General features: G+C 60.4%; 56 protein-coding genes. 45 read left to right on the top strand and 11 right to left on the bottom strand.

Annotation, left to right across the window (positions count from 1 at the left end; genetic code table 11):
• Positions 1-144: 144 nt before the first annotated feature.
• Positions 145-3,408 (bottom strand): ribonuclease E, encoded by a 3,264-nt coding sequence (gene rne / locus KGB29_RS03620; RefSeq protein WP_223543664.1) that lies wholly within the window; start codon positions 3,406-3,408, stop codon positions 145-147.
• Between the two features lie 702 nt (positions 3,409-4,110).
• On the opposite strand from rne, the gene rluC reads away from it, so the two are divergent.
• From rluC to KGB29_RS03635, 3 genes are read left to right on the top strand one after another with little or no spacing between them, the layout of a single operon-like run.
• The gene (gene rluC / locus KGB29_RS03625; RefSeq protein ID WP_007977058.1) at positions 4,111-5,073 is read left to right on the top strand and encodes a 23S rRNA pseudouridine(955/2504/2580) synthase RluC; all 963 of its coding nucleotides are present in this window, start codon (positions 4,111-4,113) and stop codon (positions 5,071-5,073) included.
• Entirely contained in the window at positions 5,060-5,722 is a 663-nt protein-coding gene (locus KGB29_RS03630; RefSeq protein WP_154909309.1) for an HAD-IA family hydrolase, read from the top strand. The genes rluC and KGB29_RS03630 overlap by 14 nt, the downstream gene beginning before the upstream one ends.
• 24 nt (positions 5,723-5,746) lie before the next feature.
• Positions 5,747-6,736, top strand: coding sequence for a S49 family peptidase (locus KGB29_RS03635; protein ID WP_223543665.1), 990 nt, complete (start codon positions 5,747-5,749; stop codon positions 6,734-6,736).
• Positions 6,737-6,790: 54 nt separating this feature from the next.
• Here the strand turns inward: KGB29_RS03635 and KGB29_RS03640 are convergent, their stop codons facing one another.
• Positions 6,791-7,369, bottom strand: a complete 579-nt coding sequence (locus KGB29_RS03640) for a Maf family protein (protein ID WP_150812204.1) — start codon at positions 7,367-7,369, stop codon at positions 6,791-6,793.
• A gap of 105 nt (positions 7,370-7,474) precedes the next feature.
• Here KGB29_RS03640 and KGB29_RS03645 point away from each other — a divergent pair, with 105 nt between their 5' ends.
• The 22 genes from KGB29_RS03645 (at position 7,475) to araH (ending at position 27,539) form a co-directional block, all read left to right on the top strand.
• A complete protein-coding gene (locus KGB29_RS03645; protein WP_007942001.1) occupies positions 7,475-8,002 on the top strand; it encodes a YceD family protein in 528 nt (175 codons plus the stop codon).
• A 13-nt stretch (positions 8,003-8,015) separates the two neighbouring features.
• Positions 8,016-8,198 carry a 50S ribosomal protein L32 gene (gene rpmF, locus KGB29_RS03650; RefSeq protein WP_003179396.1) on the top strand — a complete coding sequence of 61 codons (183 nt, stop codon included), beginning with the start codon at positions 8,016-8,018 and terminating at the stop codon, positions 8,196-8,198.
• 4 nt (positions 8,199-8,202) lie between these two features.
• Positions 8,203-9,213 carry a phosphate acyltransferase PlsX gene (plsX, locus tag KGB29_RS03655; RefSeq protein ID WP_263290312.1) on the top strand — a complete coding sequence of 337 codons (1,011 nt, stop codon included), beginning with the start codon at positions 8,203-8,205 and terminating at the stop codon, positions 9,211-9,213.
• A gap of 125 nt (positions 9,214-9,338) precedes the next feature.
• A complete protein-coding gene (gene fabD, locus KGB29_RS03660; protein ID WP_008050436.1) occupies positions 9,339-10,277 on the top strand; it encodes an ACP S-malonyltransferase in 939 nt (312 codons plus the stop codon).
• Positions 10,278-10,293: 16 nt separating this feature from the next.
• The gene (fabG, locus tag KGB29_RS03665; protein ID WP_007987168.1) at positions 10,294-11,034 is read left to right on the top strand and encodes a 3-oxoacyl-ACP reductase FabG; all 741 of its coding nucleotides are present in this window, start codon (positions 10,294-10,296) and stop codon (positions 11,032-11,034) included.
• 196 nt (positions 11,035-11,230) lie between these two features.
• Positions 11,231-11,467: an acyl carrier protein gene (acpP, locus tag KGB29_RS03670; protein WP_003175607.1), complete on the top strand. Its 237-nt coding sequence runs from the start codon at positions 11,231-11,233 to the stop codon at positions 11,465-11,467.
• Positions 11,468-11,576: 109 nt separating this feature from the next.
• Positions 11,577-12,821, top strand: coding sequence for a beta-ketoacyl-ACP synthase II (gene fabF / locus KGB29_RS03675; RefSeq protein ID WP_095056620.1), 1,245 nt, complete (start codon positions 11,577-11,579; stop codon positions 12,819-12,821).
• Positions 12,821-13,636, top strand: a complete 816-nt coding sequence (pabC, locus tag KGB29_RS03680; RefSeq protein ID WP_223543666.1) for an aminodeoxychorismate lyase — start codon at positions 12,821-12,823, stop codon at positions 13,634-13,636. The genes fabF and pabC overlap by 1 nt, the downstream gene beginning before the upstream one ends.
• Positions 13,637-13,639: 3 nt before the next feature.
• Positions 13,640-14,872 (top strand): endolytic transglycosylase MltG, encoded by a 1,233-nt coding sequence (gene mltG, locus KGB29_RS03685; RefSeq protein ID WP_223543667.1) that lies wholly within the window; start codon positions 13,640-13,642, stop codon positions 14,870-14,872.
• Between the two features lie 19 nt (positions 14,873-14,891).
• Entirely contained in the window at positions 14,892-15,524 is a 633-nt protein-coding gene (gene tmk, locus KGB29_RS03690) for a dTMP kinase (RefSeq protein ID WP_223543668.1), read from the top strand.
• Positions 15,517-16,503 (top strand): DNA polymerase III subunit delta', encoded by a 987-nt coding sequence (locus KGB29_RS03695; RefSeq protein ID WP_154860315.1) that lies wholly within the window; start codon positions 15,517-15,519, stop codon positions 16,501-16,503. Before tmk ends, KGB29_RS03695 begins: the two co-directional genes overlap by 8 nt.
• Positions 16,504-16,570: 67 nt before the next feature.
• Positions 16,571-17,356 (top strand): TatD family hydrolase, encoded by a 786-nt coding sequence (locus KGB29_RS03700; RefSeq protein ID WP_154860314.1) that lies wholly within the window; start codon positions 16,571-16,573, stop codon positions 17,354-17,356.
• Positions 17,357-17,698: 342 nt separating this feature from the next.
• Entirely contained in the window at positions 17,699-18,337 is a 639-nt protein-coding gene (locus tag KGB29_RS03705; protein WP_007977040.1) for a TetR/AcrR family transcriptional regulator, read from the top strand.
• 137 nt (positions 18,338-18,474) lie between these two features.
• Positions 18,475-19,443 carry a GTP 3',8-cyclase MoaA gene (locus KGB29_RS03710; protein WP_090457196.1) on the top strand — a complete coding sequence of 323 codons (969 nt, stop codon included), beginning with the start codon at positions 18,475-18,477 and terminating at the stop codon, positions 19,441-19,443.
• Between the two features lie 168 nt (positions 19,444-19,611).
• Entirely contained in the window at positions 19,612-20,220 is a 609-nt protein-coding gene (locus KGB29_RS03715; RefSeq protein WP_057713723.1) for a DUF4823 domain-containing protein, read from the top strand.
• A gap of 16 nt (positions 20,221-20,236) precedes the next feature.
• Positions 20,237-20,797, top strand: a complete 561-nt coding sequence (locus KGB29_RS03720; RefSeq protein WP_223616249.1) for a DUF1285 domain-containing protein — start codon at positions 20,237-20,239, stop codon at positions 20,795-20,797.
• Between the two features lie 189 nt (positions 20,798-20,986).
• Positions 20,987-21,703 carry a FadR/GntR family transcriptional regulator gene (locus tag KGB29_RS03725; protein ID WP_154860312.1) on the top strand — a complete coding sequence of 239 codons (717 nt, stop codon included), beginning with the start codon at positions 20,987-20,989 and terminating at the stop codon, positions 21,701-21,703.
• A gap of 132 nt (positions 21,704-21,835) precedes the next feature.
• On the top strand, positions 21,836-22,711 hold the full coding sequence (locus tag KGB29_RS03730; RefSeq protein ID WP_223616250.1) for an SMP-30/gluconolactonase/LRE family protein: 876 nt from the start codon (positions 21,836-21,838) through the stop codon (positions 22,709-22,711).
• 272 nt (positions 22,712-22,983) lie between these two features.
• Complete coding sequence (locus KGB29_RS03735; protein WP_223616251.1) at positions 22,984-23,802, top strand: SDR family oxidoreductase; 819 nt, start codon at positions 22,984-22,986, stop codon at positions 23,800-23,802.
• Between the two features lie 142 nt (positions 23,803-23,944).
• Entirely contained in the window at positions 23,945-24,949 is a 1,005-nt protein-coding gene (locus tag KGB29_RS03740; RefSeq protein WP_154860309.1) for a substrate-binding domain-containing protein, read from the top strand.
• 64 nt (positions 24,950-25,013) lie between these two features.
• Entirely contained in the window at positions 25,014-26,558 is a 1,545-nt protein-coding gene (araG, locus tag KGB29_RS03745; RefSeq protein WP_154909301.1) for an L-arabinose ABC transporter ATP-binding protein AraG, read from the top strand.
• A 12-nt stretch (positions 26,559-26,570) separates the two neighbouring features.
• Positions 26,571-27,539, top strand: coding sequence for an L-arabinose ABC transporter permease AraH (gene araH / locus KGB29_RS03750; RefSeq protein WP_223616252.1), 969 nt, complete (start codon positions 26,571-26,573; stop codon positions 27,537-27,539).
• Positions 27,540-27,622: 83 nt separating this feature from the next.
• Here araH and KGB29_RS03755 read toward each other — a convergent pair whose 3' ends face one another.
• Together KGB29_RS03755 and KGB29_RS03760 are read right to left on the bottom strand one after the other, a co-directional pair.
• The gene (locus KGB29_RS03755; RefSeq protein WP_154910870.1) at positions 27,623-27,940 is read right to left on the bottom strand and encodes a hypothetical protein; all 318 of its coding nucleotides are present in this window, start codon (positions 27,938-27,940) and stop codon (positions 27,623-27,625) included.
• 81 nt (positions 27,941-28,021) lie between these two features.
• On the bottom strand, positions 28,022-29,227 hold the full coding sequence (locus KGB29_RS03760; protein WP_223616253.1) for an MFS transporter: 1,206 nt from the start codon (positions 29,225-29,227) through the stop codon (positions 28,022-28,024).
• 293 nt (positions 29,228-29,520) lie between these two features.
• Here KGB29_RS03760 and KGB29_RS03765 point away from each other — a divergent pair, with 293 nt between their 5' ends.
• The 6 genes from KGB29_RS03765 (at position 29,521) to KGB29_RS03790 (ending at position 35,345) form a co-directional block, all read left to right on the top strand.
• Positions 29,521-30,003 (top strand): GNAT family N-acetyltransferase, encoded by a 483-nt coding sequence (locus KGB29_RS03765; protein WP_057713732.1) that lies wholly within the window; start codon positions 29,521-29,523, stop codon positions 30,001-30,003.
• Positions 30,004-30,148: 145 nt separating this feature from the next.
• Positions 30,149-31,141, top strand: a complete 993-nt coding sequence (locus KGB29_RS03770) for a 2-dehydro-3-deoxygalactonokinase (protein WP_223508042.1) — start codon at positions 30,149-30,151, stop codon at positions 31,139-31,141.
• A 19-nt stretch (positions 31,142-31,160) separates the two neighbouring features.
• Positions 31,161-31,781: a 2-dehydro-3-deoxy-6-phosphogalactonate aldolase gene (locus tag KGB29_RS03775; protein ID WP_057713734.1), complete on the top strand. Its 621-nt coding sequence runs from the start codon at positions 31,161-31,163 to the stop codon at positions 31,779-31,781.
• 48 nt (positions 31,782-31,829) lie between these two features.
• Complete coding sequence (gene dgoD / locus KGB29_RS03780; RefSeq protein WP_102671668.1) at positions 31,830-32,978, top strand: galactonate dehydratase; 1,149 nt, start codon at positions 31,830-31,832, stop codon at positions 32,976-32,978.
• Between the two features lie 192 nt (positions 32,979-33,170).
• A complete protein-coding gene (locus tag KGB29_RS03785; protein WP_057713735.1) occupies positions 33,171-34,481 on the top strand; it encodes an MFS transporter in 1,311 nt (436 codons plus the stop codon).
• A gap of 60 nt (positions 34,482-34,541) precedes the next feature.
• Complete coding sequence (locus KGB29_RS03790; protein WP_223508041.1) at positions 34,542-35,345, top strand: IclR family transcriptional regulator; 804 nt, start codon at positions 34,542-34,544, stop codon at positions 35,343-35,345.
• On the opposite strand, the gene KGB29_RS03795 is transcribed toward KGB29_RS03790, so the two are convergent.
• Positions 35,342-36,394, bottom strand: a complete 1,053-nt coding sequence (locus tag KGB29_RS03795; RefSeq protein WP_057713737.1) for an NAD(P)-dependent alcohol dehydrogenase — start codon at positions 36,392-36,394, stop codon at positions 35,342-35,344. The two genes, KGB29_RS03790 and KGB29_RS03795, sit on opposite strands and share 4 nt — an antisense overlap.
• A 204-nt stretch (positions 36,395-36,598) precedes the next feature.
• Between KGB29_RS03795 and KGB29_RS03800 the strand changes: the two genes are divergently transcribed.
• Positions 36,599-37,489: an AraC family transcriptional regulator gene (locus KGB29_RS03800; protein ID WP_057713738.1), complete on the top strand. Its 891-nt coding sequence runs from the start codon at positions 36,599-36,601 to the stop codon at positions 37,487-37,489.
• Between the two features lie 184 nt (positions 37,490-37,673).
• On the opposite strand, the gene KGB29_RS03805 is transcribed toward KGB29_RS03800, so the two are convergent.
• Entirely contained in the window at positions 37,674-39,338 is a 1,665-nt protein-coding gene (locus KGB29_RS03805) for an electron transfer flavoprotein-ubiquinone oxidoreductase (RefSeq protein WP_223508040.1), read from the bottom strand.
• Positions 39,339-39,886: 548 nt separating this feature from the next.
• Between KGB29_RS03805 and KGB29_RS03810 the strand changes: the two genes are divergently transcribed.
• The 10 genes from KGB29_RS03810 (at position 39,887) to KGB29_RS03855 (ending at position 49,481) form a co-directional block, all read left to right on the top strand.
• Entirely contained in the window at positions 39,887-40,636 is a 750-nt protein-coding gene (locus KGB29_RS03810) for an electron transfer flavoprotein subunit beta/FixA family protein (RefSeq protein WP_015093946.1), read from the top strand.
• Positions 40,637-41,566, top strand: coding sequence for an electron transfer flavoprotein subunit alpha/FixB family protein (locus KGB29_RS03815; RefSeq protein WP_008004325.1), 930 nt, complete (start codon positions 40,637-40,639; stop codon positions 41,564-41,566).
• Between the two features lie 200 nt (positions 41,567-41,766).
• The gene (locus KGB29_RS03820) at positions 41,767-42,606 is read left to right on the top strand and encodes a substrate-binding periplasmic protein (RefSeq protein WP_218494418.1); all 840 of its coding nucleotides are present in this window, start codon (positions 41,767-41,769) and stop codon (positions 42,604-42,606) included.
• Between the two features lie 9 nt (positions 42,607-42,615).
• Positions 42,616-42,972 (top strand): DUF4398 domain-containing protein, encoded by a 357-nt coding sequence (locus KGB29_RS03825; protein ID WP_056727192.1) that lies wholly within the window; start codon positions 42,616-42,618, stop codon positions 42,970-42,972.
• A complete protein-coding gene (locus KGB29_RS03830) occupies positions 42,969-43,781 on the top strand; it encodes an OmpA family protein (protein WP_057713742.1) in 813 nt (270 codons plus the stop codon). Before KGB29_RS03825 ends, KGB29_RS03830 begins: the two co-directional genes overlap by 4 nt.
• A gap of 201 nt (positions 43,782-43,982) precedes the next feature.
• Positions 43,983-45,422: a PLP-dependent aminotransferase family protein gene (locus KGB29_RS03835; RefSeq protein ID WP_007973699.1), complete on the top strand. Its 1,440-nt coding sequence runs from the start codon at positions 43,983-43,985 to the stop codon at positions 45,420-45,422.
• A gap of 80 nt (positions 45,423-45,502) precedes the next feature.
• The gene (locus KGB29_RS03840; protein WP_223508039.1) at positions 45,503-45,982 is read left to right on the top strand and encodes a translation initiation factor 2; all 480 of its coding nucleotides are present in this window, start codon (positions 45,503-45,505) and stop codon (positions 45,980-45,982) included.
• 166 nt (positions 45,983-46,148) lie between these two features.
• A complete protein-coding gene (locus KGB29_RS03845) occupies positions 46,149-46,403 on the top strand; it encodes a YkgJ family cysteine cluster protein (RefSeq protein ID WP_057713744.1) in 255 nt (84 codons plus the stop codon).
• Between the two features lie 41 nt (positions 46,404-46,444).
• Positions 46,445-47,050: an START domain-containing protein gene (locus KGB29_RS03850; protein ID WP_150812228.1), complete on the top strand. Its 606-nt coding sequence runs from the start codon at positions 46,445-46,447 to the stop codon at positions 47,048-47,050.
• Between the two features lie 337 nt (positions 47,051-47,387).
• On the top strand, positions 47,388-49,481 hold the full coding sequence (locus KGB29_RS03855; RefSeq protein ID WP_223508038.1) for an LTA synthase family protein: 2,094 nt from the start codon (positions 47,388-47,390) through the stop codon (positions 49,479-49,481).
• A gap of 59 nt (positions 49,482-49,540) precedes the next feature.
• Here the strand turns inward: KGB29_RS03855 and KGB29_RS03860 are convergent, their stop codons facing one another.
• Positions 49,541-49,699 carry a DUF3309 family protein gene (locus tag KGB29_RS03860; RefSeq protein WP_172435350.1) on the bottom strand — a complete coding sequence of 53 codons (159 nt, stop codon included), beginning with the start codon at positions 49,697-49,699 and terminating at the stop codon, positions 49,541-49,543.
• Between the two features lie 277 nt (positions 49,700-49,976).
• On the opposite strand from KGB29_RS03860, the gene KGB29_RS03865 reads away from it, so the two are divergent.
• The 3 genes from KGB29_RS03865 (at position 49,977) to csrA (ending at position 51,529) form a co-directional block, all read left to right on the top strand.
• A complete protein-coding gene (locus tag KGB29_RS03865) occupies positions 49,977-50,792 on the top strand; it encodes an SDR family oxidoreductase (RefSeq protein ID WP_008048965.1) in 816 nt (271 codons plus the stop codon).
• Positions 50,793-50,856: 64 nt separating this feature from the next.
• Complete coding sequence (locus KGB29_RS03870; protein ID WP_223508037.1) at positions 50,857-51,189, top strand: YnfA family protein; 333 nt, start codon at positions 50,857-50,859, stop codon at positions 51,187-51,189.
• A gap of 154 nt (positions 51,190-51,343) precedes the next feature.
• Positions 51,344-51,529, top strand: a complete 186-nt coding sequence (gene csrA, locus KGB29_RS03875; RefSeq protein WP_154860296.1) for a carbon storage regulator CsrA — start codon at positions 51,344-51,346, stop codon at positions 51,527-51,529.
• A gap of 5 nt (positions 51,530-51,534) precedes the next feature.
• Here the strand turns inward: csrA and KGB29_RS03880 are convergent, their stop codons facing one another.
• The 4 genes from KGB29_RS03880 to KGB29_RS03895 form a co-directional block, all read right to left on the bottom strand.
• Entirely contained in the window at positions 51,535-51,762 is a 228-nt protein-coding gene (locus KGB29_RS03880) for a YheU family protein (protein WP_056727184.1), read from the bottom strand.
• A 208-nt stretch (positions 51,763-51,970) separates the two neighbouring features.
• Positions 51,971-53,161 (bottom strand): osmoprotectant NAGGN system M42 family peptidase, encoded by a 1,191-nt coding sequence (locus KGB29_RS03885; protein WP_007973683.1) that lies wholly within the window; start codon positions 53,159-53,161, stop codon positions 51,971-51,973.
• A gap of 142 nt (positions 53,162-53,303) precedes the next feature.
• Entirely contained in the window at positions 53,304-55,052 is a 1,749-nt protein-coding gene (ngg, locus tag KGB29_RS03890) for an N-acetylglutaminylglutamine synthetase (RefSeq protein ID WP_223508036.1), read from the bottom strand.
• A 3-nt stretch (positions 55,053-55,055) separates the two neighbouring features.
• Complete coding sequence (locus KGB29_RS03895; RefSeq protein WP_223508035.1) at positions 55,056-56,828, bottom strand: N-acetylglutaminylglutamine amidotransferase; 1,773 nt, start codon at positions 56,826-56,828, stop codon at positions 55,056-55,058.
• Positions 56,829-56,942 lie beyond the last annotated feature (114 nt).

The following is a 56,942-nucleotide window of genomic DNA, read 5'->3' on the forward strand; positions in this document are numbered from 1 at the left end:
GGCGGTGGATCATCCAACACCTCAGTTGACTGCCAGGCCGCCTTCGCGAGCAAGCCCGCTCCCACAAGGAACCGTGTGATTGCACGAGACATGAAAAAGCCCCGCCTGGGATCACCAGGCGGGGCTTTTTAGTGGCCGATGGAATCAGACGAGAGGTTTAGGCTCGTGTTCTTTTTCCTGGGCTTGCTCGTGTTGCTCTACCGCTTCCTGAACGGAGCGCGGTGCTTCGTGGATCACCGACTCAACCGGCTCGGCAGCCACTTCGGCAGCCGGGGCAGGAGCTGCCTCAACCACTTCAGCAACAACCGGTGCAGGCTCGGCAGCGACAACCGCTTCAGCTGGAGCCGCAGCGGCAGCCAGTTCAGCTTCCTTCTGCAGACGCTCGGCTTCACGCTTGCGACGACGCACTTCACGCGGGTCGTTAGGCGCACGGCCACTTGGCGTCAGGGCGCTGGCAGGAGCGGCTTCGACCACTGGTGCAGGTGCTTGGGCAACGACCGGTGCCTCAACGGCTGGCGCTTCAACCACCGGCGCCGGGGCCGGTTCTGCTGCGGCAACCACCGGCTCGGAAACCATGGCTTCTGCCACTTGGGTTTCAGCGGCTGGTGCAGCGGTTTCAGCGACGGCTGGCTCGGCAACCCAGTTGAATGCGGTTTGCTCTTCGCGAACTTCACGCACGGTGTCAGTCACGGTTTCAACAACCGCTTCCGCAGCCTGGGCAGGTGCTTCTACCACTGGCGCTGGCTCGGCAGCCGCTTCAACAGCAGGCTGAGCTTCTGGCGCTGGCGCCACTTCGATTTCCGGCGAGGCGGTGACTTCGACCGGTGTGGTCGCTTCAACGACTGGCGCTTCAACCGGAGCTGCTTCCAGGGTCGCGGCAGTGGCGCGTTCGGCTTGCACATTGGCTTCAGCTTCTGCTGGAGCGCTGATCACGCTGCTGGCAACAGCTGCGGTGACAGCCAGGCCGGCGGCCAGATCGGCAGTGCTTGGCGCTTCAGCGTTTTCGCCGGACTCGGACTCTTCCGAACCTTCGATCACGTTGCCGTTGGCGTCACGCTGACGCTCGCGACGGTTGCTGCGACGACGCTGACCACGGGAGCGGCGGCGTGGACGATCGCCTTCGGCGCTTTCCTGACCGTCTTCCGACAGTTGCTCTTCGTTGGTGGTCAGTTCTTCTTCAGTTGCGGCTGCGGCAGCTTGTTCGGCACGTGGCTGACGTTCTTCACGCGGTGGGCGTGGCGCGCGTTCTTCACGTGGCTGACGAGCCGGGCGTTCTTCAGCGGTAGCTGCCGTAGCGGTAGCAGCGGCGGCCGGAGCAGCCGGAGCGGCATCCAGAGGCTCGCGCAGTTCACGAACGCGTTCTTCACGCTCGCCACGTGGCTTGCGATCTTCACGCGGAGCGCGCGGTGCACGTTCTTCACGAGGCGCGCGTGGTGCGCGTTCTTCGCGGGCTACCGCTGGCGTTTCTTCGCGGGTTTCGCGAGGTTCACGCACTTCCCGTGGCTGACGCTCTTCACGCGGCTCACGTGGTGCGCGTTCTTCACGCGGTGCACGCTCTTCGCGAGGCTTGCGCTCTTCATCGCGGCGACCGTTACGGTTGCGGCTCTGCTGGCGACCGTTGCGACGCTCTTCGTTGCGGGCCGGACGCTCGGCGGCAGGTTTTTCAACCACAACCGGTGCGGCAGGCTCTTCCTTGGTGGCGAACAGGCTCACCAGCGACTTCACCAGGCCTTTGAACAGGCTTGGCTCCGGTACGGCGGCCGGGGCAGGGGCTGGAGCGGCCACTTCGGTCGGCACCGGAGCGTTGGCGCGGGCCGGGGCCGTTTTGACCGCAGCTTCCTGGCGAACCAGGGTGCGGGTCGCAGCGGCTGGCTGGACTTCTTCGACTTCGGCAGCGGCAGCGGCGATTTCGTAGCTGGACTGGTTGGTCGCGGCTTCCGGGCTGTCGTCACGCAGGCGCTGTACTTCGAAGTGCGGCGTTTCGAGGTGATCGTTCGGCAGGATGACGATGCGGGCACGGGTGCGCAGTTCGATCTTGGTGATCGAGTTGCGTTTTTCGTTGAGCAGGAACGCCGCCACCGGGATCGGCACTTGTGCACGAACTTCGGCGGTACGGTCTTTCAGGGCTTCTTCTTCGATCAGGCGCAGGATCGCCAGGGACAGCGATTCAACGTCACGGATGATGCCGGTGCCGTTGCAACGCGGGCAGACGATGCCGCTGCTTTCACCCAGGGATGGACGCAGGCGCTGACGGGACATTTCCAGCAGGCCGAAGCGCGAAATGCGACCGACTTGCACGCGAGCACGGTCGGCTTCCAGGCATTCGCGGACTTTTTCTTCCACGGCGCGCTGGTTCTTGGCAGGGGTCATGTCGATGAAGTCGATGACGATCAGGCCGCCGATGTCGCGCAGGCGCAACTGACGGGCGATTTCCTCGGCCGCTTCAAGGTTGGTTTGCAGCGCGGTTTCTTCGATGTCGCTGCCTTTGGTGGCGCGCGCCGAGTTGATGTCGATGGACACCAGGGCTTCGGTCGGATCGATCACGATGGAACCGCCGGAAGGCAGTTCGACAACGCGCTGGAAAGCGGTTTCGATCTGGCTTTCGATCTGGAAACGGTTGAACAGCGGAACGCTGTCTTCGTACAGCTTGATCTTGCTGGCGTACTGCGGCATTACCTGGCGGATGAAGGTCAGGGCTTCGTCCTGGGCTTCAACGCTGTCGATCAGCACTTCGCCGATGTCCTGGCGCAGGTAGTCGCGGATCGCGCGGATGATCACGTTGCTTTCCTGGTAGATCAGGAATGGCGCGGCGCGGTCCAGCGAAGCTTCCTTGATGGCGGTCCACAGTTGCAGCAGGTAGTCGAGGTCCCACTGCATTTCTTCGCTGCTGCGGCCAAGGCCTGCAGTGCGCACGATCAGGCCCATGTCGGCCGGGGCAACCAGACCGTTCAGGGCTTCACGCAGTTCGTTGCGCTCTTCGCCTTCGATGCGACGGGAGATACCGCCGGCACGCGGGTTGTTCGGCATCAGCACCAGGTAACGACCGGCCAGGCTGATGAAGGTGGTCAGGGCGGCGCCCTTGTTGCCACGTTCTTCTTTTTCGACCTGAACGATGACTTCCTGGCCTTCGCTCAGGACGTCCTTGATGTTGACGCGACCTTCCGGGGCTTTCTTGAAGTATTCGCGGGAGATTTCTTTGAGGGGCAGGAAGCCGTGGCGCTCAGAGCCGAAATCGACAAAGGCAGCCTCGAGGCTTGGTTCGATGCGAGTAATCCGGCCTTTATAGATGTTGGCCTTCTTCTGCTCGCGTGCACCGGATTCGATGTCCAGGTCGTAGAGGCGCTGGCCATCTACCAGTGCAACACGCAACTCTTCGGGTTGAGTTGCGTTAATCAGCATTCTTTTCATGTAGTACCGTCGGTTTCCGGGCTGCCGGAAACGGCGTTCGGCACACACGACTTCTCACGGTCGGTGTCAGGTGCGTCGGGAGTGGTTGGCCATTTCCCGTGTCCAGCGAAGTCCGGCCAATGTGGGCCTTCATCGCGACGTACGCGTCCTGCTTGCTGTGGCTACTTAAGCACTCAGTCAGGAGGAGGAATCAACCAGCGGCTGTGGACGAGATGAAGCGTCTTGAGAAAGCCTGTTGCTACACAGTCCGGCGGTTGTGCATCTCCACCCTACACGTATCCCTGATAATTCGGGTGCTGCCGCGCGCAGAATCCGCAGCGGGTTGGCATTTACCGTGAGCTCCGAAAGGGGAGGTCACGCATCATGGCTAATTTAGGCGTTGTTTCCGATGCCTTCGCTCGGGGTCATTCGCAGCTGACTGCACTTTGTGAACTGGCCGTGAATATGGCTCGCAAAACGAGTGGAAAACTCTGCTTTGTGGCGTGATTCAGGCCTCATGTCACCTGCGCTCGTTACACCTGCAAACTCCACCGTTACGTAGCGAAAGCCCCGTAGGACGGCCTCGCGTCCTGGTGAATTGCGTTGGTCAGGGCCGGTTTTTGACCGTTGGTCCGCTGTCCAGGCCGCTTTTGGCGACGTTCGCGACTATAGCAGCAATGATTAAGTGCTTCAATTCCATAAAAAATTGTTATCATCCGCGCCATGACGACGACTACCCCCCCGACTCCAGGCGTACAACTGCTTGAGGTCTCGCCGGAATATGCCGGCCAACGCATTGATAATTTCCTTCTCGCCCGACTCAAAGGCGTGCCCAAGACCTTGATTTACCGCATTTTGCGCAAGGGCGAAGTGCGCGTGAACAAAGGTCGGATTAAGCCCGAGTACAAGCTGCAGGCGGGCGATATCGTGCGCGTGCCGCCGGTTCGCGTGCCTGAACGCGACGAACCGGTGCCACTGGCACAAGGACTGCTGCAGCGGCTCGAGGCCTCGATTGTCTTCGAAGACAAGGCGCTGATCGTGATCAACAAGCCCGCGGGCATTGCTGTTCATGGTGGCAGCGGCCTGACTTTCGGGGTGATCGAAGCCTTTCGTCAGTTGCGCCCCGATTGCAAAGAGCTCGAACTGGTTCACCGTCTCGACCGCGATACGTCCGGCCTGTTGATGATCGCCAAGAAGCGCAGCATGTTGCGCCACTTGCACACCGCATTGCGCGGTGATGGCGTCGACAAGCGCTACATGGCGCTGGTCCGCGGTAACTGGGCGAGCTCGATCAAGCAAGTCCGTGCGTCGCTGGGCAAGAGCAATCTGCGCTCCGGCGAGCGCATGGTCGAGGTCGACGAGGAGGAGGGGAAGGAGTCCGTGACCGTGTTCAAGGTCCTGCGCCGCTTCGGCGACTTTGCCACCCTGATCGAAGCCAAGCCGATTACCGGCCGGACTCACCAGATCCGCGTCCATACCTTGCACGCCGGGCATTGCATCGCTGGCGACACCAAGTATGGCGACGAAGGTTTCAGCAAGGAAATCCGCGATCTGGGCGGCAAACGCCTGTTCCTGCACGCCTACATGCTGACGGTGCCGCTCCCCGATGGTGGTGAACTGAAGCTGCAAGCGCCGGTCGACGAGATGTGGGCCAAAACCGTGGAGCGATTGAGTGCGCCCATCTGATTACAAGCTGCTGATCTTTGATTGGGACGGCACTCTGGCCGATTCCATTGGTCGGATTGTCGAGGCGATGCACGTTGCCTCGCAGCGTTCCGGTTTTGAGCTGCGCGATGATCTGGCCGTCAAGGGTATCATTGGCCTGGGCTTGCCGGAAGCGATCCGCACCCTGTACCCCGAAATCGGCGACGCCGAGCTGATCGCGTTCCGCGAGCACTATGCTGAGCATTACATCGCGTCGGAGGCTGTGCCTTCGCCGCTGTTCGAGGGTGTGGTCGAGTCGCTCGAGGCATTTCGTGCCGAGGGCTATCATCTGGCTGTGGCGACCGGCAAGGCCCGTCGCGGGCTGGATCGGGTGTTGAAGTCCCATGGCTGGGAGAATTACTTCGATATCACTCGCGCCGCCGACGAAACCGCCAGCAAGCCCCATCCGCTGATGCTCGAACAGATTCTCGCCCATTGCGAGGTTCGCCCGGAACAGGCGTTGATGGTGGGTGATTCGTCCTTTGATTTGCAGATGGCGCGCAACGCCGGCATGGGTTCGGTGGCCGTCAGTTATGGCGCTCAATCGATCGATGCGTTGAGGTTGTATGAACCGCGACTGGCCATCGACCGTTTTTCAGAATTGCATGCCTGGCTGAATCAGCGGGCTTAACCGGTTGTTTTTGGGGTGGATGGCATGACCGACGAATGGAAGGCGCCCGCCAAGGCGAGCGCAGAGAGCGGTGACGACAAAAGCTGGAAACTGCTGGAAAAGACCCTGCTGGCCGGCATACAGGAGCAGCGCCGGTCCCGTCGCTGGGGGATATTCTTCAAGTTGCTGATTTTTGTGTATCTGTTCGGCGCCATTGCCCTGTTTTCGCCTCTGATGGATATGGAAAAGGCCGGCACCCTTAGTGCCAATTACACGGCGTTGATCGATGTGAGAGGCATGATTGCCGACAAGGAGTCGGCCAGTGCAGACAATATCGTTGGCAGCTTGCGTGCGGCCTTCGAGGACAAGAAGGTCAAGGGCATCATCCTGCGCATCAACAGCCCGGGCGGCAGTCCGGTGCAGTCGGGTTATGTCTATGACGAGATCAAGCGTCTGCGCGGTCTGCACCCGGACATCAAGCTCTATGCGGTCATTTCCGATCTGGGGGCTTCCGGCGCTTACTACATCGCCAGTGCGGCGGATCAGATCTACGCCGACAAGGCGAGCCTGGTCGGCTCCATCGGTGTGACGGCAGCCGGTTATGGCTTTGTCGGCACCATGGAGAAGCTGGGTGTCGAACGTCGTACCTACACGTCTGGCGAGCACAAGTCGTTCCTCGATCCGTTCCAGCCACAGAAGCCGGAAGAAACCGCCTTCTGGCAGGGCGTGCTCGATACGACCCACAAGCAGTTCATCAATAGCGTCAAGCAGGGTCGTGGCGACCGCTTGAAAGACAAGGAGCATCCGGAGTTGTTCTCTGGCCTGGTCTGGTCCGGCGAGCAGGCACTGCCATTGGGGTTGATCGATGGGCTGGGTAATGCCAGTTCGGTTGCGCGGGATGTGATCGGTGAGAAAGAACTGGTGGACTTCACCGTTCAGGAATCGCCATTCGATCGCTTTTCGAAAAAGCTCGGCGCCAGCGTGGCTGAGCATTTGGCGATGTGGATGGGTTTTAACGGTCCGTCGCTGCGCTGATTCTGACGTGACATGAAAAACCGGCCTGCGTGGCCGGTTTTTTGGTATCGGGATTCAGGGAACCTGTACGCCTTCAGTCAGCAGCATGTCGATCAGGCGAATCAGCGGCAGGCCGATCAGGCTGGTGGCGTCAGGTCCTTCGGTGCTGCGAAACAGGCTGACGCCCAGGCCTTCGGCCTTGAAGCTGCCTGCGCAGTCGTAGGGTTGTTCGGCGCGCAGGTAGCGTTCGATGCGAGGAGCGTCGAGTGTGCGCATGTGTACGGTGAACGGCACGCAATCGACCTGGCAGTGCCCGGTCTGGCTGTTGAGCAGGGCCAGGCCGGTGAGGAACGTCACGCTGGCACCGCTGGCGGCCAGCAGTTGTTCCCGGGCTTTTTCGAATGTGTGGGGTTTGCCGATAATCCGCTCTCCCAGTACGGCGACCTGGTCGGAGCCGATTATCAGATGAGCGGTATGGCTGTCGGCCAGGGCGCGCGCTTTCTCTTCGGCGAGGCGCTTGACCAGCTCGATGGCGGACTCGCCCGGGCGATGGCTTTCGTCGATATCCGGCGAGCTGCAAGTGAAAGGCAGCTGCAGGCGGGTCAGCAATTCCCGGCGATAGGCCGAGCTGGAAGCGAGTAATAAAGGCAGCATGCACAACTCCATAAGGCGTGTGCGAATTCTAGCGAGGCTTCCAAGTGACGGACAGGGCTGAATTTCCTTTGACATGGGCGGGTGCATCCCTATAATGCTGCGCCTATGTTGAATGACCCGATTCCACCTCACGTTGACCCGCGCAAATTGGCTGATCGTGGCACCACCCTTCAAGGTGAAATGCTGCTGGCCGATTTGGAGAGACTCTGCGACCCGCTTTCCGACAATGTCGGTACGGTGCAGGCTAAATTCGTTTTTGAACGAGATGAACGTAAATCTGTGGTCATCCACAGCTTTATCGACACTGAAGTCAAAATGGTTTGCCAGCGTTGTCTTGAGCTGGTCACCCTGCCGATCCATAGCGAATGCAGTTACGCTGTGGTGAAGGAGGGTGCGAATACCCAGTCGTTGCCGAAAGGTTATGACGTGCTGGAACTGGGCGAAGATCCTTTGGATCTGCAGTCACTGATCGAGGAGGAGCTTCTGCTCGCCTTGCCCATTGTGCCTGCTCATCATCCGGAAGAATGCCAGCAGCCGGCGGGAGCAGATGAGCCCGAACCGAGCGAGGACGAGGTAACGCGGTCCAACCCGTTCAGTGTATTGGCGCAGTTAAAGCGTGACCCAAACGTTTAGGAGTTAATCAATTATGGCTGTTCAGCAGAACAAAAAATCCCGCTCTGCCCGTGACATGCGCCGTTCGCACGACGCTCTCGAGGCTAGCACCCTGTCTGTAGAAAAAACCACCGGTGAAGTTCACCTGCGTCACCACGTATCGCCAGAAGGCGTATACCGTGGCCGTAAAGTGATCGACAAGGGCGCTGACGAGTAATCACTTGTCCGCTCAAGTCATCGCGATTGACGCAATGGGCGGGGACTTCGGTCCCCGCAGCATTGTCCAGGCCAGCCTTGCTTGCCTGTCTGCCACACCCTCGCTGCACCTGACCCTCGTCGGTCAACCCTCCCTTCTTGAAGAACTGATCGCTGGCAATCCGGCTGTGGAACGCGCGCGCCTGTCGATTACGCCGGCGTCCGAAGTCATCACCATGGACGAAAAACCTGCCCAGGCCCTGCGTGGCAAGCCCGATTCATCGATGCGCGTGGCGCTTGAGTTGTTGCGTGACGGCAAGGTCCAGGCCTGTGTCAGTGCCGGTAATACCGGTGCGCTGATGGCGTTGTCGCGGTTCGTGCTCAAGACCTTGCCCGGCATTGACCGTCCGGCCATGGTAGCGGCGATTCCGACACAAAAGGGTTATTGCCAGTTGCTCGACCTGGGCGCCAACGTCGACTGCAGTGCCGAGCATCTGTTGCAGTTTGCGGTCATGGGCTCGGTGGCGGCCGAGACCCTGGGCATAGCGCGTCCTCGGGTGGCGTTGCTGAACATCGGCACCGAAGACATCAAGGGCAATCAACAGGTCAAGCTGGCCGCGACTTTGTTGCAAGGCGCCCGTGGCATCAATTACATCGGCTTTATCGAGGGCGACGGTTTGTACCGTGGCGAAGCGGATGTGGTGGTGTGTGACGGTTTTGTCGGCAACATTTTGCTCAAATCCAGCGAAGGTCTGGCGACCATGATTGCCGGGCGCATCGAAGCGTTGTTCAGGAAGAGCCTGGCCTCTCGCGTGGTCGGTGCGCTTGCACTACCGTTGATGAAGCGCCTGCAGGCCGATCTGGCACCTGCCCGGCACAACGGTGCGAGCTTTCTCGGCTTGCAGGGCATTGTGGTGAAAAGCCACGGTTCTGCTGGGGTCCAGGGGTTTCAGAGTGCCATTCAGCGCGCCTTGATCGAGATTCAGGAGAATCTTCCCGAGCGTCTGCACGGTCGTCTGGAGGATTTGTTGCTTTAGGCGTTTTCGTCGGACAATGCTTAAATGTGACCGCTTGGTTCGATGGGCCATCCAACTGTCAGTTTCTTGCGTCCCCAAAGCGGGGCGCCAACTCTCCGACGACAAGATCATTAGGGGCTTGTTACATGTCTGCTTCCCTCGCATTCGTCTTTCCAGGACAGGGTTCGCAGTCCCTCGGCATGCTGGCCGAGCTGGGCGCGCAACATCCGGTTGTCCTTGAAACATTCAAAGAAGCTTCCGATGCACTGGGTTACGACCTGTGGGCACTGACCCAGCAAGGGCCGGAAGAGCAACTCAATCAAACCGATAAAACCCAGCCAGCCATTCTGACCGCCTCTATCGCCCTGTGGCGTTTGTGGCTGGCCGAAGGTGGTGCGCGCCCGGCTTACGTTGCCGGGCACAGCCTGGGTGAATATAGCGCGCTGGTCGCGGCAGGCAGTCTGAGCCTGGGCGATGCGGTGAAGCTCGTCGAGCGTCGTGGCCAGCTGATGCAGGAAGCCGTTCCGGCCGGGCAGGGCGGCATGGCCGCCATCCTGGGTCTGGACGATGCCGACGTACTGGCAGCCTGTGCCGAAGCGGCGCAAGGCGAAGTGGTCAGCGCGGTCAATTTCAACTCGCCGGGCCAGGTGGTCATCGCCGGTGCCAAGGCTGCCGTCGAGCGCGCCATCGAAGGCTGCAAGGCGCGTGGCGCCAAGCGTGCCATGCCGTTGCCGGTCAGCGTGCCGTCGCACTGCGAACTGATGCGCCCGGCTGCCGAGCGTTTCGCCGAATCGATCGCGGCGATCGACTGGCAGGCACCGCAGATTCCCGTGGTGCAGAACGTCAGTGCCCAGGTGCCGGCCGATCTGGAAACCCTCAAGCGCGATCTGCTCGAGCAACTGTACAAGCCAGTACGCTGGGTTGAATCGGTCCAGGCACTGGCCGCCAAGGGCGCGACCAACCTGGTCGAGTGTGGCCCGGGTAAAGTGCTGGCCGGTCTGAACAAGCGTTGCGCCGAAGGCGTGTCGACATCCAACCTCAATACCCCAGACGCTTTCGCTGCCGCCCGTGCAGCGTTGGCCTGAATCAGGAGAAGCTTGCATGAGTCTGCAAGGTAAAGTTGCACTGGTCACCGGTGCAAGCCGTGGCATCGGCCAGGCTATCGCCCTGGAACTGGGTCGTCAGGGCGCCATCGTTGTTGGTACCGCGACCTCCGCGTCGGGTGCTGAGCGCATTGCCGCGACCCTGAAGGAAAACGGTATTCAGGGCACTGGCCTGGAACTCAATGTCACCAGCGACGAGTCCGTGGCAAGTGTTCTGGCGAGCATTCAGGAGCAGTTCGGTGCGCCGGCGATTCTGGTCAATAATGCCGGTATCACCCGCGATAACCTGATGATGCGCATGAAAGACGACGAGTGGCACGACGTTGTCGATACCAATCTGAACAGTCTGTTCCGCCTGTCCAAGGGCGTTTTGCGCGGCATGACCAAAGCTCGTTGGGGCCGAATTATCAGTATTGGCTCGGTTGTGGGTGCCATGGGCAACGCAGGCCAAGTAAACTACGCTGCCGCCAAGGCCGGCCTGGAAGGTTTCAGCCGTGCTCTGGCGCGCGAAGTCGGTTCGCGTTCGATTACGGTAAACTCGGTGGCTCCTGGGTTCATCGATACCGATATGACCCGTGAACTGCCCGAGGCACAGCGTGAAGCCTTGCAGACGCAGATTCCGCTGGGTCGTCTGGGGCAGGCTCAAGAGATCGCGTCCGTGGTCGCTTTTCTTGCGTCGGACGGTGCGGCTTACGTTACCGGAGCTACAATCCCGGTGAACGGCGGGATGTACATGTAATTCAAATGTGACGGATTGCTTCAAAAAAATGTCATACGAGCTGTCTAAAATCCGTTATAAAGCTGCAATCTATTTATAGGCAGAGGGTCACCGGGTTCGAGGAGTGAAGCTTTCAGTTGAAAAGCTGAAAAGCCTTTCTATACACTTACCCACTGGCCAGCTGCCTGAATTTGTCCATTAGGAGTGAAAACAAGGTATGAGCACCATCGAAGAGCGCGTCAAGAAAATCGTTGCTGAGCAACTGGGCGTTAAAGAAGAAGAAGTGGTCAACACTGCTTCCTTCGTTGAAGACCTGGGTGCCGACTCCCTTGACACCGTTGAGCTGGTGATGGCTCTGGAAGAGGAATTCGAGACCGAAATCCCTGACGAAGAAGCCGAGAAGATCACTACTGTACAAGCTGCAATCGACTACGTTACTAGCCACCAGGCGTAATAGTTTGTAATCGTTGCTCGCTGTCATGGAAAAACCGCACTGCCATCATGGCGTGCGGTTTTTTCTTTAGGCCTGATGCAAAGTCGTCATTTGAAAAAAGGAGAGTGCTGTGTCGCGTAGACGCGTCGTAGTCACCGGTATGGGTATGTTGTCGCCACTGGGCACGGATGTGCCGAGCAGCTGGCAGGGCATTCTGGCTGGCCGCAGTGGCATTGGTCTGATCGAACACGCCGACCTTTCTGCCTATTCCACCCGTTTTGGCGGCTCGGTAAAGGACTTCAATGTCGAGGAATACCTGTCGGTCAAGGAAGCCCGCAAGCTCGACCTGTTCATTCAATACGGTCTGGCCGCAGGTTTTCAGGCGGTACGCAATGCCGGTCTGGAAGTCACTGACGCCAACCGTGAGCGTATCGGCGTGGCCATGGGCTCGGGTATTGGCGGTCTGACCAATATCGAAGAAACCGCCCGCACGCTGCATGAGACCGGCCCACGACGGATCTCTCCGTTCTTCGTGCCAGGCTCGATCATCAATATGATTTCCGGTTTCCTGTCCATCCACCTCGGTGCACAGGGACCCAACTACGCCATCGCCACGGCCTGTACCACCGGTACACACTGCATTGGCATGGCGGCCCGCAACATCATGTACGACGAAGCTGACGTGATGATCGCCGGCGGCGCCGAGATGGCGGCCTGCGGTCTGGGCATGGGCGGCTTCGGCGCTTCCCGCGCGCTGTCGACCCGCAACGACGAGCCGACCCGCGCCAGCCGTCCATGGGACAAGGGTCGCGATGGCTTCGTATTGTCCAATGGCGCCGGTGCGCTGGTACTGGAAGAACTCGAGCACGCCAAGGCGCGTGGCGCGACCATCTACGCCGAGCTGATCGGCTTCGGCACCAGTGGCGATGCCTACCACATGACCTCGCCGCCAGCCGATGGTGCGGGTGCTGCGCGCTGCATCACCAATGCGCTGCGCGATGCCAAAATCAATGGCGATCAAGTGCAGTACATCAACGCCCACGGCACCTCGACTCCTGCAGGCGACCTGGCCGAAGTCAATGCGATCAAGTCGGTATTCGGCGAGCACGCCTACAAGCTGGCCGTCAGTTCCACCAAGTCCATGACCGGTCACCTGCTGGGTGCGGCGGGCGCGGTCGAGGCGATCTTCAGCGTGCTGGCAATCAACAGCCAGGTAGCGCCGCCGACCATCAACCTCGATGAGCCGGACGAAGGCTGCGATCTCGATTTTGTGCCGCACACGGCGCGCAACATGGATATCGATGTGGTCGTTTCCAACTCCTTCGGTTTTGGCGGCACCAACGGTTCGCTGGTGTTCCGTCGGTTCGCAGGCTGATGGACAGCTGGGTCGACGGTCAGCCGGCTGACGCTTTGTCGCTGAAGGATCGCGGCCTGGCTTATGGCGATGGTCTGTTCGAGACCATCGCCGTGCGCAGCGGCCAGCCCGTGTTGCTGGACCGGCATCTGTCGCGCCTGGCGGATGGCTGTTCGCGCCTGGCGATAACAGCCGAGCAGGAGCTGATCCGCAGCGAACTGCTGGCCTACGCCGCGGCACTGGGTGACGGGGTGCTCAAGCTCATTCTCACCCGTGGCGACGGTCTGCGCGGTTATGCCCCCGATCCTTCGGCCCAGGCCCGACGCATTGTGCAAGGCAGTCCACCTGCGGCTTACCCTGCCGCGCATGGTGAACAGGGTGTTCGTTTGTTTCCCTGCGCCACGCGATTGTCCAGGCAGCCATTACTGGCCGGCCTCAAGCACCTGAATCGTCTTGAACAAGTCCTCGCCCGTGCCGAATGGCAGGACACCGAGCATGCCGAAGGCTTGATGCTCGATCAGGCCGGGCGCGTAATTGAAGGCGTGTTCAGCAACTTGTTCCTGGTGCGTGATGGCGTGCTCATCACAGCGGACCTCAAGCGCTGCGGCGTGGCAGGCGTGATGCGCGCAGAAATATTGTTTCAGGCCAAGTCGCTGGGAATCCCCACGCAAATCACCGATATCCCCCTCGAACAGCTGCAATGGGCTGACGAAGTCTTTGTCTGCAACAGCGTGTATGGTATCTGGCCGGTGCGCGCCTATGCTGCTCTTCACTGGCCGGTTGGGCCGCTCACCCGTAAACTCCAAACCATTGCCCGTGTGCTACTGGATGCTTGATACGTGAGACGTAAACTCTTGCTGCTGCTGGAAACCGGTGTGGTTCTGGCGGGGCTGCTGATGGGTGCTTCAGCCTGGAAGATTCATTCGGCGCTGGTACAGCCGCTGAACATTACCCAGGAACAATTGCTGGATGTGCCCAAGGGCACCACGCCGACCCGCACCCTCTACCGACTCGAAGCCAACGGCGTCATCAAGGACGCATTCTGGCTGCGGGTGTATTGGCGCTTCAACCTCGCCAGACAACCCCTGCACAGCGGTGAATACCGCATGCAGCCCGGCATGACCGTCGAAGGCCTGATCGACCTGTGGAAACGCGGGGAAATGGTTCAGTACAGCCTGACCCTGGTCGAAGGCTGGAGTTTCCGTCAGGTCCGCGCAGCGCTGGCCAGGGAAGAGAAGCTCGAACATAGTCTTGACGGTTTGAGCGATAGCCAGGTCATGGACAAGCTCGGCCACACCGGGATTTTTCCGGAAGGGCGCTTCTTCCCTGACACCTATCGTTACGTGCGGGGCATGTCCGATGTCGAGGTGCTGAAAACCGCTTACGACCGCCTCGATGAAGTACTCGCCAAGGAGTGGGAAAAGCGCTCTGCAGATACACCGTACACCGAACCCTACCAGGCGCTGATCATGGCTTCGCTGGTGGAAAAGGAAACCGGCGTACCGCAGGAGCGCGGGCAGATTGCCGGCGTGTTTGTACGACGCATGGCGATGGGCATGCTGCTGCAGACCGACCCGACGGTGATCTACGGCCTCGGCGACCGCTACAGCGGCAAGCTGACCCGGGCTCACCTCAGGGAATCGACGCCGTATAACACTTACATGAATGCGGGCCTGCCGCCGACGCCGATTTCGATGGTCGGTCGCGAAGCCATCCATGCGGCACTCAATCCGGTGGATGGCAACAGCCTTTACTTCGTGGCGCGTGGCGATGGCACCCATGTGTTCTCCGACGACCTGGATGCCCACAACAATGCCGTGAAGGAGTTCCAGCTCAAGCGTCGCGCCGATTACCGCTCCAGCCCGGCTCCGGCTACTACGCCCGAGATGCCGCCAATCCAGGCTGAGCAAAACGGTATGCAGGAGGCCAGGTCTTCGCAGGAGCAGGCGCCGATCCCGGCCGCTTCACCGAACACGGTTCCCGAGGCGCTGCCGCAAGTGCCGGCGCAAGATCCTGCGCCAGCCCCTGAAACGCCCGAACCCGATGCAAGCGCACCGAAAAGCCCGCAATGACTCTGATTAAGGACTGCCTGTGACTGGCTTGTTTATTACTCTGGAAGGCCCGGAAGGCGCCGGCAAGAGCACCAATCGCGAATACCTGGCCGAGCGCCTGCGCGCTGCCGGCATCGAGGTGGTGCTGACCCGCGAGCCGGGTGGCACGCCGTTGGCCGAGCGCATTCGTGAAGTGCTGCTGGCCCCGGTCGATGAAGTCATGAACCCGGATGCCGAGTTGCTGTTGGTGTTCGCGGCGCGTGCCCAGCATCTGGCCGAGGTGATTCGCCCGGCGCTGGCCCGCGGTGCCGTGGTCTTGTGTGATCGTTTTACCGATTCGACATACGCCTATCAGGGCGGCGGTCGCGGCTTGTCGCTGGAGCGCATCGCGACCCTGGAAACCTTCGTCCAGGGCGATCTGCGCCCGGACCTCACGCTGATTTTCGATCTGCCTGTCGAGGTCGGCCTGGCCCGCGCCAGCGCTCGTGGTCGTCTGGATCGCTTCGAGCTCGAAGGCCGGACCTTTTTCGATGCCGTACGCAGTGCCTTCCTCAAGCGGGCCAAGGCGGATCCGGCGCGTTATGTGCTGGTCGATGCTGCCCAGCCGTTGGCACAGGTTCAGCAATCGCTGGATGCCTTGCTGCCGCGCCTGCTGGAGTTGAGCCGTGGCTGAGGCCTATCCGTGGCAGGAAAACCTCTGGCAGCAACTGGCCGGTCGCACCCAGCATGCGCACGCCTACCTGCTGCATGGCCCCGCCGGAATCGGCAAGCGGGCACTGGCCGAGCGCTTGATGGCCAGCTTGCTGTGCCAGCGCCCGAACGCGCTGCAAGCCTGCGGCGAATGCAAATCCTGCCTGCTGCTCAAGGCTGGCAGCCATCCGGATAACTACATCCTGGAGCCGGAAGAAGCCGACAAGGCGATCAAGGTCGACCAGGTTCGCGACCTGGTCGGTTTCGTTGTGCAGACCGCACAGTTGGGCGGGCGCAAAGTGGTGCTGATCGAGCCGGCCGAGTCGATGAACATCAACGCCGCCAACGCCTTGCTCAAAAGCCTTGAAGAACCGTCCGGCGATACCGTTCTGTTGCTGGTCAGCCATCAGCCGAGCCGCTTGTTGCCAACCATCAAGAGTCGCTGCGTGCAGCAGGCCTGTCCGCTGCCGGGCGAGGCCATGAGCTTGAAGTGGTTGGCCCAGGCGTTGCCGGAGTGCTCCGAAGATGAGCGCGTCGAACTGCTGACGCTGGCCGCCGGTTCGCCGCTGGCGGCGGTCAATCTCCAGGCCCAGGGCGTGCGTGAACAGCGCACGCAAGTGGTGGAAGGGGTGAAAAAACTCCTCAAGCAACAACAGTCGCCGACGCAACTGGCCGAAGAATGGAAAAACATTCCAATGTTGCGCCTGTTCGATTGGTTCTGCGATTGGTCGAGCCTGATCCTGCGCTATCAATTGACTCAGGATGAAGCCGGCCTCGGCCTGACCGACATGCGCAAGGTCGTGCAATACCTGGCGCAGAAAAGCGCCCAGGGCAAAGTCCTCGATATTCAGGACTGGATCCTCGCCCAGCGGCAGAAAGTTCTGAGCAAGGCCAACCTCAACCCGGCCTTGTTGCTGGAAGCATTGCTGGTGCAATGGGCGTCGTTGCCTGCCCAACGATGACTGTCTGCGCCTAGACTCTGAGTATCAGAACATCCGACCGTCCCACCCATACAAGTTGCAGCCCTTTATGCTCGTAGATTCCCATTGTCACCTTGATCGCCTTGACCTGACCGCCCACGAGGGCTCCCTGGATGCTGCCCTGGAGGCTGCCCGGCAGCGTGGGGTAGGGCACTTTCTGTGTATCGGTGTCAGCGCGGACAACGCGGCCGACGTCAAGGCCCTGGCCGAACGTTATGACGATGTCGACTGCTCGGTGGGCGTGCACCCTCTGGATGTGCAGCCGGGGGCCGCGCCGGCGCTGGACTGGCTGTTGCAGGAGCTCAATCACCCGCGGGTGGTGGCGATTGGCGAAACCGGCCTCGATTACCACTACGAGCCGGAAGCAGCAGAGTTGCAGCAGGAATCGTTCCGCCTGCACCTGCAAGCGGCGCAGCAGACCGGCAAACCGGTGATCATCCATACCCGTGGCGCCCGCACCGATACCCTGGACTTGCTGCGTGAAGCGGCGCTGCCCCAGGCGGGCGTACTGCATTGCTTTACCGAAGACTGGGAGATGGCGAAGGCTGCGCTGGACATGGGCTATTACATTTCCCTGTCCGGGATTGTCACTTTCCGCAATGCCGATGCGTTGCGCGATGTGGCCAGCAAGGTGCCTGCCGACCGATTGTTGGTGGAAACCGACTCGCCGTACCTGGCGCCGATTCCCTATCGTGGCAAACCAAACCTGCCGCAGTACGTGCGTGAAGTTGCGGAATTTCTGGCAATGTTGCGTGGTGAGCCCTACGAGCGGTTTGCCGAGCAAACCACGGCGAATTTCCAGCGACTGTTCCCGCTGGCACATGTAAAAGGTTAAATCGCAGGCAAAAAAAACCCGGGTTCTGGGGGGTGAATCCGGGTTAAGACCATTAGGAGTAAAACAATGGCACGCGGTCCGTTGGTACCAATATCGGCGTGACACTTGGGGGAGATGCCCCGCCGACAGTTCAAGTATTGATCAGGATTGCGCCTCGTCCAGTTTACCGGTCCGGGTTTTTAAACAAATTTGGAATACGTGCGCTTCGGAAGAGTTCTCATCACCCTGTAAACGTACGCGGAATGACCAGAAAGCGCAGATATGGTCGGATGATCCGTGCATTTTTGCGTAAGTTAGGCATAATACGCGGCTTCGAATTTTGACCCCGACAGACCTTTTCTTATGCATAAAGAACCTCGTAAGGTCCGTGAATTCCGTCGCCGCGAGCAGGAAATTCTCGATACCGCGCTCAAGCTGTTCCTCGAACAAGGTGAAGACAGTGTCACCGTCGAGATGATTGCTGATGCCGTCGGTATCGGCAAAGGCACGATCTACAAGCACTTCAAATCCAAGGCGGAAATCTATCTGCGCCTGATGCTCGACTACGAGCGCGATTTGAACGCTCTGCTGCATTCGGCCGATGTCGACAAGGACAAGGAAGCCCTGTCCCGGGCCTACTTCGAATTCCGCATGCGCGATCCACAACGCTATCGCCTGTTCGACCGCCTCGAAGAGAAAGTGGTCAAGGGCAACCAGGTGCCGGAGATGATCGAGGAGCTGCACAAGATCCGTGCCTCGAACTTCGAACGCCTGACCTTGCTGATCAAGGGCCGGATCAGCGAAGGCAAGCTGGAAGACGTGCCACCTTACTTCCACTACTGCGCGTCCTGGGCGCTGGTGCACGGTGCCGTCGCGCTGTATCACTCGCCGTTCTGGAGCAATGTGCTGGAAGATCAGGAAGGTTTCTTCCAGTTCCTGATGGACATCGGCGTGCGCATGGGCAACAAGCGCAAGCGTGACACCGACACTTCCGGCAGCTGAGCCATTCAGTTGCCTTATTGCGCCATGATTTCGCTACATGGCGCAGTAGCGCAGGAATATACTCAGGTAGAGGACTTGCTAAAACTTGATTTCTGAGTCAAGTTTTAGCGGCCCGATATTCTTCCGCCGGAGTGACCATGATCGTTGATCGTCAAGGCAGGCGTTTTCGCAACTTGCGAATCAGTCTGACCTCAGCCTGCAATTACGCCTGTACCTACTGCGTGCCCAACGGCAAGCGGCTGGTGGCTGCGCAGGATGAATTGTCGGCCGAAGCCATGGCGCGCGGCGTGGCTTATCTGATTGAAGCGGCGGGCATCGAGCGTCTGCGCATTACCGGCGGCGAGCCGCTGGTCAGCCCGAAACTCGAGGCGTTCATGACGGCGGTCGGGCAGATGGGCCTGGAAGACATCAGCCTGACCACCAATGGCCAGTTGCTGGCGAAGAAACTGCCGCTGCTGGTGAACGCCGGTATCCGGCGCCTCAACGTCTCCCTCGATACTCTCGACGCCAGTGCGTTCCGCAGTATTGCCCGGGGCGGCGACCTGGCCACCGTGCTCGACGGCATGAGCGAGGCCAGTGCGGCCGGCATGAAGATCAAGGTCAACATGGTGCCGCTGCGCGGACAGAACCTCGATCAAGTGATGCCGCTGCTCGACTACTGCCTGGAGCGCGGTTATGAACTGCGCTTCATCGAACTGATGCGCATGGGCCACCTGGCCAACGATTCCAATGCCTTTCTGCAGCAGTTCGTCAGTCTCCAGCAATTGCTGAGCCTGATCGGCGAACGCTACGAATACCTGCAAGCCGATGCCCCGGTCGATGCGACGGCCGTTCGATATGAGATTCCCGGCCAGGGTTATTTCGGCGTGATCGCCAACGAGAGCGTGCCTTTCTGCCGTACCTGTTCGCGACTTCGTTTGTCTTCCACCGGGTGGCTGCATGGCTGCCTGTCGTCGAGCAATCGCCATTACATCGGTGACCTGCTGGACAAGCCACGCCATCAGGCCCTGCCGGCCCTGCAGCGGCTGCTGGTGAAAGCCTTGGGTGACAAGCAGGAAGTGGCGTTCTCTGGCGGCGCGACTGTCATGAAGATTATCGGCGGCTGATCTTCCGCAATCGCGAGCAAGCTCGCTCCCACAGGTGATATGCAGTTCCCTGTGGGAGCGAGCTTGCTCGCGATTCGGACTGTCAGATGCCACTGCTCATGAGCTGGCGCAAAAGCTGCATCCTACGGCCATTCGCCGGTTTTCCGACACCGGCCTCTGGAGGATAGGATGCGTAGCCTGGTTTTGCTGCTGGCCGTTTTGGCACTTGGTGGCTGCATGAACGTCAGCGATATGGCCGAAGGGACTCGTTACCATATGAGCGATGCGGGGCTGCTCGATCACAGTGACAGCCGTCGCGTAAACAACTTGCGCATTCAGCCGGACTCGTTCGTCTACATCGCCCAGGGCGCTTTCATGCCGCCGGGCAGCGCCGTTTATCCGCGGCCCAACGTGATTGCCGAAGTCGCGTTCGACGGCTTCGTCGAATATTTCCCGATGGTCCGCCGTGCCCGTACGCCGGAAGGCCTCGACCAGGCCATGGGCGAAGCCCGTGCCGCCGGTGCGCACTATCTGCTCTACACCCGGTTTGCCAAGTCTGACGACCGTATCGGCAACTCGGACGAGTGGCTGGACCAGGAAGCCCTGGATCGTCTCGGCATCGACAGCGGTATGATTCAGATCATGTTGATCGAGACCAGCACCCAGTATTTGATTGATACTGCAACCATCAAGAGTCGTGGCGGTTTACTGACGTTCCACGATAAAAAACCCGAAGACCTGATGGGCCCGCCGCTGGAGCAATACGCGCGCAGCCTGCTGGGGCTCAGCGACCAGTAATTTCAAGGAGAACGCCATGAGTGGCCCGCAAAAAGCCAACGACTTGCTGGGGCAAATCCCCAAGACCAAAGGCTTGCCGCCGGTGCACCTGTGGAATCCCGATTTCTGCGGCGACATCGACATGCGCATCGCCCGGGACGGCACCTGGTATTACCTGGGCACGCCGATCGGGCGCAAGCCGATGGTCAAACTGTTCTCCACTATCATTCGCCGCGACGGCGATGATTATTTCCTGATAACTCCGGTGGAAAAGGTCGGGATCAAGGTCGACGATGCGCCGTTCGTGGCGATTGCGGTGGACGTGGAAGGCGAGGGCGAGGCGCAGGTGTTGCGCTTTACCACCAACGTCGATGAAACCACCGAGGCCGGCGCCGATCATCCGATGCGTGTGGTCATCGACCCGGTAACGCAAGAGCCTGCCCCTTACGTGCATGTGCGCAGCAATCTTGAAGCGTTGATCCATCGCAACGTGTTCTATCAATTGGTGGAGCTGGCGGTGAGTCGCGAGATCGACGGCCAGCGCTGGCTCGGTGTATGGAGTGACGGCGAGTTCTTCCCCATCGGTCTCGAACCCTGACCCATAACCCTGTGGGAGCGAGCTTGCTCGCCATGAGGGCATAACATTCAACATCCATGTTGCCTGTTACTCCGTCATCGCGAGCAAGCTCGCTCCCACAGGGGGTTGCGAACACTCAAAAAATCAAATTGACATCCAATCATATGATGATTAGCGTGGACCTCCATCGCGAACGGCATTGAGGTGTCCATGTCCAGCAGCTTTCATGCATCGACGGTTGACTGGCTGGGTTGCTGGCTCGCCACGGGGCAGGTCAAGCCAGGTGAGTCACTCAAGGTCGAAGCCGACCTCGGCGAACAACTCGGCGTGAGCCGTACGGTCATCCGTGAAGCCATCAAGACCCTGGTTGCCAAAGGCATGCTCGAGGTCGGGCCGAAAGTCGGCACGCGGGTATTACCAGTGCGGCGCTGGAACCTCTTCGATCCACAAGTCGTTGGCTGGTTGTCGCGCAGCGGCTTACCGGAAAACTTCGTCGACGATCTGCTCGACCTGCGCCGCACCATCGAACCGATGGCCGTGCGCTGGGCCTGCGAGCGCGCAACCGGCGAACAGGTGAACGAGATCCTGTTGGCCTGCAACGCGCTGGAACGGGCGGTGGACAGCGGCATCGATTACAACCGCGCCGATCAGTTCTTCCACGAGTGCATCCTCGCCGCCAGCCACAATCAATTCATTGAACAAATGGTTCCCGCCCTCGGCGCGTTGCTGGCGGTGGCCTTTGAAGTGTCCGCCGCCGACCCGGATGAACTGCGTCGCACCCTGCCGATTCACCGGGACCTGGCCGAGGCTATCGCAGCCCGGGATACCGCCCGGGGTGTCTGGGCCTGCATGACCCTGATCGATAACGCGGACCTTGCGATCAAGCGTTACTACCCTCAAGTCATGGCCGATAGAAAAGCCAGCTAAACACGAAGATCCCCCGGTGGGAGCGGGCTTGCTCGCGAAGGCGGTGTGTCAGGTTGCGGTGAAGTCGAATGTGCCGACGCTTTCGCGAGCAAGCCCGCTCCCACATAAAACAAGAACAACGCAGGAGGCTTCATGACGTGGAGCGCGGTTACCGGGCATCGGGCGAAACTGGGAGAGGGTCCGTTCTGGGATGCGCCGACCCAGGCACTGTATTGGGTGGATATCGCCGGTAAGCAGGCGTTGCGGCTGATCGGCGCCAACGTGCAGATCTGGCAGATGCCAGAGCACGTGTCGGCGTTCATTCCCTGCGAAAGCGGCGATGCCCTGGTGGCATTGAGCAGCGGCGTGTATCGGCTCGATCTCGATTCACCGGGCCTGGCGCCGCGCCTGACACTGTTTTGCGTTGCCGATCCGCAACCGGGCAACCGCCCCAATGAAGCCCGTTGCGACGCCCAAGGCCGGCTCTGGCTCGGCACCATGCAAAACAACATCGGCGCAAACGGCGAAGACCTGCCCATCGTCCACCGTTCCGGTGGACTGTTCCGCATCGATCGCGCCGGGCGGGTTGCGCCGTTGCTGCGCAATCTGGGCATTCCCAACACGCTGCTGTGGAGCGATGACGCCACCAGCGTGTATTTCGGCGACAGCCTCGACGGCACCTTGTATCGACATTTCATCCGTGCCGACGGAGCCCTCGATGCGCCACAGGTCTGGTTTGGTCCGCACGAGCGTGGCGGCCCGGATGGTTCAGCGATGGATGCCGAAGGTTTTATCTGGAATGCCCGTTGGGACGGCAGCTGCCTGCTCAGGTTGAGCCCGGACGGCAAAGTCGATCGGATCATTGAACTGCCGGTCAGTCGTCCCACCAGTTGCGTGTTCGGTGGTACAGACCTCAAAACCCTGTACATCACCAGTGCGGCCTGTCCGCTGGGCCATCCGTTGGATGGGGCTGTGTTGTCGATCGCAGTGGATGTGCCTGGAAAACATTGCACGCGCTTTGCTGGGTAAATCCCAAAATATGGGATGCAAATATATATATTGAGATTTATCGCGGGCCGGGTTTATAGTCGGCCCCACCAGTTACATGCACTCACACTTAAAAAAACAAAACAGGTGAAGTGATGCAGCGAAGTTCCCCCGTGCTCCCTTGCGGAGCCTGTGCCTCAGAACGTTTCCAGGCTGAAACGTTTCGCGCTCACCTGTTTCCTACCCAGCGCCTTTTGACCGGACATCGACAGATGCCCGGTTTTCGTCGTGTTTTCGAACAGGAGTCTTGATCCATGGCTGAACCACTGTCATTGCCACCGGTTCCCGAACCGCCCAAGGGCGAACGCCTGAAAAACAAGGTCGTCTTGCTGACCGGTGCCGCCCAGGGTATTGGCGAAGCGATTGTGGCGACCTTCGCGTCCCAGCAGGCCAGGTTGATCATCAGCGACATTCAGGTCGAGAAAGTCGAGAAGGTCGCGGCGCATTGGCGAGACCAGGGCGCCGATGTGGTGGCGATCAAGGCCGACGTGTCACGTCAGCAGGACCTGCACGCCATGGCCCGGCTGGCGATCGACCTGCACGGCCGGATCGATGTGCTGGTCAACTGCGCCGGGGTCAACGTATTCCGCGATCCGCTGGAAATGACCGAGGAAGACTGGCGTCGCTGCTTTGCCATCGACCTCGATGGTGCCTGGTACGGTTGCAAGGCGGTGCTGCCGCAGATGATCGAGCAGCGCGTCGGCAGCATCATCAATATCGCGTCCACCCATTCCACCCACATCATTCCAGGATGCTTCCCGTACCCGGTGGCCAAGCATGGCCTGCTCGGCCTGACCCGCGCGCTGGGCATCGAATATGCGCCCAAGGGTGTGCGCGTCAACGCGATTGCGCCGGGCTACATCGAAACCCAGTTGAACGTCGATTACTGGAACGGTTTTGCCGACCCCCACGCCGAACGCCAGCGCGCGTTTGACCTGCACCCGCCGCGCCGTATCGGGCAGCCGATCGAAGTGGCAATGACCGCCGTGTTCCTGGCCAGTGATGAAGCGCCGTTCATCAATGCCTCGTGCATCACCATCGATGGTGGTCGCTCGGTGATGTACCACGACTGAGTGATCGGGCTTTCCGGCGCCTTGCTACGCCTGAAATCCAATCATCATACGATATGACTATTGGCAGTATGTTTTTACCGCCCGTTGGTTAACAAAGAACGCTTTCAACGAGTGCTCAAGAAAAATAACAAGGAGTCAGCTTATGAATCGTCGTCATGCTATCCGTTCCCTGTGCTGTGCCGCGTTGGCGGTCTCGGCGTTCAGCCTGAGCAACACGCTGCCGGCAGCCGAGGAAGTGAAGATCGGTTTCCTGGTCAAACAGGCCGAAGAACCCTGGTTCCAGACCGAGTGGGCCTTTGCCGAAAAGGCCGGGAAAGAGAAGGGCTTCACCCTGATCAAGATCGCCGTGCCCGACGGTGAGAAAACCCTTTCTGCCATCGACAGCCTCGCGGCCAACGGCGCCAAGGGGTTCGTGATCTGCCCGCCGGACGTGTCCCTCGGCCCGGCGATCATGGCCAAGGCCAAACTCAACGGATTGAAAGTGATCGCCGTCGATGACCGTTTCGTCGATGCCAGCGGCAAGTTCATGGAAGACGTGCCGTACCTCGGCATGGCCGCTTTCGAAGTCGGTCAGAAACAAGGCAATGCCATGGCGACCGAAGCGAAGAAACGCGGTTGGGACTGGAAAGACACCTATGCGGTGATCAACACCTACAACGAACTCGACACCGGCAAGAAGCGCACCGACGGTTCGGTGAAAGCGCTGCAGGATGCCGGCATGCCGAAAGACCACATCCTGTTCGCGGCCCTCAAGACCCTCGACGTGCCGGGCAGCATGGACGCCACCAACTCGGCCCTGGTGAAACTGCCGGGGGCGGCGAAGAACCTGATCATCGGCGGCATGAACGACAACACCGTGCTCGGCGGTGTGCGCGCCACCGAGAGCGCCGGTTTCGCCGCGGCCAACGTGATCGGCATCGGCATCAACGGTACCGACGCCATCGGCGAGCTGAAGAAACCCGACAGCGGCTTCTACGGCTCGATGCTGCCGAGCCCGCACATCGAGGGCTACAACACCGCCAGCATGATGTACGAGTGGGTCACCACCGGCAAAGAACCGGCGAAGTACACCGCGATGGATGACGTGACGCTGATCACCCGCGACAACTTCAAGCAGGAACTGGAAAAGATCGGCCTGTGGAACTGACGGCCGTTTGACTTCAGCGGCGGCCTCGGCGGCGGGGTCGCCTGATCGGTGTGAAGAGGTGGTTATGCACGCGCAAACAATCCAACACGAACACAGCCTTACCGGCAGCTTGCGCTTCAACGGGATCGGCAAGACCTTTCCCGGGGTGAAGGCGCTGGACAACATCAGCTTCGTCGCCCATCCGGGGCAGGTTCACGCCTTGATGGGCGAGAACGGCGCCGGCAAGTCGACGCTGCTGAAAATTCTCGGCGGGGCCTACACGCCTTGCAGCGGTGCCTTACAGATCGGCGAGCGGACGATGGACTTCAAGTCCACCGCCGACAGCATCGGCAGTGGCGTCGCGGTGATCCACCAGGAGCTGCATCTGGTGCCGGAAATGACCGTGGCCGAGAACCTGTTTCTCGGGCATCTGCCAGCCAGTTTCGGCCTGATCAATCGCAGCACTCTGCGCCAGCAGGCACTGGCCTGCCTCAAAGGCCTGGCCGATGAAATCGACCCGCAGGAAAAAGTCGGGCGCCTGTCCCTCGGCCAGCGGCAACTGGTGGAAATCGCCAAGGCTTTGTCCCGTGGCGCCCACGTGATTGCCTTCGACGAACCCACCAGCAGCCTTTCGGCAAGGGAGATCGACCGCTTGATGGCAATCATCGGCCGGCTGCGGGACGAAGGCAAAGTGGTGCTCTATGTCTCCCATCGCATGGAAGAGGTGTTTCGCATCTGCAACGCGGTGACGGTGTTCAAGGACGGGCGCTACGTGCGCACGTTCGATGACATGAGCCAACTGACCCACGATCAACTGGTCACCTGCATGGTCGGGCGCGACATCCAGGACATCTACGATTACCGCCCGCGCCAGCGCGGCGCGGTGGCACTCAAGGTCGACGGACTGCTCGGGCCGGGGTTGCGCGAGCCAGTGAGTTTCGAGGTGCACAAAGGCGAAATCCTCGGGCTGTTCGGGCTGGTCGGGGCCGGTCGCACCGAGCTGTTGCGCCTGCTCAGTGGCCTGGCGCGCAACAGCGCCGGACAGCTGAAACTTCGAGGCCATGAACTGAAGCTGCGTTCACCCCGGGACGCGATTGCCGCCGGGATCCTGTTGTGCCCCGAGGACCGCAAGAAGGAAGGCATCCTGCCGCTGGCCAGCGTCGCCGAGAACATCAACATCAGTGCGCGCGGCGCCCATTCCACCTTCGGTTGCCTGTTGCGTGGCCTGTGGGAAAAGGACAACGCCGAGCAGCAGATCAAGGCGCTGAAAGTGAAGACGCCCAACGCGGCGCAAAAAATCATGTACCTGTCCGGTGGCAATCAGCAGAAGGCCATTCTCGGCCGCTGGCTGTCGATGCCGATGAAAGTGCTGCTGCTCGACGAACCCACACGCGGCATCGACATTGGTGCCAAGGCCGAGATCTACCAGATCATCCATAACCTGGCAGCCGAGGGGATCGCGGTGATTGTGGTGTCCAGCGACTTGATGGAAGTCATGGGCATTTCCGACCGCATCCTGGTGCTGTGCGAAGGCGCCCTGCGTGGCGAACTGAGCCGCGAACAGGCCAACGAATCCAACCTGCTGCAACTGGCTTTGCCGCGCCAACGCGCCGACGGCGTGGCGAACTGAGAGGTGACTATGATGACAACCCAAAACAACACCCTGCCGACCACGCGCAAACCGCTGGACCTGCGGCGCTTCCTTGATGACTGGGTGATGCTGCTGGCGGCGGTCGGCATCTTTGTCGCCTGCACCTTGCTGATCGACAACTTCCTTTCACCGCTGAACATGCGTGGCCTGGGCCTGGCGATTTCCACCACCGGCATTGCTGCCTGCACCATGTTGTATTGCCTGGCGTCCGGGCATTTCGACTTGTCGGTGGGCTCGGTGATTGCCTGTGCCGGGGTGGTCGCGGCGGTGGTGATGCGCGACACCGACAGCGTGTTTCTCGGTGTCTGTGCCGCGCTGGTGATGGGCCTGATCGTCGGGTTGATCAACGGGATAGTGATCGCCAAGCTGCGGGTCAATGCGCTGATCACCACGCTGGCGACCATGCAGATCGTGCGCGGCCTGGCCTACATCTTCGCCAACGGCAAAGCGGTGGGGGTGTCCCAGGAATCGTTCTTTGTGTTCGGTAACGGCCAGATGTTTGGCGTGCCGGTACCGATCCTGATCACCATCGTCTGCTTCCTGTTCTTCGGCTGGCTGCTGAACTACACCACCTACGGGCGCAACACCATGGCCATCGGCGGCAACCAGGAAGCGGCGCTGCTGGCCGGTGTGAGTGTCGACCGGACCAAGATCATCATCTTCGCCGTGCACGGTTTGATCGGTGCATTGGCCGGGGTGATCCTGGCCTCGCGCATGACCTCCGGCCAGCCGATGATCGGCCAGGGTTTCGAATTGACGGTGATCTCGGCCTGCGTGCTGGGCGGGGTGTCGTTGAGTGGCGGGATCGGCATGATCCGGCACGTGATCGCCGGGGTGTTGATTCTGGCGATCATCGAAAATGCGATGAACCTGAAGAACATCGATACGTTTTATCAGTATGTAATCCGGGGTTCGATTTTGCTTCTGGCCGTCGTGATTGACCGCCTGAAACAGCGCTGACACTCATTACACCTGTGGGAGCAACTGTCTGCAGTATGCCTTGCGCAGCGCCTCGGCCAATTCCTTTGTCCTCAAACCGGAAGTCATTGGCTGTCGCTGTCGTCGTCACCCGAGTCACCGCTAGTGGTCGAGCCAAGTCCGCCGCTGCTGGGTGTTTTGCGGCCTGGCAACTGACGTCCCGCGTCGTTGCCTTGAATCCGCGGGTCGGTGCCGGTGGCGGGCGGCAGGTTCTGGTCGATCGTCGTGCCATCGGTGTTCATGCCGGGGGCACTCTGGATGGCGGGAGCCCTGGGTTTTTCCACCGGATTGGTCGGGCCGGTGCTCGAGCCGATGGTTCCGGCGAAGGAGGCGGCGGATAAAAGGGCAGTGAGAACGAGGGCGGTCAACCTGGACAGGGTCATGGTGGTGTCTCCAGCGAGTAGAGTCCTTACCTGATTAGTCCGCCCTCGATCCGGATGGGTGCATTGTCAGCGACGAACGGCTCAGGCCTCCTCCAGTGCCCTGACCGCGGTGGCTCTACGCCAGATCAAGCGGCCCAAGGTGATCAGCCAGTTGAGCGAGGCAACCGCCAACACCGTGAGCAACAGCGTGGGCATGCCTTGCTCGACAATGATTTTCCCTGCCAGCAATGGAAATCCGAACACGCCGATGAAGTACGACAGGCTGAACAGCAGCAAGGATTGTGCGGTGGTGCCGTTCGGCGCTTCATTGGCGGCCAGGCCGTTGATCACCGAGTAGGTCAGGCCGTAACCGACCCCGAGCATCACTGCCGCGAGCACGTAGCTGACGCTGCTGTCGACGACAAAACCGAACATCACGATCGATGCCAGCATCAGCCCCGAAAGCAGGCACGATGCACGCAATGGATCGCGCTTGACCACGAAACCGGCAACCAGCATGCGGCCGCTGATCGCCGCACTCATGAAGCCGAGGAAGAACAGCGAATAGTCGAGCGAACGCGCTGCGGCATAACTGGTTTGAAAGCTCGACAGACCACCGAACACGCAGCCGCCGAGACCAACCATGATGATCGGGAAAACGGCCCTGGACGACAGCACCTGACCCGCTGCACGCCAGGAAATTCGCGACACGCTGCCAGATTGCGCGGGCGCCGGTTTCAGTTGTCGATCCAGGCGCCAGAACAGCAATACGCCGATCAGGCTGGCCAGCGCCGCCAGGTAAAACGCCGCGGTCACCGGATAACCGAGCGCACTCGCCGCGCGGCCGAGCAAAGGGCCGCTGCCGATCCCGGTCATCATGCTGCCGGACAACAAGGCGAAGTATCTGGCGCGCTGCGCGGGTGTCACCAGGCTTGCCACGATGATCGGCCCCAGGGTGTAGAACACGCCCCAGCCCAAGCCCAGCAGCAGGCCGAAAAACAACAACAGGTGACCGAAGCCCGGGGTCAGGGCGAAGCCCAGGCTGGCGGCTACCAGCAATACACCGAACAGCGCCACCGAGCGGGCGGCACCGAGCAGGTCGGACAAATGACCGGAAACAATCACCGCTGCAAAGGTGCTGAGCATTGCCGCCGAAATCACACTTCCGGCATCGTGTTCGTTACCGCCGCGAGAACCAATCAGCAACGACAGCAGAAACGTCGAGCCATAGGACAATGACAACAGGTAACTGGCGAGGCAAAAAAGGCCGAACAGCTTGTTTGAAACTGGGGGTGTTGCGGTGGGCATGACGCGGTTCCTTGACCGGATAAATAAGCAGCGCGTCTATCTAACCACGCAGACCCCGAACATTAGGTCCGAGGTTATCGATTCCAGGGTTAGTGCCGGCCGGAGTAAACCCCCTTTGTAGGAGCGAGCTTGCGCGCGATGAACCCGAGAACACCGGGTGTATCCAGAAAGCACGCGTTATCGTTAACGACCATCGCGAGCGAGCTCGCTCCTACAGGTGTTGGGACAGTCCCCTCGCCACAAATACCGCGCCGACTTAGTATGGCGTTTTCCACTTTTGACAAGGCACGTCCATGACGATCGAAATCCGCCCGGCGACCCCCAGTGACGCACCGCAAATCCTCGCGTTCATCACTGAACTGGCCGACTACGAACGTGCCCGCCATGAAGTCATCGCCAGCGTTGCCGATATCGAGCGCAGCCTGTTCAGCGAAGGCGCCACAGCCCATGGCCTGATCTGCCTGCGCGAGGGTGCACCCATCGGTTTCGCGGTGTTCTTCTTCAGCTATTCCACCTGGCTTGGCAGCAACTGCCTGTACCTCGAAGACCTCTACATCACCCCGGAACAACGCGGCGGTGGCGCGGGCAAGACCCTGTTGCGGCATCTGGCGAAAATCGCCTGCGCCAACGACTGCGGCCGTTTCGAGTGGAGCGTGCTGGAGTGGAATACGCCGGCCATCGATTTCTACAAATCCCTGGGCGCGCAGCCGCAGGAGGAGTGGGTGCGCTATCGGATGGATGGGGCGGTGTTGCGGGATTTTGCAGCGGGTAACTGATCGCTTCCAAAAGATCGCAGCCTTCGGGCTGCGATTTTTTTTCCTTGTCTCATAATATGGGATTGATATTTATATATTGAGATTTGTCCCTTCGCAGGTTTATAGTCCCGCTCACTCACTGCCAAAAACCAAAACAGGTGAAGCGATGCAGGCGCAATTGATCGCGCTCGACTGGGGGACAACCTCATTACGTGCTTACAAACTGGCCGAAGGCGGGCAAGTGCTCGAACAGCGTTCGCTGTCGTCGGGGATCATGCAGCTGCCGAAAGCGCCGCGAATCATTGGCGGCCGGGAATGCGCCGATGGTTTCGAACTGGCTTTCGATGAGGCTTGTGGCGACTGGCTCGACGCCCAACCGGATTTGCCGGTGATTGCCTGCGGCATGGTCGGCAGCGCCCAGGGTTGGAGCGAAGCGGCCTACCGGGACACGCCGGCGAACGTCGCCACGCTCGGTACTTCCTTGCAAACCGTGCGCAGCCGGCGCGGCGTCGATGTGCACATCGTGCCCGGCGTCATCGAGCGTTCGCCTTTGCCGAACGTGATGCGCGGCGAAGAAACCCAGGTACTCGGCGTGCTGCAAAACCTGACGAGCGAGGCGGGCGCTGATCTGCTGATCGGCCTGCCGGGCAGCCATTCGAAATGGGTGGAAGTGGCCGGCGGCTGCATCGTGCACTTCGACACTTTCATGACCGGCGAAGTCTTCGCCGTGCTCAGTCAACACAGCATTCTCGGGCGCACCCAACAATGTAGCGCGTCTTTCGATGGCGATGCGTTTGATCGCGGCGTGAAGGTCGCGTTGTCGGCGCACGGTGAAATCGGTCCGCTGTCGACGATGTTCAGCGCCCGCAGTCTCGGGCTGACCGGCGAGTTGAGCGCAATCGCCCAGGCGGACTATCTGTCCGGCCTGCTGATCGGCCACGAGTTGACGGCCTTGGCCAATGCCCAGCGGCGCCGACGCAACAGTGTGCATCTGCCTTCGATCATCCTCATCGGCAACACCCAACTCTGTGCCCGCTACAGCCGTGCGCTCGACGCCTGCGGTTTTGCCCGGGTGACCCTGGCCGAACAAGCCACCGAACGCGGGTTGTGGCAACTGGCGCTGGCTGCCGGCCTGGTCACGTGCACCGCATCCCGTTAAACCTGACTGGAGTCCTGACATGCTCAAACAAGCCCTGGCGCAAAACGGCCTGATCGCGATCCTGCGTGGCCTGCGCCCGCAGGAAGCGGCGGCCATCGGCGAAGTCCTGTACGCCGCCGGATTTCGCGTCATCGAAGTGCCGCTCAATTCCCCTGAACCGTACGAAAGTATTCGCATCCTGCGCAGTACCTTGCCCGCCGATTGCCTGATCGGTGCCGGTACGGTGTTGACGCCGGAGCAGGTCGAGCAAGTGAAAGCCGCGGGCGGCCAGGTGATCGTCATGCCCCATAGCGATCCGAAGGTCTTGCGCGCGGCGAAAGCGGCAGGGCTGTACCTGTCGCCGGGTGTCGCCACGCCGACCGAAGCCTTCACGGCACTGGCTGAAGGCGCGGATGTGCTGAAGCTGTTTCCGGCCGAGCAGATGGGGCCGGCAGTCGTCAAAGCCTGGCTCGCCGTATTGCCTGCCGGAACCCTGCTGGCGCCGGTTGGCGGGATCACGCCAGACAACATGCAGTCGTTCATCGACGCCGGCGTCAAAGGTTTCGGCCTCGGTTCCGGCCTGTTCAAACCGGGCATGACGCCTACGCAAGTGGCGGCCAATGCCGAGGCCTACGTCGCTGCCTGGAAAGCCCTTCGCTAAGACTTCATTGAGCGCCGAGCGCGCTGCATCTAATAAGAGAGCCAAAAGATGAAAATCACCAAACTGACCACCTTCATCGTTCCGCCGCGCTGGTGCTTCCTCAAAGTCGAAACCGACGAGGGCGTCACCGGTTGGGGGGAGCCCGTGGTCGAAGGCCGCGCCCACACCGTTGCCGCTGCCGTTGAAGAGTTGTCCGACTACCTGATCGGTAAAGACCCGCGCAACATCGAAGACATCTGGACCGTGCTCTATCGCGGCGGCTTCTACCGTGGCGGCGCGATCCACATGAGCGCTCTGGCCGGTATCGATCAGGCATTGTGGGACATCAAGGGCAAGGCGCTGGGCGTGTCGGTCAGCGATCTGCTGGGTGGCCAGGTGCGGGACAAGATTCGTGTGTACTCGTGGATCGGCGGGGACCGTCCAGCGGACACCGCGCGTGCGGCGAAAGAAGCGGTCGAGCGTGGTTTTACCGCGGTGAAAATGAACGGCACCGAAGAGCTGCAATTCCTCGATACCTTCGACAAGGTCGACCAGGCCCTGGCCAATGTTGCTGCCGTGCGCGATGCCGTCGGCCCGAACGTCGGCATAGGCGTGGACTTCCATGGCCGGGTGCACAAGCCCATGGCCAAGGTGCTGATGAAGGAGCTTGATCCGTACAAGCTGATGTTCATCGAAGAGCCGGTGCTGAGCGAAAACTACGAAGCGCTCAAAGAGTTGGCGCCGCTGACCAGTACGCCGATTGCCCTGGGCGAACGGCTGTTCTCGCGCTGGGATTTCAAGCGCGTGCTCAGCGAAGGTTATGTCGACATCATCCAGCCGGATGCCTCCCACGCCGGTGGCATCACCGAGACCCGCAAGATCGCCAACATGGCCGAAGCCTACGACGTGGCGCTGGCGCTGCATTGCCCGTTGGGCCCGATTGCCCTGGCGGCGTGCCTGCAACTGGACGCGGTTTGCTACAACGCGTTCATCCAGGAGCAGAGCCTGGGCATCCATTACAACGAGAGCAACGACCTGCTCGACTACGTCAAAGACCCACGGGTGTTCGACTACGACAAAGGCTTCGTGAAGATCCCGAACGGCCCGGGCCTGGGCATAGAGATCAACGAGGAATACGTGATCGAACGCGCCGCCATCGGCCACCGCTGGCGCAACCCGATCTGGCGCCATGCCGATGGCAGTTTTGCCGAGTGGTGAGTCACTGACACACCACCGTCCCCTGTGGGAGCGGGCATGCTCGCGAAAGCGTCCTGTCAGTCACATCAATGTTGGATGTGCAGCCGTCTTCGCGAGCAAGCCCGCTCCCACACTAGATCTCCATGGATAGAGGGATCTGCGTTTCCCCGGTTTTCTCATTGACCTCAATAACCATAAGAAGAGGCACCCCTCATGCAACCGCAAACCCTCACCGGGCAGGCGTCGTTGGTGACGCCCAGCCGCAAGCGTTTTTTCATCATGGTGCTGTTGTTCATCACCGTGGTGATCAACTACCTGGACCGCAGCAACCTGTCCATCGCTGCCCCGGCATTGACCAGTGACCTGGGCATCGACCCGATCCACGTCGGCCTGATCTTCTCCGCGTTCGGCTGGACCTACGCGGCCATGCAAATCCCCGGCGGCTGGCTGGTGGATCGCGTGCCACCGCGCATCCTTTACAGTGTTGCCTTGCTGCTGTGGTCGGTGGCCACGGTGATGCTCGGCTTCGCTGGCAGCTTCATCGCGCTGTTCGTGTTGCGCATGGCAGTCGGCGCCCTGGAAGCGCCGGCGTACCCGATCAACAGCCGTGTGGTCACCACCTGGTTCCCCGAGCGCGAGCGTGCCACGGCCATCGGTTTCTATACCTCCGGGCAATTCGTCGGTCTGGCCTTCCTGACGCCGGTGCTGGCCTGGCTGCAGCACGAATTCGGCTGGCACATGGTGTTCGTCACCACCGGCGCGGTGGGCATTGTGTGGGCGGTGATCTGGTACGCGGTGTATCGCGAGCCACGGGATTTCAAAGGTGCCAATGACGCGGAAATCGATTTGATCCGCGAGGGCGGCGGGCTGGTGGACATCCAGGCCGAACAGGCCAGGGTCAAAGCCAAATTCAGCTGGACCGACCTGGGGATTGTCCTGACCAAGCGCAAGCTCTGGGGCATTTACCTCGGGCAGTTCTGCCTCAACTCGACACTGTGGTTCTTCCTCACCTGGTTCCCGACCTACCTGGTGAAGTATCGCGGCATGGACTTCATCAAGTCCGGCCTGTTGGCATCGCTGCCGTTTCTCGCCGCGTTTATCGGTGTGCTGTGTTCCGGTTTCTTCTCGGACTTTTTGATCCGTCGCGGTTACACGGTAGGTTTCGCCCGCAAGTTGCCGATCATCAGTGGCCTGCTGATTTCCACCTCGATCATTGGCGCCAACTTTGTCGAGTCGACGCCGTTGGTGATTGCCTTCCTCGCGCTGGCATTCTTCGGCAATGGCCTGGCTTCGATTACCTGGTCGCTGGTATCGACCTTGGCTCCGGCGCGCTTGCTCGGGCTGACCGGCGGTGTGTTCAACTTCATCGGCAACCTGTCGGCGATTGCCACGCCTATTGTGATCGGCTTCCTCGCGACGGGTGATTCTTTTGCCCCGGCGATCACCTACATCTCGGTGCTGGCACTGATTGGCGCACTGTCCTACATCTTGCTGGTGGGCAAGGTCGAGCGTATCAAGTTGTAGTCGTGGCACGCGGGCGACCATAATGCCGCCCGTTCACTCGCTCAACGGTAAAGGCTGGATATGCAGGAAGACGCCCCAAAAATCGCCAAGGACGCCGCGCCGACCGGCACCCAGACCCTGCTTCGCGGGTTGGGTGTGGTCCAGGCCGTGGCCAGCGGCGCCCGCGATCTCAAGGAAATCGCCCGGCTGATCGGCACCACGCGCAGCACCACCCATCGCCTGGCCAGTTGCCTGGTGGACGAGCGTTATCTGCGGGTGGTGCCGCAAGTCGGTTATTTGCTGGGGCCGAAACTGATCGAACTGGGCTTTCAGGCCCGTGAAGAGCTGCCGTTGGTAACCCTGGCCGGGCCGTACCTGGATGAGTTGTCGGCGTTGACCGGCGACACCATTCACCTGGCGATCCGTGAAGGCGACGAAGTGCTGTACCTGCACAAGAATCCGGGGCGCAATGGCCCGGAAATGCGTTCGCGGGTCGGCCATCGCATGCCGTTGGCGCGCACCGGGATCGGCAAGGCGCTGATGCTCGATGATTCGCCGCAAGAGTGGCAGCGCCTGTACGAAGTCAGCCTGCCGGTGGGTGGGAAAAACCAGTTCTGGCCGCAGCACCCGGAGCAATCCTGGGAGCAGTTTCAGCAGCGCATGGTCGAGTATGTGGCCGGCGGTTATGCGTTCGACCTGGAAGACAACGAACCGTCGATCCGCTGTGTGGCCGCTCCGATCCGTGATGCCAGCAAGCGTATCGTCGCCGGCATCAGCATTGCCAGTACCGTGCCTTACATGCCGCTGGAAAAAATGGCCGAGCTGATTCCCCTGATCAAAGGGGTCACGACCCGGCTGTCGGCGGAGCTTGGCTTGAAGGTTTAGATTTTCAAGGTCGCCATGTCGATGACGAAGCGGTACTTCACGTCACCGGCGATCATGCGGGCGTAAGCCTCGTTGATCTGGCGGATGTCGAGCATCTCGATGTCGCAGGTGATGTTGTGCTCGGCGCAGAAATCCAGCACTTCCTGGGTTTCTGCGATGCCGCCGATCAGCGAGCCGGCGAGCACGCGACGCCCCAACACCAGCTTGGCGGCATGTACCGGTGGCTCCACCGGTTCGATCAACCCCACCAGGATATGTACGCCGTCGAATCGCAGCGTATCGAGGTAAGGGTTGAGGTCGTGCTGCACCGGAATGGTGTCGAGCAGGAAATCGAAGTGCCCGGCCGCAGCCTGCATCTGGGCATCATCGGTGGACACGATCACATGGTCCGCACCCTGGCGACGAGCCTCTTCGGCCTTGCTCGCCGAACGGGTGAACAAGGTCACCTCGGCGCCCATGGCCTTGGCGAACTTGATGCCCATGTGGCCCAGGCCGCCCATGCCGAGAATCCCGACCTTGTCACCGGCCTTCACGCCGTAGTGCTTGAGCGGTGAGTAGGTGGTGATGCCGGCGCACAGGATCGGCGCGGCGCTGGCCAGGGGCAGTTTTTCCGGGATACGCACCACAAAGTGCTCGCTGACCACGATGCTGTCGGAGTAGCCGCCCATGGTGTTGCTGCCATCCACGCGGTCGGGGGTGGCGTAGGTCATGGTCGGACCTTCGAGGCAGTATTGCTCGAGGTTGGCCTGGCAGGCTTCGCAGCTTCGGCAGGAATCGACCATGCAACCGACACCGACCAGATCGCCGACTTTATGCTGGGTGACACTCGCCCCCACGGCGGTCACTTTGCCTACGATTTCGTGGCCAGGCATCAGCGGGTAAACGGCAATGCCCCACTCGTTGCGGGCCTGATGGATGTCGGAATGGCAGACGCCGCAGTAGAGAATCTCGATGGCAACGTCGTCAGGCCTTGGGCTGCGACGTTCGAATTTCACGGGGGCGAGGGGAGTGGTGGCCGACTGGGCGGCGTATCCGATGGCGGTGTACATGGTGAACCTCGCAAAAAGCGCTGACGGGTGAGGTGGCGCATTCTGGGCGTCGTCCCCTGTACCGGCCATGGCGATTCCTCCGGGTGTCATGCCTATTCCTCCGGCATCCGCGTCTGTTCGAACCCATTGGCAATCAGACCTGCGATGATGCTTTCGTCCCTTATTCCGTGACCTTTTTTGTGACCTTTTTTGTGAAGAGCCCCGATGCTGTTGACCCGTTACCTTGATGCCAATGCCACCCTGGTTTCGCTGATCGAGCCGCTGTCCACTCGCGACGGTTTCGTCCCGACTGCATTGCCGGGCGTACAGGTTCTGCGGGCCAGTTGCGACGTGGCCCGTGGGCCGCAGATCTATGAGCCGAGCCTGGTGATCATCGCCCAGGGCAGCAAACTGGCGTACCTGGGGCCGCGCACCCTGGAATATGGTGCTGGGCATTACCTGATTCAGGCGCTGCCGGTGCCGTTCGAGTGTGAAACCTTTGCCGCGCCCAGCGGGCCGATGCTGGGTGTTTCCGTCGCGATCGACCGGGTGATGCTGGGCGAGTTGGTGTTGGCGATGGGCCTGGCGCCGGGGCGGCATATTCCGGCGCAAACACCGGAGTCCATGACCTCGGCAGTGCTCGATGACGCCATGCGCGGTTGTGTCGAGCGGCTGCTGCGTTGCCTGCACGATCCGCTGGAATGCCAGATCATGGGGCAAGCGCGTTTGCGTGAGTTGCTGTTCGTCGCCTTGCGCGGTCCGCAAGCCGATGTGTTGCGGGCACTGGTTGAGCAGCAGGGGCAATTCGCCCGGATCGCGGCATCCCTCAGTCATCTGCATGCGCATTACACCGAACCGTTGAACGTCGAGACCCTGGCCAGTTGCGCCAACATGAGTGCGTCGACCTTTCACGAGCATTTCAAGCGCAGCACCTTGTTGTCACCGGTGCAGTACCTGAAGCGATTGCGTCTGCTGCGGGCGCAGCAGTTGTTGGTGGGGGAGGGGCTGGGTGTGGCGCAGGTGGCGCATCGGGTGGGGTATCAGAGCACGTCGCAGTTCAGTCGCGAGTACAAGCGGTACTTCGAGCGTAATCCCGGGGATGAACGCGCTGCCTGATCCACCGCAAATCCCCTGTGGGAGCGGGCTTGCTCGCGAAAGCGGTGTGTCAGTCAATATAAATGGTGAAGGATCAACCGTATTCGCGAGCAAGCCCGCTCCCACATTGGATCTTCTGCAGTACATGAATCGCACGCAACAAAAAGGCCCCCGTTTCGGGAGCCTTGATGTTCAGCGGTTCGGCTTACATGTTCGGGTAAGTCGGGCCGCCAGCGCCTTCCGGCGTCACCCAGGTGATGTTCTGAGCAGGATCCTTGATGTCGCAGGTCTTGCAGTGAACGCAGTTCTGGGCGTTGATCTGGAAGCGCTTCTCGCCGTCTTCCTTGGTGATCACTTCATACACGCCGGCCGGGCAGTAACGCTGGGCAGGTTCGTCGTACAGCGGCAGGTTCTTGCTGATCGGGATACTCGCGTCGGCCAGCTTCAAGTGGCATGGCTGCTCTTCTTCGTGGTTGGTACCGGAGATGAACACCGAGCTGAGTTTGTCGAAGCTGAGCTTGCCGTCCGGTTTCGGGTAGTCGATCTTCTTGCAGTCGGCCGCGAGCTTGAGGCAAGCGTAATCCGGCTTGGTGTCGTGCAGGGTGAACGGCAGTTTGCCGCCGAAGATGTTCTGGTCGAGCCAGTTGAAACCGCCGCCGACGATGGCGCCGAACTTGTGGATCGCCGGGCCGAAGTTGCGGCTGGCGAACAGTTCTTCGTAGAGCCAGCTCTTCTTGAACGCGTCCACATAAGTGGTCAGCTCTTCGGTGCCGTCCTTCTCGGCGAACAGCGCCTCGGCCACGGATTCAGCGGCGAGCATGCCGGACTTCATCGCAGTGTGGCTGCCCTTGATCTTTGCAAAGTTCAGGGTACCGAGGTCGCAACCGATCAGCGCGCCGCCCTTGAACACCATTTTCGGCAGCGAGTTCAGGCCGCCCTTGCAGATGGCGCGGGCGCCGTAGCTGATGCGCTTGCCGCCTTCCAGGTGCTGCTTGAGCACCGGGTGATGCTTGAGGCGCTGGAACTCGTCGAACGGCGACAGGTAGGTGTTGCTGTAGGACAGGTCGACGATCAGGCCGACTACCACCTGGTTGTTTTCCAGGTGATAGAGGAACGAGCCACCGGTGTTCTCGGTGCCCATGATGTCCATCGGCCAACCGGCGGTGTGCACTACCAGGCCTGGCTGATGCTTGGCCGGGTCGACTTCCCAGATTTCTTTCAGGCCGATGCCGTAGTGCTGGGCATCAGCGTCGGTGTCCAGGTTGAAGCGCTTGATCAGTTGCTTGCCGATGTGGCCACGGCATCCTTCGGCGAACAGCGTGTACTTGCCACGCAGTTCCATGCCAGGAGTGTACAAGCCTTCCTTCGGGTTGCCTTCGCGGTCAACGCCCAGGTCGCCGGTGATGATCCCGCGAACCACGCCGTTTTCGTCGATCAGCGCTTCCTGAGCGGCGAAGCCAGGGTAGATTTCCACGCCCAGGTTCTCGGCCTGCTGGGCCAGCCAGCGGCACAGGTTGCCCAGGGAGATGATGTAGTTGCCTTCGTTGTGCATGGTCTTGGGCACAAAGAAGTCTGGAATTTTCTGCGCGCTTTCAGCGTTCTTGAGCACGAAGATGTCGTCGCGGGTGACGGGCGTGTTCAGCGGCGCGCCGAGTTCTTTCCAGTTCGGGAACAGTTCGTTCAGGGCCCGTGGTTCGAACACGGCGCCGGACAGAATGTGAGCACCGACTTCGGAGCCTTTTTCGACCACGCAGACGCTGATTTCCTTACCGGCTTCAGCGGCCTTCTGCTTCAAGCGGCAGGCGGCGGAAAGACCAGCGGGGCCGGCACCGACGATGACCACGTCGAATTCCATGTATTCGCGTTCCACAGGTTATCTCCTACTCAAGGCTCAACAGTTTTTTTTCTAATTTGGAAGTCGGGTGTCGCATCCATGAATTCCGGCGCAACGCCGGAAGAGGACAATCGATTGACCACCTTTCTCTTTTGGTGGCGCATTATATCTACACCACTCTCAGCGTCCAATACAAACGTTTGTTTGAATTGGCTCAAAGCCAGAGAAATCAAAGTCACGCGCCTTATGAACGGCCATTTTGGCGTATTGACCGGAATAGGCGTTCCGGTCAAGATACGGGCGGTTTTGCGCTCGCCGTAGGCTGACTGTTGGTTTCAAGAGCACCTCTAAAGACAGGGCGATGGCAGTAGAGAGTGATGCGCTGCGCGGGTTTGATGTGCAGTTTACACGCCGCGATGTTGAATGACTCGTCAGTCACCACTGACCAACGGTCATCCAGATCATGAGCGATGGTCACTTGACAGCTTTGCCGGCGTTTTTGGAGGTGCCCTTGCGCCCGATGAGCATCAACCGCCAGGTTCGCCTAGGCGACTTTCTTTTCACCGGAGAGTAACGAGGAATCCATGAAGGTTCTTGTAGCTGTCAAACGCGTTGTGGATTACAACGTCAAGGTTCGCGTCAAGGCGGACAATTCCGGCGTCGATCTTGCCAACGTCAAGATGTCGATGAACCCGTTCTGCGAAATCGCCGTGGAAGAAGCCGTACGCCTGAAAGAGAAGGGTGTTGCGACTGAAATCGTCGTCGTCTCCGTAGGCCCGTCCACCGCTCAAGAGCAACTGCGCACCGCGCTGGCTCTGGGTGCCGACCGCGCCATCCTCGTCGAGTCCGCCGAAGACCTGACTTCCCTGGCTGTTGCCAAACTGTTGAAAGCTGTTGTCGACAAGGAACAGCCTCAGCTGGTGATCCTTGGCAAACAGGCCATCGACAGCGACAACAACCAGACTGGCCAGATGCTCGCTGCATTGAGCGGCTACGGTCAGGGCACGTTCGCTTCGAAAGTCGAAATCAGCGGCGACAGCGTAGCTGTGACCCGTGAAATCGACGGCGGCGCGCAGACGGTTTCCCTGAAACTGCCGGCGATCGTCACCACCGACCTGCGTTTGAACGAGCCGCGCTACGCGTCTCTGCCAAACATCATGAAAGCCAAGAAGAAGCCTCTCGAAGTGCTGACTCCGGATGCTTTGGGCGTTTCCACCGCCTCCACCAACAAGACTTTGAAAGTCGAAGCGCCGGCTGCACGCAGCGCGGGTATCAAGGTCAAGTCGGTGGCTGAACTGGTCGAGAAACTGAAAAACGAAGCGAAGGTAATCTAAATGACTATCTTGGTTATTGCTGAACACGACAACAAAGTGCTGGCTCCGGCCACGCTGAACACCGTTGCTGCTGCCGCCAAAATTGGTGGTGACATCCACGTTCTGGTCGCTGGCCAGGGCGCTGGCGCCGTGGCTGAAGCCGCTGCGAAAGTCGCTGGCGTGGCTAAAGTGCTGGTGGCCGATAACGCTGCCTACGCTCACCAGCTGCCGGAAAACGTCGCTCCTCTGGTTGCAGAGCTGGGCAAGGGCTACAGCCACATCCTGGCTGCCGCTACTTCCAACGGCAAAAACATCCTGCCGCGCGTTGCCGCTGCCCTGGACGTTGACCAGATCTCCGAGATCATCTCGGTAGAAAGCGCCGACACCTTCAAGCGTCCGATCTACGCCGGTAACGCCATCGCTACCGTTCAATCGAACGCTGCGGTCAAGGTGATCACCGTGCGTGCCACCGGTTTCGACCCGGTTGCAGCCGAAGGTGGCTCTGCTGCCGTTGAAGCTGTTGGCGCTGCCCACGACGCTGGCATCTCCAGCTTCGTTGGCGAAGAACTGGCCAAGTCCGATCGTCCGGAACTGACCGCTGCCAAGATCGTCGTTTCCGGCGGTCGCGGCATGCAGAACGGCGACAACTTCAAACACCTGTACGCCCTGGCCGACAAGCTGGGCGCTGCCGTCGGTGCATCGCGCGCCGCGGTCGACGCAGGTTTTGTTCCGAACGACATGCAGGTCGGTCAGACCGGCAAGATCGTTGCTCCACAGCTGTACATCGCCGTCGGTATCTCCGGCGCGATCCAGCACCTGGCCGGCATGAAAGACTCCAAAGTGATCGTAGCGATCAACAAGGACGAAGAAGCGCCGATCTTCCAGGTGGCCGATTACGGCCTGGTGGCGGACCTGTTCGAAGCCATCCCTGAGCTGGAGAAGCTGGTCTAATCCGGCTGCTTCACTTATAAAGAGCCCGGCCTTTTGGTCGGGCTTTTTTTTGCTCTTCATTCTGTAGGAGCGAGCTTGCTCGCGATGGACGTTAACGATGACGCGTTGATCCTGGATAAACGCGGTGCCTTTGAATCCATCGCGAGCAAGCTCGCTCCTACAGGGGGGGGCATCACCGAGTTTGAGTGGAGTGTGTCGCCATGGATCTGCGCCTTGTCTGGAGCTTGCTGGGATTGACGCTATTGCCGACGCTGTCTGTCGCTGCAGGCAAATGCGAGCGCCTTGTGGTCACCGGCAGCCCGGACGCACCGCCGTACCTGTGGCAAGACCCGCACAATCCCAAATACCTGATCGGTGCCAGCGCCGATTTGCTGCAGCAAGTGGCGGGGGAGTTGGGGCTCAAGGTCGAACTGCTTTATGCCGGCAAACGCGCCCAGGCCCTGGACGAAGTGCGCAGCGGGCGCATGGACATGCTGGCGGACGCGACGTTGACCGTCAGCGAGCTGGAGACCCTGGACTACATCCATCCAGCCTTGTTGGAAAACGACTATCTGGTCTGGACTCGCAAGGACTCGACACTGGTCTACAACGAAGCACAGGACCTGCACGGCCATCCCGGTGCCGTGTCGGAAAAGGCCCGAATGACCCCGCAATTCAGCACCTTTGCCGGACAGCAACTGACCCTCACGCGCACGTCCAACCTGACCCAGGCCTTTCAGAAACTGCTGTTGGGCGAGGTCGAGTTTGTACTGGCAGGGCGTTACTCGGGCATGGCGACCGCGCAGACACTGGGCATGGCCGCTGACCTGGTCGCGCGCTCGCAACCGGTAGACAAACCTGGCCTGTACCTGGCGATTTCCCATGACTCGGCGTGCAACGATCCGTGGTTGCGCGGACAGTTGGCCAAAAAGATGACAGAATTGCCCGCGTCCGGACTGACGGAGGCCGTGCTGATGCGCAATATCGAGCGATGGAAAGCGCAACGCTCACAACCACAGCCAAGCCCCCCGCAACAACCCGTCAGTACCCCAAAACAGTAAGGATTTTCAGTGAGTATTCGACCTCTTTTCGCTGCCGTGGCCTTTGCCGCCCTGGCGGGTTGTGCAACCGATCCTGCGCCGAATGAACAGATTCGCCTGACCGAACAGGCACTCGAACAGGCCAAGGCCGTAGGCGCCACCGCCGACGATGTGCCGGAAATGAAACTGGCCGAAGACAAGTTCAACCGCGCCAAGGGCAACATGACCGATCAATCCTTCAAAAACGCACGCATGCGGGCCGAGCAGGCCGAACTCGATGCGCGCCTGGCGGAAGCCAAGGTGTTGACGGCCAAGAGCGAGGAACAGTTGAACGTGCTCAACACCCGCATCGCCCGCCTGCGCAAGCAACTGGGAGATGCCCAATGAGCCTCAAGAGCAAAGCCCTCGGCGGTTTGATCCTGGCAGGCTGCGCGAGCCTCTTTGGCTGCGCCAGCCAGCACAGCGAGTCTGCGTTGCAGCAGGCCGGTGCCGACTTTCAGAAGGTCAAGGAAGACTCCAATGTGCTGCGAATCGCCCCCAAGGACGTGATTCGCGCCGGTGAGTCCCTGGCCCGTGCCGATCGCCTGTCCAGCTATTGGGGCAGCGGTTCGGACGTGGTGCATTACGCCTACCTGAGCCAGCGCTACAGCGCCATTGCCCGGGAGCACACCAATCAGGTGCTCAACGAAGAGCAGGCGGCGAAACTCGAACTGGAACGGCAGCGTCTGCAACTGGCATTGCGTGAGTCCAAACTGTTCAGCGTGCAGCAGCAAGGCAAATGGCTCGAGGAGCAGATCCTGGCATTGACGACCAGCCAGACCGACCGCGGTCTGGTGATGACCTTGGGCGACATGCTGTTCGACACCGGCGAAGCGGAATTGAAACCGTCGGCCAACCGTGTGGTGTTGAAGATCGTGCAGTTCCTGCAACTCAACCCCAAGCGAGTGGTGCGGATCGAAGGTTATACGGACAGTACCGGGGGCAAGCAGGAAAACCTCAAGCTGTCCCGCGACCGCGCGCAATCGGTGGCTGACGTGCTGATGGACCTGGGTATCGACGACAAGCGAATCCAGGTCGAGGGTTATGGCGACGAGTATCCGGTGGACGCGAACGCGTCGGAACGGGGCCGGGCGCAGAATCGTCGGGTGGAAATTGTGTTTTCCGACGAAAAGGGCCAGCTCGGCGCTGCCCGCTAAGGGTTGCGTCGCTGGAAAGCCCGGCCTGCCATGCAGTGCCGGGTTTTTTTATGCCTGCCGATTACCGCACAAAACAGTACAGATTTTGCTGACACTGCACTGTACGGTCGACTATTGTGGCAACTGTCCCCGTACACTTCTAAACTGTTCCGGTATTGTTTCACACAAGAATAAAATGCCCGTGAAATCGAGTGCTGCGTCATGACCAATCTTTTGCTCTATCAACGTATTGCTCAACAACTGGCCGAAGACATCCGCCGTGGGGTCTATCAGCCGGGGGAGCGCGTGCCTTCGGTGCGCAAGATGAGCTCGCAGCTCAATGTCAGCCATGCGACGGTGTTGCAGGCGTATGCCAATCTCGAGGATCAGGGGCTGATCCGCGCCCGGCCGCAGTCGGGTTACTACGTGCACCAGACGCCGGCACTCACCGCGCCGACGCCGGACATCGCCCGGGTCGAGCGCCCCGGGCTGGTCACCCGCAGCAGCATCATTCAGCAAGTCCTGGTCGAGTCCCGTCGTGAAGGTGTCTTCCCGCTGGGCGCTGCGGTGCCGAGTGTCGACTATCTGCCGGTGCGGGCATTGCATCAGCAATTGGCCAAAGTCACCCGTTTCCATAGCCCGCGGGCCTTCAGCTACATGTTCAGCCCTGGTTTCGAGCCGTTGCGCCGACAGGTGGCGATCCGCATGCGCGATGCCGGCGTGGTGGTCGATCCGTCGGAGGTGGTGATCACCCACGGTTGCGTCGATGCGCTGCAGATGTCCTTGCGTGTGCTGACCCGTCCGGGCGATCTGATCGCGGCCGAGTCGCCGACCTATTACGGGTTGCTGCAACTGGCCGACCTGTTGGGGCTCAAGGTCATCGAGATCCCCAGTGATCCAGCCACGGGCATGAGCCTGGAAGCCCTGCAACTGGCGGCCAACCAATGGTCGATCAAGGCGTTGGTGCTGACCACCCGCCTGAGCAATCCGTTGGGCGGCACCATGCCGGAGGAGCGGCAGAAACAATTGCTGCGCCTGGCGTCGGACTTCGATATCCAGATTGTCGAAGACGATATCTACGGTGAGCTGATGTTCGAGCAGGGGCGCACCAAGTCTCTCAAGGCCTATGATCGGCTGGACCGGGTGATCTATTGCTCGAGCTTCTCCAAGACCCTGTCGCCTGGCGTGCGGATCGGCTGGATGATTGCCGGCAAGTATCAGCAGGAAATCCAGCGCTTGCAGACCTTCAGTACGCATTCCGCGTGCAGCGTGACCCAGATGGGCATTGCCGCGTATCTGGAAAATGGCGGGTACGACCGGCATTTGCGCTTCATCCGTCAGGAGTACCGGAAAAACCTCAGTGCCTTCCAATTGGCCGTGCAGCAGTATTTTCCTGAAGGCACGCAGATGACCCGACCTACCGGCGGCTTCATTCTGTGGGTCAGTCTGCCGGGGCGGGTCAACACGCAAGAGTTGCACGTGCGAGCATTGCAGCAGGGCATCAGTATCGCGCCGGGACTGATCTTCAGTAATACCGAGCAATTCAATCACTGCATCCGGCTCAACTGCGGCACCCCGTGGAACCGCGAGGCCGAGCGTGCATTGATGACCCTGGGCATGCTGGCCACCCAACTCTGCCAGGAGATGGCTGGCGGTTTGTAACAGGCTGCGACTGCGCTTGTCTTGTGGGCTGCAACAGGCGAGCATATGCATCTCTGCCGTTTGCACCCACCGTTGGATACATGAAACCGACTTTTCCTGCCGCCTGGCTTTTGCTCTGCCTGATTGCGAGTATTCAGCCGGCATCCGTCGTGGCTGCTACCGAGCAGGATCAGACTACCGGCAGTTTCCACGTCGCACCGATAGAAGCCGCACCTGCGAAAAAAGCCTCGGCGGCCGGTAAGCAGGCTGCGCCCGTGAAAAAGCGTCCGCCCATTGCCTCCAAATCGAAACCGGCCAGCGAGGTGGCAAAGACCGAGCTTCCATCTACCAAACTGGATCTGAGCTTGCCCAAGGATATGGTTCAAGAGCTCAAGCCGGTCGGAACGGTGCCGTTGGTCAGGCGCGAACCGTTGTTACCCCAGATGTTCGGTGACAAAAGCGGCAACAGCGAGTTCCAGCTCAACGGCCGCCTGCTCAGCAACGAAATGCAGCTGCAACTGCGAAATGAAGAACGCCACGAGGTCGAAGGCGCGGCACTGGATTTCGAGTTCAAGCAGTAACCCCGTCAGGATCGGCGAGCCGCAGGCCAGACGCTTTGTCGGAGACTGGCCGGTCATGCTCGTTTGCGTTGAAAAACCCGCTCGCAGGTAATTTAAAACACCTGTTTTAACGGGTACTCTGTGCCCCGTCCATTAACACATTGCTCGTCGCGAGGAGCTTGTCGTCATGAAATGCCGTGAGGGCTGTGGCGCTTGTTGCATTGCCCCTTCCATCAGTTCGCCGATTCCCGGTATGCCCAATGGCAAGGCCGCGGGGCAGCGTTGCCTGCAACTTTCCTCCGATAACCTGTGCAGTATTTTCGGCCAGCCGGAACGGCCGGCGGTGTGTTCTGCCTTCGAGGCCGACCCCGAGGTGTGCGGAAACAGCAGCGAAGAAGCCATCCGGTTGATCGGCTGGTGGGAGCAAATGACGGCGGCGTGATGTGTTCTACGAACGGAACTTCAACAATAAGGAATAAGACTATGGGTTCGCTGCATCGTATGGCTGTGTTGTGTGGTTTGACGGTTGTGCTGGCTACCTCGACGGCCCAGGCCGAAGACTGGAAGGTCAAGAAAGACGAAGACGGCATCAAGATCTCCCTGAGTGAAGTGGCCGGCTCCGACTACAAGGCCTACCAGGGCGTCACGCTGATGAAGACCACCATGGCCAAGCTGCGTGCGTTGCAGGAAGACGTGTCCGGAGCCTGCGCCTGGATTCACGAATGCAAAACCCAGAAGCTGCTCAAGCACGAAGGTGAGCAGAGCTGGACCTACACTCAGTTCAACACCCCGTGGCCGGTTACTCCCCGTGATTCGGTGTTGCACATCACCACCATCGAAGGGGCCGATGGCAGCCTGACCCGCAAGCTCGAAGGCGTGCCGAAATACATTCCTGAAGAAAAAGGCTTCGTCCGGGTCGCCAAGGTCGACGGTTTCTGGAAGTTCGTACCCAAGGGCGACCAGATCGAAGTGACCTATCAGGTGCACACCGAGCCGGGCGGCAGCGTGCCGTCGATGGTGGCCAACAAGTTCGTGGTGGATGCCCCGTTCAATACCTTGAAAGCCCTCAAGGAACGCGCCGAGAAGTAATTGTGTCACTCTTTTGAGGTGACTTCGTGACGCCCCGACTCGATCGGGGCGTTTGCTTTTTTGAACGATGCTCAGGTTTTAATTTGTTTCCGGATATGCGTTGCACGAAATTTTCACCCACTCTCCAAGACAATTCGCCGGCTCTCCCGTAACGCGCAGCGTATGGCTGAATGCAGGATGAAAGACTCGGGATGAGGGTAGTTATCAATGGCAATGCTGCCGTTGATCGTGCAACATTTGCGCACCGCGCAAACCCCCAGGCCTGGTACGGGCCGAAAAGAGGGCAAGGCGCAGCTGTATTTTTGAAACTTCAACTTCCAATGGGTCCTAAAACGACATGGCAATCCCGGACGCCCTGAGTCAGCAGCGAGCTTCTAGTCGCCTGCTGCAACCGACCGTCAAATCGCATCTGGCCTACACGCTGTTGTGTGCCCTGGTCATGATGGTCATGTTCAGCCTGCTGCGCGTCGCGCTGCTGGCTTACAACAGCTCGATGATCCTCGACACACCGGCTTCGACCTTCCTCGAGGCATTCGCCAACGGTCTGCGTTTCGACCTGCGCCTGGTGGTCTATCTCAGTATTCCGTTGCTACTGGCCTTGTTCAGCGCCCGGGCCATGGCGGCACGCGGGCTGTTCCGACTCTGGCTGACAGTGGTCTCCAGCATCGCGCTGTTCCTGGGCCTGATGGAGATGGACTTCTATCGTGAATTCCACCAGCGCCTCAACGGCCTGGTCTTCCAGTACGTCAAGGAAGACCCGAAAACCGTGGCCAGCATGCTCTGGTATGGTTTCCCGGTGGTCCGCTATCTGCTGGCGTGGGCTCTGGGTACCGTGATCCTGAGCATGGCATTCAAGGGCGCCGACCGTGCGACCCGCCCTCGTGGCCCGTTCAGTGGCGGCAGCATCGGCACACGCAAGGTCGCGCCGTGGTATGCACGCATTGGCGTGTTCGTGGTTTGCCTGCTGATCTGCGTCGTCGCGGCCCGTGGCACCTTGCGCCAAGGCCCGCCGATGCGCTGGGGTGATGTCTACACCACAGATTCCAATTTCGCCAACCAGTTGGGTCTCAACGGTACGCTTTCTCTGGTCGCCGCCGCCAAGAGCCGGATGTCCGAGGATCGCGACAATATCTGGAAAGCCACGCTGCCACAGCCACAAGCCCAGCAAGTGGTGCGTGACATGCTGGTGATGGCGGATGACAAACTGGTGGATGGCGAGACCGCGGCGGTACGTCGCGATTACACCCCGCCAGCCGACAAGACCTTGCCGATCAAGAACGTCGTCGTGATCCTGATGGAAAGCATGGCCGGTCACTCGGTGGGTGTGCTGGGTGGGCCAGGCAACATCACGCCGTACCTCGACAAGCTGTCGAAGGAAGGCTTGCTGTTCGACCGCTTCTTCTCCAACGGTACCCATACCCACCAGGGCATGTTCGCCACCATGGCCTGTTTCCCGAACCTGCCGGGCTTCGAATACCTGATGCAGACCCCGGAAGGCAGCCACAAGCTGTCCGGTCTGCCGCAGTTGCTCAGCGCCCGTGACTTCGACGACGTGTATGTCTACAACGGCGATTTCGCCTGGGACAACCAGTCGGGTTTCTTCAGCAACCAGGGCATGACCAACTTCATCGGCCGTAACGATTTCGTGAATCCGGTGTTCTCTGATCCGACCTGGGGCGTGTCCGACCAGGACATGTTCGACCGTGGCCTGGTCGAGCTCAAGGCACGGGAAAACGGCAAGCCGTTCTATGCCTTGCTGCAAACCCTGTCCAACCACACGCCTTACGCCTTGCCGACGCCATTGCCGGTCGAGCGCGTGACCGATCGTGGCAATCTGAACGAACACCTGACCGCCATGCGTTACTCGGACTGGGCACTGGGCCAGTTCTTTGAAAAGGCCCGCAAGGAGCCGTACTTCAAGGAAACCCTGTTTGTCGTCGTCGGTGACCACGGTTTTGGTAACGAACGGCAGATCACCGAAATGGACCTGGGCCGCTTCAACGTGCCGATGCTGATGATCGCGCCGGGCATCCAGGAAAAGTTCGGCCAGCGTGACCACACCGTGGGCACTCAGATCGACATCGTGCCGACCATCATGGGCCGCATCGGTGGCGAAGTACGTCATCAGTGCTGGGGACGCGACCTGCTCAACCTGCCGCAAGGCGACGCCGGTATTGGTGTGATCAAGCCGTCGGGCAGCGAGCAGACCACGGCCGTCCTCACCGCGGACCAGATTCTGGTCCTGCCGAAGGACAAGGACATGGCGCCGAAGTTGTATCAGTATGAATTGGGTGCCAACCCTCGCGCCGAAGTCATTGCTGATGCGCCGCGTACCGCCGAGTTGAAACTCAAGCTCGAAGCGTTCCTGCAAACAGCGACCAAGAGCCTGCTGGACAACACCGCCGGTGTCATTGATGGCAAGCCGGACTAAGTTGTGACGCAATAGAAAAGAGGCCCTTCAAGGGCCTCTTTTTTTTGCCTGGTGGATATTTATATTCGGCCAAGCAAGAGCAGGATCAACAGCACCACCAATACGACGCCGATGATACCGGACGGGCCGTAACCCCAACTTCTGGAGTGCGGGAAGACCGGTAAACCACCGATCAGTAACAGGATCAGAATGATGATCAGTATTGTGCCCATGTCTATTTCCTTGTCGAAAATGCAGTGGATTGACCATGCCAATCAAGGTCAGCGGGAATGAAGTAAATTCGAGCTGCTTAAAAATTCGGACTCTTGCGCTTGCAGGAAAATTCCAAGTTTTTTTGAAGTATTTCGCACGGGTTCTTATTTTTTGTAGTTGCCTTGATTGCGTCAGACGCTCCCGCAGTTTGCTCGGGCCATTCAGCAATCTGATGGAGCGTGGGTCGGGCAATTTCCTTCGCTACACTCGGTGCATCTTCCAAGAACAACAAGGCTGTCTGCTATGCAAAATCGCATGATGATCACTGGTGCAGGCTCTGGCCTGGGTCGCGAAATCGCGCTGCGCTGGGCGCGTGAAGGCTGGCAACTGGCTTTGTCGGACGTCAGCGAGCCCGGCTTGCAGGAAACCCTCAAGCTGGTCCGCGAAGCGGGCGGCGACGGTTTCATCCAGCGCTGCGACGTACGCGATTACAGCCAGTTGACAGCGTTCGCCCAGGCCTGCGAGGTCAAACTCGGCGGCATCGATGTCATCGTCAATAACGCGGGTGTAGCGTCTGGCGGGTTCTTCAGTGAGTTGTCCCTGGAGGACTGGGACTGGCAGATCGCGATCAACCTGATGGGCGTGGTCAAGGGCTGCAAGGCTTTCCTGCCACTGCTGGAAAAAAGCAAAGGCAAGATCATCAACATCGCGTCCATGGCCGCGCTGATGCAAGGCCCGGCGATGAGCAACTACAACGTGGCCAAGGCGGGCGTGGTGGCGTTGTCCGAAAGCCTGCTGATCGAGCTGGCGCATCAGGAAGTCGGCGTGCATGTCGTGTGTCCGTCGTTCTTCCAGACCAACCTGCTGGACTCCTTCCGTGGCCCGACCCCGGCCATGAAAGCCCAGGTCGGCAAGTTGCTGGAAAGCTCGCCCATCAGCGCCGCCGACATCGCCGACTACATCTATCGGCAGGTCGCCGCCGGCGAGTTCATGATCCTGCCCCACGAACAGGGCCGCATGGCCTGGGCGATCAAGCAGAAGAACCCGCAATTGCTCTACAACGAAATGACCGCCATGGCCGACAAAATGCGCGCCAAGGCCAGGCAATCCGCAAGCTGATCTTGCCCGCAGGCAGCGCTGTGGTTAGGGTGGCCGCCATCGGCCATCCTCGCGAGACGCTTGCATGCTCAATTACCTGTGGTTTTTTCTCGCCGCGCTGTTCGAAATTGCCGGTTGCTTTGCCTTCTGGATGTGGCTGCGCCAGGGGAAAAGCATGTGGTGGGTGGTGCCGGCGCTCCTGAGCCTGACCCTGTTCGCCCTGCTGCTGACCCGGATCGAAGCCACCTACGCCGGCCGCGCCTACGCCGCTTACGGCGGCATCTACATCGTTGCCTCAATCGGCTGGCTGGCCGTGGTCGAGCGGATTCGTCCGCTGGGTTCGGACTGGCTCGGCGTGGCGCTGTGTGTGATCGGCGCGAGCATCATTCTGTTCGGGCCGCGATTCTCCGCGTCCTGACAGATCTGTCCTACAATCAACCGGTCTGTCAGACCTTTCCGTAAGTGGTGTGCGTCAAGGGCTGTCAGTCCGGTCTGGTTTGCTGTCGGAGCATTGTAGGCGTACCGGGGGCCGGGCATCTTCAAGGGCCAGAAACCCCTGAAGGACACTCCTCATGCTCGTACTCACTCGCGTTGTGGGCGAAACCATTTCCATCGGTGACAACATTTCCGTGCGCGTTCTCGCGATCAACGGAAACAACATCCGCTTTGGCGTTGAGGCGCCTCAGGACGTCAATGTGCACCGCTGCGAAATCTACGAACGCATCCAGAACAAACTGGCGAAAACCAAGGGGCGCTGAAGACCTCAGTCAAACAGGTGCTTGGGCACATCGTGCTTGAGCATCAGTTGGCACTGCTCGCTTTCCGGGTCGAAGACAATCAGTGCCTGACCCTTGGTCAACGCCTGGCGCACGCGCAGTACGCGGGTTTCCAGGGGGGTGTCGTCACCATTGTCTGTGCCGTCGCGGGTCACGAAATCCTCGATCAGGCGGGTGAGGGTGTCGACTTGAAGTTGGTCGTGGGGGATCAGCATAGGCACCTCGGTTGGATCAATGGCGCGATGCTACGGCGATTGGGCGAGGACAGCCAGCCCGGGATTTTGTGTTGTCTGACAGATTGCCTTCGCGAGCAAGCCCGCTCCCACATTCGACCGCATTTTCCTGGAGTAACCCGGTCAACTGTGGGAGCGGGCTTGCTCGCGAAGGCGTCAGATCAGACACCGAATATCTCAGTGACTCAACTCAGCTCTCCGACCGCTGCCCCACCAGGCTGTCCACCGACGGCACCCGTGTATCGCTTTCCATCTGTGTGTCATGTTCAAGCTGATGGCTGAAGCGGTCCAGTGAGCCCTTGGCCGGTTGTGCATCGCTGGCAAACACGGGCGGGCTGAGGATGTACGCACCGAGCAGGCGGCTCAGGGCGGCAAGGCTGTCGATGTGGGTGCGCTCGTAACCGTGGGTGGCATCGCAGCCGAAGGCGAGCAGGGCGGTGCGAATGTCGTGGCCGGCGGTCACCGCTGAATGGGCGTCGCTGAAGTAGTAGCGGAACAGGTCGCGGCGTGCCGGCAACTCGTTGTCGCTGGCCAGGCGCAGGAGGTGGCGCGACAGGTGATAGTCATACGGCCCGCCGGAATCCTGCATTGCGATGCTCACTGCATGCTCGCTGGAATGTTGGCCAGGCGCGACCGGTGCGATGTCGATGCCGACGAACTCACTGACGTCCCAGGGTAGCGCCGCCGCCGCGCCGCTGCCGGTTTCTTCGGTGATGGTGAACAGCGGATGGCAGTCGATCATCAGCTCTTCACCACTGTCGACAATGGCCTTGAGCGCCGCCAGCAGTGCGGCCACCCCGGCCTTGTCGTCGAGGTGACGGGCGCTGATGTGGCCGCTTTCGGTGAACTCCGGCAGCGGGTCGAAGGCGACGAAATCGCCGACGCTGATGCCCAGCGACTCGCAGTCGGCACGGGTGGCGCAGTAGGCGTCCAGACGCAATTCGATGTGATCCCAACTGATCGGCATCTCATCCACGGCGGTATTGAATGCGTGCCCGGAAGCCATCAGCGGCAAGACGCTGCCGCGGATCACGCCATTGTCGGTAAACAGGCTGACCCGGCTGCCCTCGGCAAAGCGGCTGGACCAGCAGCCGACGGGCGCGAGGGTCAGGCGGCCGTTGTCCTTTACTGCACGCACCGCCGCGCCGATGGTGTCCAGATGGGCGGAAACGGCGCGGTCGGGGCTGTTCTTCTTGCCCTTGAGCGTGGCGCGGATGGTGCCGCGACGGGTCAGCTCGAAGGGAATGCCCAGTTCTTCAAGACGTTCGGCGACGTAGCGCACGATGGTGTCGGTGAACCCGGTGGGGCTGGGAATGGCGAGCATTTCCAGCAGCACTTTTTGCAGATAGCCGAGGTCCGGTTCGGGGATTTTGCTGGTCATGGAAACTCCTGATTGGTTATCGCCTGTACGGCCGCCTTCGCGAGCAAGCCCGCTCCCACATTCGACCGCATTTGTATGGAGTAACTCGGTCAACTGTGGGAGCGGGCTTGCTCGCGAAGGGGGCGGTCCAGAAAACACATCACTAAGAGACCACCGGCTGACTGTACGGAAACAACAGATCCACAAACCGCTCCGCCGTCGGCTGCGGTTCGTGATTGGCCAGCCCGGCCCGTTCGTTGGCTTCGATAAACACATAGTCCGGCTGGTCAGCGGCGCACACCATCAAGTCGAGGCCGACCATGGGAATATCCAGGGCCCGAGCCGCGCGGATGGCGGCGTCCACCAGCGTCGGGTGCAGGGTCGCCGTGACATCTTCAAGCACGCCGCCGGTATGAAGATTCGCCGTGCGCCGTACGAACAGGTGCTCACCGGCCGGCAGAATGCTGTTGTAGTCGTATCCGGCGGCACGCAAGGTGCGCAGGGTTTCCTGGTCCTGCGGGATCTTGCTTTCGCCACCCGTGGCCGCCTGTCGCCGTCGGCTCTGGGCTTCGATCAATGCACCGATGGAGTGTTGGCCGTCGCCGACCACTTCGGCTGGCCGGCGAATGGCGGCGGCGACCACTTCAAAACCGATCACCACAATGCGCAGGTCCAGGCCCTCGTGGAAACTTTCCAGCAGCACGCGGCTGTCGAAGTGGCGAGCGGCTTCTATGGCTTGCTGCACTTCCTCTATGGTGCGCAAATCCACCGCCACCCCTTGGCCCTGTTCACCATCCAGTGGCTTGACCACCACGCGCTGGTGTTCATCGAGGAAGGCCAGATTGTCATCGGCGTTACCCGCCAGTTGCTGCGCTGGCAGATTCAACCCTGCTGCCTTGAGCACTTTGTGGGTCAGGCTTTTGTCCTGGCACAGGGTCATGCTGACGGCGCTGGTCAGGTCGCTCAGGGATTCACGGCAGCGTACCCGGCGCCCGCCATGGCTGAGGGTGAACATCCCGGCGTCGGCGTCATCGACGTGCACATCGATGCCACGACGGTGTGCTTCTTCGACAATGATCCGCGCGTAGGGGTTGAACGCGGCTTCCGGGCCGGGCCCGAGAAACAGCGGCTGATTGATGCCGTTCTTGCGCTTGATGGCGAAGGTCGTCAGGTTACGAAAACCGAGCTTGGCGTAAAGGTTTTTCGCCTGGCGGTTGTCGTGCAGCACCGACAGGTCGAGGCAGGCGAGCCCGCGACTCATGAAGTGTTCGATCAAATGCCGCACCAGCACTTCACCGACACCCGGCCGCGCACAATGCGGGTCGACCGCCAGGCACCACAGGCTGCTGCCGTTTTCCGGGTCGTTGAAGGCCTTGTGGTGGTTGAGGCCCATGACGCTGCCGATGACCGCGCCGCTGTCCTCGTCTTCGGCCAGCCAGTACACCGGGCCGCCCAGATGGCGCGGCGTCAGCAGGGTGGCATCGATCGGCAGCATGCCGCGGGCCTGATACAGCTGATTGATTGCCTGCCAGTCGGCATCGCTTTGCGCGCGTCGAATGCGGAAACCGCGAAACACCCGGGTCGCCTGACGGTAGTCGCTGAACCACAGGCGCAAGGTATCGGACGGGTCGAGGAACAACTGCGTCGGCTCCAGCCCCAGCACTTGCTGGGGCGCGGCGACGTACAGGGCAATGTCCCGCTCGCCGGGCTGCTCGTTGAGCAACTCCCCGGCCAGGCTCGCGGCATCGGCAAAGGTGTGGCCGATCAGCAAGCGCCCCCAGCCGCAATGCACGGCAATCGGCGCCCCGCCCAGTTCACTGCCATCCTCGGCCAGACGTGCCTGCAAGCGTTCGTAGGAGGGCGACTGGCCGCGCAACAGGCGTTGGCTGAAAGCCGTGGCGTGAGGTTTCATCGGTCAGATTCCTTGTTCGCTGAGCCACAGGTTGAGGGCCGCCAGTTGCCACAGCTTCGAGCCGCGCAACGGTGTCAATTGCCCCTGTGGATCAGTCAGCAGACGGTCGAGCATCGCGGGGTTGAACAGGCCGCGATCCTGGCTGGGATCAAGCAGCAGCTCGCGCACCCATTCCAGCGTATCGCCCTGCAAATGCTTGAGGCCCGGCACCGGGAAGTAACCTTTCTTGCGGTCGATCACTTCACTGGGAATCACTTGTCGCGCGGCTTCTTTCAAGACTTGCTTGCCGCCGTCCGGCAGTTTGAAACGCCCCGGAATCCGTGCCGACAGCTCCACCAGGCGGTAATCGAGAAACGGCGTGCGCGCTTCCAGACCCCAGGCCATGGTCATGTTGTCGACCCGTTTGACCGGGTCGTCCACCAGCATCACCGTGCTGTCCAGACGCAAGGCCTTGTCCACCGCCGCATCGGCACCGGGCTGGGCGAAATGGGCTTTGACGAAGTCACCGGCGGCGTCATTCGCGGTCAGCCATTTCGGTTGCACGGTGGCGGCGTAGTCGTCGTAACTGCGGTCGAAAAATGCTTCGCGGTACGCGGCATACGGATCACTCGCGCCGTCCACTTGCGGATACCAGTGGTAACCGGCGAACAGTTCATCGGCACCCTGGCCGCTCTGGACGACTTTGCAGTGTTTGGCCACCTCCCGTGACAACAGGTAGAAGGCGATGCAGTCATGGCTGACCATCGGCTCGCTCATGGCGCGGAACGCGGCGGGCAGTTGTTCGATGATTTCCTTTTCGTTGATGCGTAGTTGATGGTGCTGCGTGCCGTAGTGTCGGGCGATCAGGTCCGAATACTGGAACTCGTCTCCACGCTCGCCGCCGGCATCCTGGAAGCCGATGGAGAAGGTCGACAGATTGTCCACGCCGACTTCCCGCAACAGGCCCACCAGCAGGCTTGAATCGACACCGCCGGACAGCAGCACGCCGACATCCACCGCCGCACGCTGACGAATCGCTACCGCTTCGCGAGTGCTGTCGAGCACACGGTCGCGCCAGTCCTCGAGGGTCAGATTCGTCTCATCGGCATGAGGGCCGTAGGGCAGGGTCCACCAGGTTTTCTGCTCGGTGCGGCCATCGGCTTCGATGCGCATCCAGGTGGCCGGCGGCAGTTTTTCAATGCCCGCCAGCAAAGTGCGCGGTGCCGGGACCACCGCGTGGAAATTCAGATAGTGATTGAGCGCCACGGGATCGAGGATCGGGTTGATGTCACCGCCCTTGAGCAATGCCGGCAGCGCCGAGGCGAAGCGCAGGCGCTGGCCGGTGCGCGACAGGTACAGCGGTTTCACGCCGAGACGGTCGCGGGCGATAAACAGGCATTGGGCATCGCGCTCCCAAACGGCAAAGGCAAACATGCCGTTGAGTTTCGGCAGCAAGGCTTCGCCCCAGGCGTGATAACCCTTGAGCAACACTTCGGTATCGCCACCGGAATAGAAGGCGTAACCCAGGCTTTCAAGTTCCGCGCGCAGTTCCGGAAAGTTGTAGATCGCCCCGTTGAAGGCCAGGGACAAGCCCAGTTGCGGGTCGATCATCGGCTGCGCCGAGCCGTCCGACAGGTCCATGATCTTCAGGCGCCGATGGCCCAGTGCTACCGGCCCCTGGCTATGAAATCCCCAGGCGTCGGGGCCGCGGGGGGCCAGGTGATGGGTGATTCGTTCAATGGCTGCAAGGTCTGCAGGTTGATGATCAAAACGTAACTCGCCAGCTAATCCGCACATAAATTCCTTACCGGTTTTTCCGTTGGGGAGGGTCGATCGATACCGCGCCGAAACGGCGGGTACTCAGAAAGTGACCCTCCTCGGTAAGGGGAGTTTTAGATCGATGAGTTATAT

It is taken from the genome of Pseudomonas sp. BF-B-30 (assembly GCF_019956305.1).
Classification (GTDB): Bacteria; Pseudomonadota; Gammaproteobacteria; order Pseudomonadales; family Pseudomonadaceae; genus Aquipseudomonas; species Aquipseudomonas jessenii.

Coding starts and splice junctions, on each gene's coding strand:
- rne (WP_223543664.1), bottom strand. CDS start 3,408: ATGAAAAGAATGCTGATTAACGCAACTCAACCCGAAGAGTTGCGTGTT.
- rluC (WP_007977058.1), top strand. CDS start 4,111: ATGACGACGACTACCCCCCCGACTCCAGGCGTACAACTGCTTGAGGTC.
- KGB29_RS03635 (WP_223543665.1), top strand. CDS start 5,747: ATGACCGACGAATGGAAGGCGCCCGCCAAGGCGAGCGCAGAGAGCGGT.
- KGB29_RS03640 (WP_150812204.1), bottom strand. CDS start 7,369: ATGCTGCCTTTATTACTCGCTTCCAGCTCGGCCTATCGCCGGGAATTG.
- KGB29_RS03645 (WP_007942001.1), top strand. CDS start 7,475: ATGTTGAATGACCCGATTCCACCTCACGTTGACCCGCGCAAATTGGCT.
- rpmF (WP_003179396.1), top strand. CDS start 8,016: ATGGCTGTTCAGCAGAACAAAAAATCCCGCTCTGCCCGTGACATGCGC.
- fabD (WP_008050436.1), top strand. CDS start 9,339: ATGTCTGCTTCCCTCGCATTCGTCTTTCCAGGACAGGGTTCGCAGTCC.
- fabG (WP_007987168.1), top strand. CDS start 10,294: ATGAGTCTGCAAGGTAAAGTTGCACTGGTCACCGGTGCAAGCCGTGGC.
- acpP (WP_003175607.1), top strand. CDS start 11,231: ATGAGCACCATCGAAGAGCGCGTCAAGAAAATCGTTGCTGAGCAACTG.
- pabC (WP_223543666.1), top strand. CDS start 12,821: ATGGACAGCTGGGTCGACGGTCAGCCGGCTGACGCTTTGTCGCTGAAG.
- KGB29_RS03700 (WP_154860314.1), top strand. CDS start 16,571: ATGCTCGTAGATTCCCATTGTCACCTTGATCGCCTTGACCTGACCGCC.
- KGB29_RS03705 (WP_007977040.1), top strand. CDS start 17,699: ATGCATAAAGAACCTCGTAAGGTCCGTGAATTCCGTCGCCGCGAGCAG.
- KGB29_RS03710 (WP_090457196.1), top strand. CDS start 18,475: ATGATCGTTGATCGTCAAGGCAGGCGTTTTCGCAACTTGCGAATCAGT.
- KGB29_RS03715 (WP_057713723.1), top strand. CDS start 19,612: ATGCGTAGCCTGGTTTTGCTGCTGGCCGTTTTGGCACTTGGTGGCTGC.
- KGB29_RS03720 (WP_223616249.1), top strand. CDS start 20,237: ATGAGTGGCCCGCAAAAAGCCAACGACTTGCTGGGGCAAATCCCCAAG.
- KGB29_RS03725 (WP_154860312.1), top strand. CDS start 20,987: ATGTCCAGCAGCTTTCATGCATCGACGGTTGACTGGCTGGGTTGCTGG.
- KGB29_RS03730 (WP_223616250.1), top strand. CDS start 21,836: ATGACGTGGAGCGCGGTTACCGGGCATCGGGCGAAACTGGGAGAGGGT.
- KGB29_RS03735 (WP_223616251.1), top strand. CDS start 22,984: ATGGCTGAACCACTGTCATTGCCACCGGTTCCCGAACCGCCCAAGGGC.
- KGB29_RS03740 (WP_154860309.1), top strand. CDS start 23,945: ATGAATCGTCGTCATGCTATCCGTTCCCTGTGCTGTGCCGCGTTGGCG.
- araG (WP_154909301.1), top strand. CDS start 25,014: ATGCACGCGCAAACAATCCAACACGAACACAGCCTTACCGGCAGCTTG.
- araH (WP_223616252.1), top strand. CDS start 26,571: ATGACAACCCAAAACAACACCCTGCCGACCACGCGCAAACCGCTGGAC.
- KGB29_RS03755 (WP_154910870.1), bottom strand. CDS start 27,940: ATGACCCTGTCCAGGTTGACCGCCCTCGTTCTCACTGCCCTTTTATCC.
- KGB29_RS03760 (WP_223616253.1), bottom strand. CDS start 29,227: ATGCCCACCGCAACACCCCCAGTTTCAAACAAGCTGTTCGGCCTTTTT.
- KGB29_RS03765 (WP_057713732.1), top strand. CDS start 29,521: ATGACGATCGAAATCCGCCCGGCGACCCCCAGTGACGCACCGCAAATC.
- KGB29_RS03770 (WP_223508042.1), top strand. CDS start 30,149: ATGCAGGCGCAATTGATCGCGCTCGACTGGGGGACAACCTCATTACGT.
- KGB29_RS03775 (WP_057713734.1), top strand. CDS start 31,161: ATGCTCAAACAAGCCCTGGCGCAAAACGGCCTGATCGCGATCCTGCGT.
- dgoD (WP_102671668.1), top strand. CDS start 31,830: ATGAAAATCACCAAACTGACCACCTTCATCGTTCCGCCGCGCTGGTGC.
- KGB29_RS03785 (WP_057713735.1), top strand. CDS start 33,171: ATGCAACCGCAAACCCTCACCGGGCAGGCGTCGTTGGTGACGCCCAGC.
- KGB29_RS03790 (WP_223508041.1), top strand. CDS start 34,542: ATGCAGGAAGACGCCCCAAAAATCGCCAAGGACGCCGCGCCGACCGGC.
- KGB29_RS03795 (WP_057713737.1), bottom strand. CDS start 36,394: ATGTACACCGCCATCGGATACGCCGCCCAGTCGGCCACCACTCCCCTC.
- KGB29_RS03800 (WP_057713738.1), top strand. CDS start 36,599: ATGCTGTTGACCCGTTACCTTGATGCCAATGCCACCCTGGTTTCGCTG.
- KGB29_RS03810 (WP_015093946.1), top strand. CDS start 39,887: ATGAAGGTTCTTGTAGCTGTCAAACGCGTTGTGGATTACAACGTCAAG.
- KGB29_RS03815 (WP_008004325.1), top strand. CDS start 40,637: ATGACTATCTTGGTTATTGCTGAACACGACAACAAAGTGCTGGCTCCG.
- KGB29_RS03820 (WP_218494418.1), top strand. CDS start 41,767: ATGGATCTGCGCCTTGTCTGGAGCTTGCTGGGATTGACGCTATTGCCG.
- KGB29_RS03830 (WP_057713742.1), top strand. CDS start 42,969: ATGAGCCTCAAGAGCAAAGCCCTCGGCGGTTTGATCCTGGCAGGCTGC.
- KGB29_RS03835 (WP_007973699.1), top strand. CDS start 43,983: ATGACCAATCTTTTGCTCTATCAACGTATTGCTCAACAACTGGCCGAA.
- KGB29_RS03840 (WP_223508039.1), top strand. CDS start 45,503: ATGAAACCGACTTTTCCTGCCGCCTGGCTTTTGCTCTGCCTGATTGCG.
- KGB29_RS03845 (WP_057713744.1), top strand. CDS start 46,149: ATGAAATGCCGTGAGGGCTGTGGCGCTTGTTGCATTGCCCCTTCCATC.
- KGB29_RS03850 (WP_150812228.1), top strand. CDS start 46,445: ATGGGTTCGCTGCATCGTATGGCTGTGTTGTGTGGTTTGACGGTTGTG.
- KGB29_RS03855 (WP_223508038.1), top strand. CDS start 47,388: ATGGCAATCCCGGACGCCCTGAGTCAGCAGCGAGCTTCTAGTCGCCTG.
- KGB29_RS03865 (WP_008048965.1), top strand. CDS start 49,977: ATGCAAAATCGCATGATGATCACTGGTGCAGGCTCTGGCCTGGGTCGC.
- KGB29_RS03870 (WP_223508037.1), top strand. CDS start 50,857: ATGCTCAATTACCTGTGGTTTTTTCTCGCCGCGCTGTTCGAAATTGCC.
- csrA (WP_154860296.1), top strand. CDS start 51,344: ATGCTCGTACTCACTCGCGTTGTGGGCGAAACCATTTCCATCGGTGAC.
- KGB29_RS03880 (WP_056727184.1), bottom strand. CDS start 51,762: ATGCTGATCCCCCACGACCAACTTCAAGTCGACACCCTCACCCGCCTG.
- KGB29_RS03885 (WP_007973683.1), bottom strand. CDS start 53,161: ATGACCAGCAAAATCCCCGAACCGGACCTCGGCTATCTGCAAAAAGTG.
- ngg (WP_223508036.1), bottom strand. CDS start 55,052: ATGAAACCTCACGCCACGGCTTTCAGCCAACGCCTGTTGCGCGGCCAG.
- KGB29_RS03895 (WP_223508035.1), bottom strand. CDS start 56,828: ATGTGCGGATTAGCTGGCGAGTTACGTTTTGATCATCAACCTGCAGAC.